Source organism: Neobacillus niacini (assembly GCF_031457145.1).
Taxonomy (GTDB): Bacteria; Bacillota; Bacilli; order Bacillales; family Cytobacillaceae; genus Neobacillus; species Neobacillus niacini_J.
Window position 1 is genome coordinate 865,072 of sequence record NZ_JAVDVZ010000001.1, and the last position, 57,671, is coordinate 922,742.

Genomic DNA, 57,671 nt, shown 5'->3' on the forward strand with positions numbered 1-57,671 from the left:
GCATGAGTGTAAACCAAACTACAGGTCTCCAAGAAAAAGAGAAAGATGATTATTCATTTGAACAGGTTCCAGAAGAAAAACGAAATATGGGTTGGTTCAGTGTCACCAATATTACGTTTGGGATTGCGACAGCCATTTTTTATTTTCAAACGGGTAGTGTAATGGCCCTTAAGTTTGGTGCGACAAACGCTATCATTTCAGCGATTTACGCTATTATTATTGCCGGTGTATTAGGTACTGTCATTGCTTATTTATCAGCAAAATCAGGAATGAATGTCAATCTCATGTCTAGGCAAGGGTTTGGCTATATAGGCGCCTCTTTAACTTCGTTAATTTACGCATCTAACTTTATCATGTATTGTGCTTTTGAAGGGATGATTCTCGTAGCGGCAGTACATGCATATTTCCCCGCAATTCCATTGTGGCTACTAATTATTGTATTCGGATCAATTGTTATTCCATTGAATTGGTTTGGTATTAAACAATTGGATAAGTTGCAGAAATGGTCGTTGCCGATTTTTGGCATTTTTTTAATTCTCACGATTATCGTTGCTTACAATACACCATCAAATTTTGCTGGTAGTTTTTGGACTTACTTACCAGAGGGTGTACAAACAGGTGGAACCGCCTTACTGTTGTGTATTGGTATGCAACACGGGATTATGGGCTTAACCGCTCTTATAGCGTCAGACTATGCGCGCTTCCTAAAGCCAAAGGATATTAAAATTGGCTCTATTATGATTGGGTTTATTCCACAAATTTTCTGCTTTGGTGTCATGGGGTTACTAGGAATATGGTTTGGTGTCCGATTAGCTGAATCTAATCCGGGGGTATATATTGTCACACTTATTGGACTAGGTGGCGTAGTATTTACGATGTTGACACAAATAAGAATCAATGTCACAAATATTTACAGTGCATCCCTTTCATTATCCAATTTCTTTGAGAATGTATTTCATTTCAAACCAAGTCGACGTTTTTGGGTTGTTGTCTCAGGTGTCCTATCAATTGCGTTAATGTTAGGTGGGATTCTTGATTATTTAGGTAGTGCAATGACATTCCAAGGGGTCCTATTGATGGCGTGGGCAGCCATTTTAGTTACAGATGCCTTAGTCGTAAAAAAATTATTGAAAATTGTACCGATAGAATATGAAGCAAGACAGGAAAAATTATACAAATGGAATCCAGTTGGCGTTGTCCCATTAATTGTTTCAAGTGTTCTTGGAACAATAGCAGCTTTAGGGTATATGGGAACGTTCTTACAAAATACAGCCACTTTCTTTGCGGCCATCTTAGCTTCAGTTCTTACGGTAATCATTGCTATTTACACAAAAGGGAAATATTACAGCAAAAGTGAATCTAGAAACATGATTCATAGAAAAACAAAGAAAAATAGTCTTTCATTAAAAGAAACAACAGTGGAGCAAGTTTAATAGAAAAGGTCCAACGTTTAAAAGGGAAGCCCAAGAATCTATCATTAATTAGATGAGATTCTTGGGCTTTTTTTCAATTAATACAATTTCCTGCGCCTACTCTGATTCTTGATGAAGGGATTACACATAAAGATGAAATTAACTAGCTCAATTAAAAAAGTGTATAGTTAAATTGTCAAAATAAATATATAATTAAGGATAAATAAGTAAACAAAATGGCAGGGGTAGAAGATGAAACAAATGAAAAAAGGACCAATCCTATCAGAACGTTTTGAGGTGGCCTTCAATCAAGTCCATGATGCGATGAAGGATATCGTCAAAATTAATGATGAGAGATTTGTAGTGTTGGTAAAGGTTGGAGCTAAGAAATATCAAATCATCGAAACATTTAAAAAAGACCTGGAGCAATATGCCAAGCTGCGTAATGCCATTGTCCATGAAAAAATGGAAATAGGCTATTATATTGCCGAACCGAATGCAAAAGTGGTTGAGCATATTGAAAAAATCGCCAACGTCTTTAACCGTCCGAATTATGCTATGTCGATTGCGACGAAAAATGTGATGTACTTTGATTATAACGATAGTATTTTAAAAGTGACTGAGGCGATTCGTCAGTATAATTATTCGAAATTTCCAATCTATAAGAATAAGGATTTTGTAGGTTTATTAACGGCAAGTTCGATCGTAAAATGGATGGCACAAAACATGGTGAGCACTTCTGTGAATCTAGCGGATACCCATATTTTTGATATTATGAAATACGAAAAATACCATCCGATTGACTTTGTATCGAAAAGTACGAATATCTTCGATGTTGAAACCATTTTTGAAAAGTCCCATAAGATGAAGAAAAAATTAGAAGCTGTGATCATTACCGAAAACGGCAAAAAAGACGAAACCCCACTTGGCATTATCACTCCGTGGGACTTAATTGAAATTGATTATACTGTTGATTAATAATAGAAGGAGCACACCAAAATTGGTATGCTCCTTTTATATTACTGCATATCATCAAAATTAAACTCGCTTAGTTGATCCATATGACTGGCAATCATGGCGATAATGGTACTCGCTTCTTCTTTACTGAAGATGAAATGAGATTCGTCTTTGATTAATTCATCATCGGTTGTCCAAATCCGGTTTATTCTTTTCAGAACACCGTCACCCGTTTCGGGCACCACACCAAATTGATACGTTACTTCGACTTCATCCTCATGCTTGAAGGCAGTAACCTCTGGCGTATTCCAGTCCACATCGATTTCTTCAAAAATATCATCAGTATTTACTTGCTCCGCTTCGTAATACTCCACACCATCATCGACCCTATCATCATAACAATCATCGCCGTCTGCATACACTTCGCTTGAAGTAAGGTAGACCCCATCATCCGTATAATGATCATCATCGTTCATATAATCATGAAGACTCGCATGTACTTCATCAACGATTTCTTCTATGTCCGAAAGGATGACTTTAGCAGTATGCCCACTGTCTACATCAAAGGTATCGATGTAGAATTCTTCGTTCCCGGGATCAAAGAACAATGTACAAAAATAGTCTCTATCGATATCTTCTGTTCGAACATCTTCTGTTTCTACAAAAAATTCGATCCTCGGATGTTTGGCAGCTCTCTCAATCGACATTTGACCAACCTGATCATACTCTTCACAAATAGATTCCAGGTGATCCTGAAGTTCGCCACAAACTCTGTCAAACCATTCTAACGACATTAACATCCATCCTTTCAAGTTTATCGAGGTTAGTATCTCCAAGAAATCATTTAATATGTTTAATCTATGCATTTTTGTAAAAACATGGATTTCGCTTTCTAGCTTAAATCGAAGAATGATATAATGTGTCCAAGGAATACTGCCAACGGAGGGGGTACCATGCAATCGTTAGTAAAAGAACTTAACCAAATTTGCACACAAAACCTCATAAATGAAAAAATCGTTATTGTTGATTCTTTTGCAATCGGGGAACAAATCAATGAAGCTTTCATTAAAGAGGGGCACAAGGCAATCAATCTAAAGTATAAAAGTGTAGATCATCTTGCTAGGAGCCTTGTGGAACTGAATTCAGACCAACCACTAACTATTTTAGATGGGACAGTTGGCGTTCATTTTACGTATGCCATATTGATGAAATTAAAAGAACAGGGGAATTTTCTTTATTTCTTAGGTATGGAGATTACTCCTTCTTTCAGTCATGCAATTTATTCTACCCTTCAAAGTTTACGACTTTCCGGCTACCATGCAGAAACCATTAAGAAAAATGCCTTCCTTTCGCAGGAAAAAGCGGAGGACATAGCAACTATTCTTTCTGAATATGAAAAAATGCTAGAACAAAATCATTTTTCCGATAAAGCTTCTATCCTTACAAAAGCCATCCAAATTGCCAAATGGGATGATAAGCGAATTTTTGTTTTACAATCCAATTTGCAACTAACCTATCTTGAGGAACAGCTTTTGAGTAAAATCTTACCGGAAGGTTCATTTAAGCTGCCACTTGCACCCGTATTCGGTGTGAACATTCCAGAGAGGTCCAGTTTATCTTCGATTTATTGGGGGGAACCAGCTCCATTAAGTTATTTGTACCAGCAAGAGGAAGCGGGTGCTGGATATACAAATGTAGAAGTTTTCACCTCAAAAACAGAGGAAATGGAAGCGAAACATGTCTTGGAAAAGATAAAATCCTCCAAGGCACCACTCGATGAGTGTGTTGTTTTTTATACAAATGCCGATTCTTACATAACACCATTTTTTCACCTTGCCCAAAAACTTGATCTTCCGATAACCTTTGGCGAAGGACTACCAGTTTCCTTCAGTCGACCAGGGCGGTTCATTTCCGGATTGATGTCTTGGATTCATTCGAATTATAGTGTCCAAACTTTTATTGATTTGCTGAATGAAGGCTTAATCGACTTAGGTAACGATTCACCATCGAAGTCTAGAATCGTTAAAGTATTGCGGGATTTACAAATTGGCTGGTCTCAGGAGCGTTACCTTACACAGCTTGAAAAGGTAAAAGAACGATTAATTGATAGTGGGGAAGAAATACGAGCAAACGAAATCACTTGGTTACAACAATGGTTTGCTAAAGTCTTTAGAAAACTTCCAAACTTTCATCACACCATAAATTATAAAAAGTGTTTAACCGGAATCTCCTATATGTTAAAGAATCATAGTAAAAGCAGTTCTGCACTTGATGAGATTTCAATGACAACGCTTTTTGAAGAAATCGAAAAAGTCATTCCATATGCTAATGAAGAACTTTCAAGACACGATGTGTTTGAAAAGATAAATGATTTGCTACTTTCGATAAAAGTAAACCAGTCGCGTCCAAAACCAGGCCATCTTCATGTCACTTCTTATAAAAGAGGAGTTTTCAACCACGCTGCCCACGTATTTTTTGTGGGCATCGATAATCGGAAGTTTCCAGGGAATTCAGGAGAAGATCCATTATTACTAGATACGGAGCGTTTGGCTCTCGGAAACAAGCTGCCATTACTCCGTGAAAAAGGTCAGGAAAATCTTTATACTCTCCTGCAAGTTTTAGCTCATTCAGCAGGTATGGTTACGGTTAGCTATTGTGATTTTTCGATTAATGATAATCGTGTTGTAAACCCTGCACATGTTCTTTTACAATGCTATCGAATGATGACTGGCAATAAGGATGCAGAATTTAAGAACTTAAAATCACAACCCTCAAGGCTTATTACTAGTGAGATTTTTGAAGATAAAGACTATTGGACTGAGAAATTAATTCACGATATTCCTTCAAAAATAAATGATGGGATACTGAATCATTTTCAAAACCTCAAACAGGGTCTTTCGGCGGAACGTGCTCGCTATTCAGAAAGTTACTCCGAATATGACGGGTTGATACAAATTGAAGCAGAGCACTATGACCCACGCCTCAATCAGGAAAAAACGATGAGTGCGGGGAAACTCGAGACACTTGCAAGATGTCCTTATTCTTATTTCCTCAAAGAGGTTTTAAGGATAAAACCAATTGAAGAGCTTTCTTATGACGCGAATAAATGGCTCAATCCGGCCACACGGGGCAGCTTGCTTCATAGTATTTTTGAAACTTTTTATAAGGAAATGAAACAACTAAATGCAAAGCCTTCCTATGCAATTCATTACGAAAAAATTATGGGTATAGCCGTCAATCTTATTGAAAAAGAAAAAGAAATTTTGCCTCCGCCGAATGAACGGGTGTATCAACGTGAACTGAATGATCTATTAGCCTGCTGCGATATCTTTTTAAAAGAAGAAGAAGTTCACAGTGAGCAATACAATCCGCAGCATTTTGAATATTCATTTGGGATTGGTGAAAGTGACCCAGCGATTATTACACTACCATCTGGTCAAGTTAAGATTTCTGGAATCATAGACCGTGTCGATCAATCCCTTGATGGAAGATTCCACATTATCGATTATAAAACAGGAAGTACGTATGGTTATGGGAAAAATCAAGCATTTAAAGGTGGACGCCAGCTTCAGCATATGATATACGCTTTAGCCATCGAACAGCACCTGAATCTTGGCGAGGGTGCGGTAGAGGAAAGTTCTTATTACTTCCCGACCATGAAAGGAATGGCTCAACGGTTTACAAGAAAACAGGACGCTACACTTAGAACCAATGGTTTAGATATCCTGCAAAAGCTAATTGATGTCATAAATCAAGGTCAATTTGAAATGACAGATGATGAAAATGATTGTAAGTTTTGCGAATACAAGCTTGTTTGCCGCCGACACTTCTATGACAAAGACACCCTTGAAAGGAAGCAGTCCAATCAGAAGCTAAAGGGGGTTCGCGCATATGACTAAATCGATTATCGATCAAGAAGCAAGAGATAAAATCAAATTCGAGCTGCAGACAAATTTCTTAGTTGAAGCCGGAGCAGGGTCTGGAAAGACTACGAGTTTAGTTGAACGGATGGTAAACCTGATTACCTCTGGAAGTGCAGAAATTCAAGAAATTGTCGCAATTACTTTTACCAGAAAAGCGGCAGATGAGTTAAAGGTGCGATTTCAAACCCAATTAGAGGAAGCATGGAAAATAGAAAACGACCTTGATAGCAAATTTCGGTTATCAGAGGCTCTCCAAAACATTGAGCGCTGTTTCTTAGGTACGGTTCATTCCTTTTGTGCCAAGCTGCTTCGTGAACGGCCGATTGAAGCGAATTTGGACTTAACATTTAAGGAACTGGAAGAGTCTGATGATTTGGAACTTTTGGAGGAAGCGTGGCAGCTCTATTTACAAAATGTAATGGATGAAAAGCCGTTTCTCTTTGACCAAATCAGTGAATTAGGAATAGGGGTAGATCAAATCTTTCCGTGGGTAAAGAATCTCAAGGAATATTCGGATGTACAGTGGATCACTGAAAATGTTACCAAACCTACTTTTGCAGCAGACTTTCAATCCTTCATGAAACTGATAAAAGAAGCCAAGAAATCTATACCGGATGAAGAACCGGCAAAAGGCTATGATTCTTTACAAAAGGCGATTAACATGGCCATTCAAAAAGAACGATTTATTGATACAACCAAGGAAAAGAATATCATTAGTATTTTCGAGTTGTTTAATAAAAGTTTAAAGCCGACATTAAACCGCTGGCATTCTAAAGAGGATGCCAAGTTTTACGAGGAAAAAATCACCTCCTTTTTCGAAGTGACCATCAAGCCGCTTATTCAAACATGGAGAGAATATTGCCATCCTTTTATCGTGGAATTCGTACAAGAAGCACTAGCAGCCTATGACACGTTAAAAAAGGAACGCTCACTATTAAGTTTCCAGGATTTAATGATGCACACCTCGCAACTATTGAAGAAAAATCCTGAAGTAAGAAGCTATTTCCAGGATAAATATCGCTTTTTACTGGTCGATGAATTTCAAGATACCGACCCAATTCAGGCTGAGATTATGTTTTATTTAACCAGTGAAGATGCTACTGAACAAATCTGGACAAGGTGCAGACCAAAAGCAGGCTCACTGTTTGTAGTCGGGGACCCAAAACAGGCGATTTATCGATTCCGCCGTGCAGATATTGATACATACAACCGGGTGAAACAGTTAATGGAAGAACATGACGGAGAGGTTCTCCAGTTAATCACAAACTTTAGATCCGTCAATACAGTAACGCAAGAATTAAATACAGTTTTTGAGCATCACTTACCTGAAGTAGAAACGGTTCACCAAGCGGCTTATCGACCATTAATCGCACATCACACCGATGAGGGAGGAGAATTTACCGGTATTAAACGGTTATCTGTCCCTGCAGACTTTAGTAAAAAAGAAGAGGTTATCTTAAAGGACGCAGATAACATCTCGTTGACTATTCAATCTTTGCTGAAGGAAGGTTATCACGCAAAGGACTTTATGGTACTGACAAGATACAATGATGGCGTTGCGGTCTATGCGAAAATGATCGAGGACTTAGGTATTCCTGTTAGTATTTCGGGTGAGGTTATCTTGGGGGAAACAAGGGAGTTCCAGGATTTATGGATTTTATTAAAATCCTTCTTAGACCCAACAGATGAAGTGGGTTTTGTTGCAGTATTGAGGGGGATATTCTTTGGAATTAGCGACCAAGAGCTATATGAATGGAAGCAGGCAAATGGTAGATTCTCGATTTATAGTGATATTCCGGTGGAGCTTTCTCCAACCATTCAGGAAAAGTTTAAAATCACGTTAACCATATTAAGATTATGTCAACAAAAGCTACGTCAGTTATCGCCAACTACCGCCATCGAGAAAATAATCGAAGAAGTTGGCTTTTATCCATTGCTTTTAAAGAATGGCCGAAACAAGCATACCTATAAAAGAATGCTGCAAATGATGGAAGCACTTCGCAAACAAGAGTCTATGGGGAATACCAACTATAAGCAAATCCTTGATTCCTTAACAACCTTGCTTTTTGAAAAGACAACGGTTGCGAATATGGAAGAAGAAGCAGATGCGGTCCGGGTGATGAATGTTCACAAAGCAAAGGGACTCGAGGCACCGATTGTTTTCTTGGCTCACCCTGCTAAGCAGGTAAATCCAGAGTCTTTTTTATCGCAGCATATTAAACGTGAAGACTATTCTTCCAAAGGATACTTTAGTTTTACAGTAAAGAATGGCTTTCAAGATAAGGAAATCGCAGTCCCTCTCGATTGGGAAACCTATAAAGCCGAGGAACTAGATTACCTTACTGAAGAAGAAATGCGAATCATTTACGTTGCTGCTACTCGCGCAGAGAAAGCTCTCGTCATTAGTTCGAACGGTAGTAATAAGAAAAATCCTTGGAGTGTCCTCTTTGAAATTGAAAATATCGAGGAAGTGGAAGTTCCAGAACTTGAGAAGGTCGAAAAAATTGCTGCTACTGATATCACTTTTGCTGAATACCAAGTGAAGACGATAAGTAAACTTGCATGGTTAGAGCATAGCAAAGGTAAAACCTTTGAACACTGGACGCCAACAAAGGATAAGGATTATTCCGACGTATTTGATATTGAACGGGAAACTGGCGGTGGAAAAGAGTGGGGTACCCTGATTCATGATGTTTTTGAAAAAGCGGTTCAAGGTTACGACGTTGAAAAGTACATTAAAGTTGCTTTAAACAGCAACAATATCCCAGCTTCAAGAGAAGATGAGGTCAACCACTATCTTACTAATTTCCGTAAATCGAAGCTATGGGATGAATTGCAAACAGCCGATGAAGTCTTAACAGAAGTTCCGTTTACCTTAAAGGTAGAAAAGCAAGATTCTCTTTATAGGCAAATAACAAAAAAGCCAGAAGAGCATCAGCCTTTCTATGTAAAAGGGATTATCGATCTAATTTACAAAAAGAATGGTGAATGGAATATCGTTGATTACAAGACAGACCGGCCAAAAAGGAAAGAAGATTACGAAAAGCTTCAAGCTTTTTATCGGAGCCAGCTAGAATTCTATAGGCAGGCATGGGAAGAAATCACGAAGGAAGAAGTAAGAAGTGCAAGTCTTTATTTTCTTGAGCCTAATGTGTTGGTTCCCGCATAAAAAGAAAAATTCCTCATTAGTTAAAATGAGGAGTTTTTTTGATAGTCAATTTCAAATTGTTCGATTCGTTCGCGGACAAAGTCAGGAACCGGGCAGGGTGACAGAGTATCGAGGTTTACACTCACATAGATAATCTCGGCCAACAGAACGGGCTCGATTTCATCTTCTCTTGTAATCATAAAATTCATGGTCATGCTTTTGGTGCCGACTTTTTCCATTCGGCACCAAATGGTCAACCAATCATGTAAGTAAGCCGATCGTTTATACTCGATGGTCGATTTAGCTAGCACAAAATCAAACTTTTCATCGTGTTGTAGAAGCTGCTGGAAATATTCTGTGACGGCCACATCAATATATGTTAAATAATGCGAATTAAAAACAATCTTTTGCCCATCAATTTCCGAATAACGCACCTTTAATCGATGTGAGAAACGATAATCTACCATTCTAGACTCCCTTCTTTATTTAACCAATGCAGTATCTTCTTCGGCTATTTGCTTTACCCTCTCAACAAATTCAACCACTGTCTTATCACTAGCAAACCAAAGGAATAATTTCAAAAATGCCTTTAAAGGCTTATTCGTTGTTGTGTATTTGAAACGTGTTTTATGTTCATTTATTTTCGTTAACTCATAGCCAGCCGTAATTTCAAACATGTTGGCTAAGTTAAATCCAACCTTCATTTGCTTATGATCAGGAGTATTCAAAAATTCTAATGTTTCAACATCATATTCTTCAATCCGTTTTCCTTCCTTATACTGCTGACGATAGATCGTCCCGACGCCCTCTTCTGTTATTTTCACGGGAGTATTACCAACGACTTGTGGCATAATTTTTTGCATTTTTTCCAATGAACCATCGAATAAATCCCAAATTTTTTCGATGGGAGCCTCAATTTCTATTTCTTTTGTCCATTCTTTCAATCTGGAACACCTCTTTGTATATAATTATTGTAATTTTTTGAAAAAATAACTAGTAGCATTAATATTCTATAGATACGTTAAAAATCCTTTTCATGTTACCAAACTCAAAGGTAATTGCTGAATTTGCCTATACTTTTTAAAATTTTGTTATTTCTAAGTTGTATCATTTGATATAAAGTAGAAATAATTGCAAAATTAAAAACAGGAATCATTGAAAGGATTGATGCAAATTTGAGTTCTTCATATAATAGTTCAATAGACAATCCAGGTACGATTACTCGTTCCAAACGGGTTTGGATAGCTTTTATTTTAGGTTCTTTAGGGGCTTTCGCTCCTTTATCCATTGATATGTATCTGCCAGCGCTGCCAATCTTAGCGGATTACTTTCATACAACCGCTTCTACTATTCAGCTAAGTTTAACATTTTTCCTGCTAGGGATATCTTTAGGACAGCTGTTTGCAGGACCCATTAGTGATATTCGCGGGAGACGAAAGCCACTTCTAATTGGATTAATTATTTATGGGATCGTTTCAATACTGTGCGTTTTTAGTCCATCCATTTGGACCTTTATTTTGTTACGTTTTATACAAGGACTTGCCGGATCAGTAGGGATGGTTATCTCAAGGGCGGTTGTCCGTGATTTATATTCCGGCAAGGAACTAACCAAATTCTTCGCACTCCTTTCATTAGTAAACGGGGCGGCGCCCATTCTAGCTCCAGTATTCGGTGCTCTTTTGCTAAGATTTGTACCGTGGCAAGGGATATTTATTGTATTAGGAATAATCGGTTTTAGTATGTTTATTATCGTCCTTTTCGGCTTAATGGAGACATTGCCTGCTGAGAAAAGGATAAAAGGCGGAATCAAAAATACACTGATTAACTTTCAAAAGTTGATTGTTGATCGAAGTTTCATCGGATATGCCCTTACACAAGGATTGGTCAGTGCATCGATGTTTGCCTACATATCAGGTTCTCCTTTTGTGGTGCAAAGCATATATGGAGCTTCACCGGAAATCTTCAGTCTTATTTTTGCCATTAATGGGATTGGCATTATGATGGCCAGTCAATTAACAGGCAGGCTATCTGTAAGATTCCAGGAGTCAAAGCTATTGGCCTTCGGCTTATCTATGTCTGTTTTCGGTTCGGTGGTCTTACTTATCTTATTGTTGCTTCAGGCAAAGTTATGGATCATTATCATCCCATTATTTTTCGTCATATCTAGTGTTGGTGTGGTCAATACGGCAGGATTTTCGCTTGCCATGCAAGAACAAGGTAAAAATGCAGGAAGTGCCGCTGCACTGCTTGGGGTACTTTCCCTCTTGTTTGGCGGTATCACTTCTCCATTAGTTGGATTGGGAGGGGATCAATCTGCAATCCCAATGGGGCTGGTCATCGCCTCTGCTTCTATTGGTGCTGTGATTATATATGTTTTTTTAGTGCTCAGAAAATCAAGGCACAAAGCTGCCTCATAATAGTAAATCCATCTAGGAATGGAAGTAAAGCATTCGCTGCATGATATCGGATGCTTTTTTCTTACAATGATATTTTTTTGGGGAATTTTGAAACTCTTTCTGTGAAAATACGTCTAGAAGGAAAATGAAAATACATATTAGGAGGCTGCTATGAAAGAAGGGGAATTGATAATATGAAATAGCGTCTAGAAGTGACTTCATTGCAGTCATTGCCGAAGAACTAGGCCCAGAAGCAACGGCTTATTTTGAGGGTTGGTTGACTGGTAAAGAACCAGAATTTAAGAAATAAATCAATGAAGACATTGCTTAGTGAAAAATCATAAGGAATGGTCATCATGGCGTTGATGAAGACCAAAACTTAGTAAAAAATCATAAGGAATGGTCATCATGGCTCCGATGATGACCAAAACTTAGTAAGAAATCATAAGAAATGGTCATCATGGCCCCGATGAAGACCAAAACTTAGGGGGAAATCGTAAGAAATGGTCTTCAATTGCCTAATTTCCTAAATTTCATTCTAGCATTTTCAGGAAAATTCAACCAAATTTAATGTAATCATAATTTTTAAGTTTTTATTAAGCCTCGCTGACATTATGAATAAGTTGGTCACACAATGAAATAATAGTCGTAAACAAGGTAAGGAGCTAACATTAATGAATGTATTAGTGGTTGGAGCGAATGGACAGGTTGGAAAGCTTCTAGTTAATCTACTTAGGGACAGTAAGGAACATACGGTCAAAGCCATGGTAAGGGAAGAAGAGCAAGCGGAGGCTTTGAAAAAACTTGATATAGAAGTAGCTGTTGCCTGTTTGGAACAAAGTGTCGAAGATATTGCTCAGGCTGCAAGAGGCTGTAATGCCATCGTCTTCACCGCAGGTTCTGGCCGGCATACGGGCTATGATAAAACTTTGCTCATTGATCTTGACGGTGCGGTGAAAACCATTGAAGCGGCTGAAAAAGTTGGGATTAAACGCTTCATCATGGTCAGTGCCATACAGGCGCATAGGAGAGAAAACTGGCATGAGAAAATGCTTCCTTATTATGCGGCAAAATACTATGCAGACAAAATGCTCGCACAAAGCGAACTAACTTATACGATTATCCGTCCTGGAGGGCTATTGAGTGAGCTGGGAACCGGGAAGATTACAGCTGCTACAGACATTCGGAATGGGAAAATCCCCCGTGAGGATGTGGCAAGAACAATCATACATTCCCTCACAGAGGAAAATACATATTACCAATCATTTGATCTTATTAGCGGTGAAGTTCCAATCGAAAAAGCATTAACATTGCTCTAAACAACCAACTTGAATAAAATAATGGTGAAAAAAGCATTTGATCCTTCAAATGCTTTTTTCAATGGAAAATGGTTTTAATTTTACAAGCTAAAAATATAGTAATTAGAAGAAGATGTCCTTGTTTGAAACTTTTCAGGCAATCAAACGTAAATCAATAAAGTTACTTTTACTTTAAATGGAGGGTATTATGGATTTATGGATTAAAGAATTTATTGAACAGTTTGGGTATTGGGGAGTGTTTCTTCTGATTGCACTTGAAAATATATTCCCTCCAATACCATCAGAAGTGATTCTTACTTTTGGCGGCTATATGACAACACAGACCAATCTGAATATTGTTGGAGTTATCGCTGCTTCCACATTAGGCTCAGTGTTTGGAGCAGTTATCCTATATCAAATCGGTGCCATCTTAAATGTAAATAAATTGGAAGTAGTGATTGAACGGTATGGACGATTCCTTCGTTTAACGAAAGAGGATCTCTATAGAACGGATGCCTGGTTTGATAAATATGGAATCTGGACGGTTTTTTTCTGTCGTTTTATTCCGCTTATTCGCAGTCTAATTTCAATCCCTGCTGGTATGGCGAAAATGAATTTCTGGCTTTTCATCAGTTTTACAACCATGGGCACGATTATCTGGAATACAGTGTTGATCAATCTTGGGGCAGGGGTTGGAGAAAATTGGGGAGTTATCGTGGAAAGAATGGACCAGTATTCGAACCTTATGTATCTACTATTAGTCATTCTCCTTATCGTCATTATCGGATGGCGGAGAAAAAGAAGAAGATACTAGGATAAATTAAAGTATTTTTTATGTCGTGTGAGAGGGTTTTTGCCATGAATATTACGTCTATATTATTAGGCTTTTTATTTGTTTTGAATTTCATGTTGGCCCTCATTGTCATTTTTCAGGAAAGAAGGGACGTTGGTTCCACGTGGGCCTGGCTATTAGTTCTATTTTTCATTCCAATCTTGGGATTTGTAATGTATCTATTATTGGGACAAAATTTAAGTCGAAAACGGCTTTTCCAATGGGATGATCTCAAAAAAACAGGATTTGAAAAAGCATTAGAAACTCAATTGACCAAACTCCGTTTGAATCAATTCTATTATCGCAATGATGTCACAAGGGATAACCATGATTTGATTTACATGCATATGATTAACAATCAAGCCATCTTAACAGAGGATAATAGTGTTGAGATTTTTACAGACGGTAAAGAAAAATTTGATCAGTTATTTAAGGATATAAAAGCAGCCAGAAATTATATTCATATCCAATATTACATTATTAAAAATGATAATTTGGGCAAAAAATTAATTGAGGCTTTGACAGTAAAAGCCAAGCAAGGGGTAAAGGTTCGTATCCTTTATGATGAATTAGGTTCGCGCAGCTTGCCGAAAAGATCCTTTAAAGAATTTAAGAAAGCTGGAGGACAGGTGGAGGTCTTTTTCCCATCTAAATTTAGATTTATTAATCTTCGCATGAACTATCGGAACCACCGGAAATTAGTCATTATTGATGGAAAAATTGGCTATGTTGGCGGGTTTAATGTGGGGGATGAATATTTAGGTCTTAATAAGAAATTTGGCTATTGGCGCGATACCCATTTACGCATTCAAGGAACTGCTGTTTATGCTCTTCAGACTCGTTTCATCCTGGATTGGAATCAAGCCTCAGATGACCAAGATGTTGACTATGTTCCAAATCTTTACCCAGAAGATATTTCTCATGGTAAAATTGGAATTCAAATTGTAACAAGTGGTCCTGATTCTGAATTTCAACAAATTAAGAATGGCTATATAAAGATGATCATGTCTGCGAAAAAATCAATTTATATCCAAACTCCATACTTTATTCCAGATTCAAGTTTGTTAGATGTCCTTCGCATTGCCTGCCTATCTGGAGTGGAAGTCAACATTATGATTCCAGATAAACCAGATCATTTATTCGTTTATTGGGCGACTCTCTCACATGTTAGTGAATTACTAAAAGTTGGCGCAAAGGTTTATATTTATAAAAATGGTTTTATTCACGCAAAAACGCTTGTGGTTGACGAAGAAGTATCTTCCGTTGGTACGGCGAACATTGATTATCGAAGCTTTAAGCTTAATTTTGAAGTAAATGCCTTTTTATATGATGAAGGAATTTCTAGAAAACTAACAGAAATCTTTAAAGAAGATATAAATGTCTCTATGTTACTTACATTTGAAAATTACCAGAGACGTTCCTTGGAAGTCCGTCTTAAAGAATCTATTTCTAGACTTCTTTCTCCTATATTGTAAAAAGAATTTGTTTTTTATTAAACGTTTACTATCCCTAAGAGGGTAGGCTTTTCGAACAGGGGTGTAGGGAGGCTCATTAGTATACCATTTCCGGTACCTAATTTTTAAAAAAACATATGGAAAAACGCTTGGAAACATAGTTCCAAGCGTTTATTAGGTTTATAAATAGTATAATGTATTAACGCTTCAATCGTTTAAGCACGCTTTCTTCAAAACCAGATTGATCTATATCTAATCCGATGATTTCATTTCTAAAGGACTTGAAACGTCCATTCTCAACCTCAAGTGTGAAATATCCCCTAGGGCTTGAAAGATTTATATCCCCAATGATGTTTTTTCGTCGCGCGGGGTCAAATAGGTTCACTAAATTAGGATTGCTTGGATGTGGCTTGAACCGACAGCCCTGTTCCACACAAACTCTAACAATATTTCGTACCTTTGGATGAGTAATACTTTCGATTTTTTTAATTACATCCTCTTTGGCCATAGGTGTGATTCTCCTTTCCATTCTTAAAACAGTATGCTGGTGCTAAGGGAAATATGCATAACTACTATAGCAACATATTAGTCTATGTACTTAATATTAAAAAAGAATAGGGTTCCCTTATTTTTAAAATAAACTCTTACAAATCTGTAAGGAAAATGTATGTTAAGGGAATTTTTAATCTAAAGCAATTCCTTCTATAAATATGCCGGAAATAGGGGCCTGTCGGTCATTGCCTATACCCTTGAATTTGAAAAGATACCAATCAAAAAGGCGGAGAAAACCCAACAATTGAAATTCTTTGAAGAAGATGCATTAAAGGCAATCCTAGCACATGCACAGTTGGAAACAACTAAGATTTATGAAAATGCGGATACACAAATGAAACGGGAAGCGATAGAAAAGCAACAAGCAGTTTAAATCCATTGACACAGGAACAGAAAAATTACTTCATGGCAGAATGATGATGAATTAATTAAACGTCTTTATGGTTTAATATAGACATATTATTCCGATTTTTTTAAGCTACAAGCCATCAAAACATATAAAAGTCCTGTGTTTTTGATGGCTAACTTATAAAAGTAAAAGTCGGAATAATCCGGAAGACGGGATAAGTGGTGTGAGAGGTCGGCTAATCAATTAAGAGAAACACTTCATGCATCGAGTGAAGATGCTTTAGGAATACAAGATCATTGCACAGAATGCAATAATGATCAAAATGTGATTAAGTCGTTTTTTAGTTTATTAAGCGAAAATACGTTTCAATTGCTCCTAATTAATGAATGATACTCGTAATATACACCTCCACAAACGAAAAATGGAGGTGGTGAGATCTTATAATGTTTACTAATTGTCAGGATTTTTACTATTATTTGCAACCTGAATCAAATAACCTCCAATGAAAAAGATAGCAAAAAATATCAAAAGGACAATAAATCGCATTCTTATTCCCCCCCATTTATAGTAATGAATCAATCGTTCTTATTAATATAATGAAGGTCCTAAAACCTTTCATTTTATGATTTTCGATTGCTCTATTTGTTCTGCCCAAATTTCAACTGTATAACTCTGTTTTTATCATCTTTTGAATCATAAAGAGCTTTCAAGTTCCAAGTAAGGATATTCTCCGGTTCTTAAAATTGGTACGGCATTATAAATATCTCGTTGAACAGAATGATAGATTGAAGGCTTGTATCCTAAAGATGTTAACAATTTACCAGTATGTGACGTGACAAAATGCTTTAACAGTGACTCTTCGTGACATTGTTCGTAAAATTGAACAGCCGCTTTTGCAGAATCTGACAATTGGAATACAGTTCCCGAAAATTTGTGCAAATGGTGGATAAAATGACCCGCACCGATAAAATCTTCCATCGAAAAACATCCATGGTTTCCTGAACAGACAAGGAGAATGGATTGCTCGTTATAGTTTTGTAAAAGCTTCTGCGAAACAAATTGCCCGTTTAACAAACACGAGGCGTAAACGAATGGAGCCCCGAGTGATTTCTTTAAAGCTACAGTTCCGTTTGTTGTGGAAAGAATAACGGTTTTTCCGTCAACATTTGATTCAAGTAGTTCCAATGGGCAAGGGTATATAAATTCATTAAGGGAGTACCCGTTTTTTTCACCAGATAAAATACAGGAATCTTGGGGTAAATTAAGATTTTTGCTAACTTCAAGCGCTTCATGACTGTTAAATACGGGAATGACTTTTTTAGCGCCGTATTGTAATAGAGTGGTAATTGTCGTTGTTGCTAACAGGACATCAAAAATAACCACAACACAATTTTTTAGTCTACTTGGATCAATTAATTCTTTTTGTAGTAAAACATTGATTTTTGTCATTCTGGGTCCTTTCTTATCTTTTATTAAAAAAAATCACATCATGAGATAATGTCATTAAATTTTGAATGCCCTCATTTAAATTACTAAATCGATCATCTGCAAGATATCCTTCCTTCCATCTATAATAAATCTGCTGTAGGATGACGGCGGTTTTAAAATAGGCAAAAGCCAAGTAAAAAGGAAAATTAGACAAATCTCTGTTACTTTTCTTCGCATATCGCTCGATAAATTCTTCTCTTGAAATAAACCCTCCTAAGGCTGTCACTGAATTAATGGCGGTAAAAGGATCATTTTCGTCTTTCCAATAGGCAATGGCAGCAGCTAGGTCGGTAAGGGGATCGCCGATTGTAGACAATTCCCAGTCAAAAACACCGACTACTTTACCAGGTTCGGTGATTGAAAGCATCATATTATTAAGCTTGTAATCATTGTGAACAATGGTTGGATGTTGTGAATTTGGGATGTTTGACAGAATCCACTTTTCTATATCTATATAGACTTTTATTTCATCGGTTTTACTATTGTGATATCTTTTAATCCATCCATGTACTTGTCTTTCTAAATATCCATCTGGTTTCCCCATATCATGCAATCCTGCTTGTTGATAATCAATGTCATGAAGTTGGACCAATGTATCGACAGTAGATTCAGAGATGATTTTTTTAATATTCGGAACCGCATTAAATTCTGGAGCCATTGTTTCATCAAGAACTACTCCATTTTTTTTCTCCATTAAATAAAAGGGCTTATCCATAATGTACGGGTTGTGTTCACATAAGTATGGTTTTGGAGCAAGCGGGAATACCGGGTTGATTTTTTCAAGTAATCGATACTCTCTTTCTACGTCATGGGCTTTAGGCGGTATTTTACCGAAAGGAGGTCGCCTCATGACCGATTCCCATTCGCCAACTTTAATAAGGAAGGTTAAGTTTGAATATCCTTCTGAAAATTGTTTTACTTCCATATTAGCGCTTTTATCAAGTTCGATTTGATTTCTGAGAAAGGCTTCAAACTTAGCCCAGTTAATTTCTTTTTCGGATTGAGTAGAAACATTGATTTTTTGTTTTAACATCGTTAAACCTCCTAAAAACTTTTATTTGTGTAAAATACATGCAAAAAGCATGCCAATATTAAAAAATTGTCTACTTGTCTTGAGAAGTGTATAAACAGGATTTATATGATGTGAGGATTGTAGCATCCTATCTTTTAAGATGATAAGTTTTCGTACAATACGCTATTTATAGTGTAGTTATATCATACAGTTCCATAGGTTCGAGTGATTATCAGTTTGACTATTCTTAATTTTCAAACGATAATTTATGAAAAAGACTATATCTGCTTAGATAAGGGGATGAATGATGTGGAAACTATTAAGGACTTTATGACCCCGATTCAAGAATATTTACAACCTGATCAAACGTTCCATGAAGCCATCTTTCTTATGAATAAATATAGATTGAATACTTTACCGGTTGTCGATGCGGGAGAAAAATTGATAGGCGTATTTACTCGAAGTGTTCTTTATCAAATGCTTTTAACAAATAAAAAAATGGATACCCAAATCGCTCCTTTTATTAAGGAAGATATTGGGACCATATCTGAGAATATTTCTGTGGAAAAATTAGAAGAACAAATTGCTGTTAGTGAGGTTGGTACTGGTTTTGTAGTGAATAGAGTAGGTAAACCTATAGGAGTGATTGACAAAGCGGATGCTGTCAAAAGTTTTCTTCAAAAGAACCAGTTACTTAAAGAGCAATTAAAATGGAAAAGCCTTTTGCAGACAGTGATTGATAACTCTTATGATGGTTTAGTTATGATAAATGAAAGCGGGAACACTATCTTCTTAAGCCCTTCCTTAGTAGAACTGTTTGATTTAAACGAAAAGGAGGTAGAAAATGTTCCGATTGAATCTCTTTTTCCTCATTTTGAGTTAACAAAGTCTTTAAAACTGGGGTCGCTGAAATAAGTGATTTTATGGAAGTGAAAGGCATTAACTATATTGTTCACCGGATCCCCGTATATCAAGAGGAACAAATCATTGGGGCCATAGGAAAAATCGTCTATCGTCAGCTTCATGAGGTTCGTGAGCGTTTTAGAAATTACGAAAAATTAGAAAAGCAAAATGATGTTTTAACCAAAAAAGCTGAATCTTCACGATTTACCTTTGATGAAATCCTTTCAAAAATTCCTCAAATGGAAAAATTGTTCCGAAGCGGGATGAAAGCGGTTAAGGGGAAGACCACCATTATGATTCGTGGTGAAAGCGGTACAGGAAAAGAACTTTTTGCCCACGCTATCCACAGTGCAAGCAACCGAAAAAACGGCCCATTTATTACAGTGAACTGTGCGGTCATACCAGAGCATTTATTGGAGTCTGAATTTTTCGGGTATGACGAAGGAGCATTTACAGGTGCGAAGCAAAAAGGAAAGATGGGAAAATTTGAAATGGCGAATGGGGGAACGCTGTTTTTAGATGAAGTAGGGGATATGTCCCTTCAGCTTCAGGCTAAGCTACTCCGAGTGTTACAAGAGAGAGAGTTTTATCGGGTTAGTGGGACGAACAGAATTTCGGTTGATGTTCGAATTATAACAGCGACTCATCAGAAATTAGAAGAAATGGTCGAGGAAAGAAAGTTTAGAGAGGATTTGTTTTATCGATTAAATGTCATCTCGATTGAAATTCCTCCACTCAGGAAAAGAAAAGAAGATACTTTAATGTTAAGTCATGCATTTATGCGAGATTTAAACAAACAAAATGGAACTAGTATTATTGGTTGGGATCCCTTAGTAGAAAATGCTTTAATTAGAGTATGATTGGCCAGGAAATGTTCGTGAACTTCGCAATGTATTTGAACGAGCGAAGGTTTTTGCGGAAAATGGAATGATCTCTTTGGAAGATTTACCAGAATATTTACTCAAGAAATTAGGGATGAATCTATTTATAGAAGAAGAGAATGAAGACTGTGAGAAAACATTGTTAGAGAAGGCCGAAGAAATGGCGATAAAAGAAGCTTTAAAGAAAGCGGATGGAAACAAGAGTCAAGCGTGCAAGCTATTAGGCATTAGTCGTTCCGTTCTATACGATAAATTAAAAAAATATGAAGATATAAAAATCTGAACATTTATCAAAAAGCACCCTAGTGTGCTTTTTTTGTTGGTCAAAAAGACATTACAATCTACCACCTGTTTGATTTTCAAACACAATGATAAATCTTTTTGTATTTTTCCTACACTTGGTTATCGTTTGTTTAAGATCAGTTTTACATAATTAATAGTCTTAAAGTTCGTCATTTCAAGAGTTAAGGAAATAAAATTTCAAAGAATTGCGATTTAATTTAAAAGTTGGCACTAATATTGCATTATGTATAGATGACTGGCTAAGAAACTCCAAATAAGGTAATAGGAATCTTATATTAATAAATTGTTACAGGGAGGAAAAGTATGCGTGAGGTAGTAATTGTTGAAGCTGTTCGAACCCCGGTTGGAAGAAGAAAAGGTGTGTTAAGTAATATCCGTCCTGATGACTTGGCGGCTGAAGTGCTAAAAGAATTGGTGAACCGGGCGGGAGTTTCGCCCGATTTAATAGAAGACGTGATTTTAGGGTGTGTTACCCAAATTGGCGAGCAGGGAGTGAATATTGCCCGAACAGCTGCACTAACTGCTGGTTTCCCAATTCATGTACCTGGGACGACTATTGACCGCCAGTGCGGCTCAAGTCAGCAGGCAGTTCATTTTGCGGCCCAAGCGATTTTGAGTGGAGATATGGATATTGTGATTGCAGGTGGCATTGAAAGCATGACGCGTGTTCCAATGTTATCCAATTTCCAAGGAACTTCCTGGAGCGAAAAGCTTACCTCTCGACACCAAATTATTCATCAAGGATTATCTGCAGAGCGTATTGCCGAAAAATGGGGAATTACCCGTAGCAAGGCAGATGAATTTTCATTAGAAAGTCACAATAAAGCAATAAAAGCTCAAGAAGAAGGTCGGTTCGATCGAGAAATCATGCCGATTGAGGTGACACTAGAAGATGGGACAAAGCAAGTGATTACCCAGGATGAAGGTCCACGCCGAGGCACGACCATTGAAAAACTTGCAAGCCTAAAACCAGCATTCACTCAAGACGGTATCATTCATGCAGGGAATGCTAGTCAGATGAGTGATGGAGCAGCAGCATTACTGCTTATGTCAAAAGAGAAGGCATTAGAATTAGGTCTTAACCCACGATTTAAAGTACTTGCTCGTACTGTAGTAGGATCCGACCCAACCTTAATGTTAACGGGACCGATTGAGGCGACGAAACAGGTACTTAAAAAGGCAAATATGGAAGTTTTAGATATTGATATTTTTGAAGTAAATGAAGCTTTTGCTCCTGTCCCAATGGTCTGGTTGGAAGAGCTCGGAGCGGATCCATCTAAGCTGAATCCAAATGGAGGTGCCATCGCCCTCGGTCATCCATTAGGTGCAAGTGGAGCTCGAGTGATGATCACCCTTATTCATGAATTGGAAAGAACAGGCGCCCGGTTTGGACTTCAGGCTATCTGCGAAGGAAACGGCATGGCTAATGCGACCATCATTGAGAGGATAGAGGAATAAAGAGAATAAATTTTATACTAATGAAGGAGGAATATTGAATGAAAATGAAAGATGTAATTGCAGTAGTAACAGGTGGAGGTTCTGGATTAGGAGAAGCGACTGTCACGCGAATTGTCGAAAACGGAGGCAAGGCAGTTATTATTGATTTATCTGAAGAAAGAGGAGCAGTTGTGGTTGAAAAATTAGGCTCAGATAATGTCCTCTTTACAAAAGCAGATGTTTCAAATGAGGAAGAAGTTTCGCAAGCTTTATCCCAGGCAATTGAAAAATTTGGTCAAATCAATACCGTGGTGAATTGTGCGGGAATCGGCCCTGCTAAAAAAGTGTTGGGACGTGATGGCGTTCATGATTTAGCAGGATTTAACAAAATTATTCAAGTGAATTTGGTGGGAACATTCAATGTCACACGATTAGCAGCTGAAAAAATGGTAAACAACGAACCGAATGCAGAAGGGGAGCGGGGAGTCATCATCAACACAGCTTCTGTTGCTGCTTTTGATGGACAAATCGGTCAGGCTGCTTATAGTGCATCAAAAGGCGGAGTCGTTGGGATGACGTTACCGGTCGCAAGAGAATTTGCACGCTACGGAATTCGAGTGATGACAATCGCACCAGGGTTAATCCAGACGCCATTATTCGATACTCTTTCGGAAAAAGCAAGAGAGTCCCTTGGTGCGATGGTTCCATTCCCATCTCGACTTGGATACCCATCTGAATATGCTCAACTCGCAGAAAGCATTATTCAAAACCCATTGCTCAATGGAGAAACGATTCGTTTAGATGGAGCGATTCGAATGCAGCCGAAATAAGAACCTAGTAGAAATAGATATTGATAAATGGTAATCTGTTACATCCAAACATGGCTAGATTGTTGTTTTTAATACTTGTGGTAAATGAATGTTTATAGGAACACGCATATAGGAGGTTTAAGTATGAGTCAACTGGTTCAATTAACTAAACAAGATGGTGTTGCTACAGTAATTATTGATAATCCACCAATGAATGTTTTAAGTAGTCAAGTCTCACAAGAGTTGAAGGAAGTTTTTACACACCTAAACGAAAATTCAGAGGTTATTGCAGTCATTGTAACAGGAAACGGTGAGCAGGCATTTATGGCTGGCGCGGACATTAAGGAATTTCCTAGTTGGGTGGGATTAGGAAAAGAAGAGATCAGAAAGATTGCAAGAGGGAATCAAGAGGTATTCAATTTGATTGAAAATCTACCAAAGCCCACAATAGCTATGTTAAATGGTTTTACACTTGGTGGAGGCTGTGAGTTAGCATTGGCTTGTGATATTCGTATTGCTGAAGAGCATGCAAAGCTTGGTTTACCTGAGATTAAATTAGGTCTATTTCCTGGGGCTGGGGGAACCCAAAGGCTTCCGAGGCTGGTTGGACCGGCTAAAGCGAAAGAGTTAATGTATTTAGGAAATTCAATTTCCGCAGATGAATGCTTGAAAATAGGGCTTGTTAACCATGTTGTTCCGAAGGGAGAAGGCATGGAAGCTGCAAATACAATGGCCAAAAAGCTTGCTAGTCATTCTTTGCAATCTTTAAGCAGAATCAAACAAGCTGTGAACGAGGGGATAGATCAATCTTTTGATTCCGGTCTTGATCTAGAATTAGCTCTTTTTGTAGATGTGTTTGGTTCAGAGGATGTTAGTGAGGGAGTTCAAGCCTTTATTGAAAAACGCCCAGCAAAATTTACACATAAATAAGCTAATTTTAAGATGATGGTAGAGTATATGAAATTACTTAAATGATTTTAAAAATTGTAACTGGAGGGATATTTTATGATATTTGAAAAGAGTGCAAAAGTACAAGAGTTAGAGGAAAGAGTATCCGCTTTTATGAATGATATTGTATTACCGAACGAAAGTGTGTATGAAGAACAATTGAACGCAGGGAAAAGCCGCTGGGAAATCCCACCAATTATTGAAGAAATGAAAGCGCAAGCAAAAAAAGCTGGACTTTGGAATCTATTTATACAAAGCAAGGAGCATGGGCCTGGTTTAACAAACCTAGAATACGCGCCATTAAAGGAAATCATGGGTCGCTCGCTAATTGGACCAGAAGTTTTCAACTGCTCTGCTCCAGATACAGGAAACATGGAACTTTTAGAACATTATGGTTCCCCTGAACAAAAGGAACAATGGCTGGTTCCACTTTTAAATGGAGAAATTCGTTCTGCCTATGTCATGACAGAACCTGACGTCGCTTCTTCTGATGCAACAAATATTTCAACGCGCATTGAGCGTGATGGCGATGAGTATGTTATAAATGGTAAAAAGTGGTGGATTTCTGGCGTAAAGGACCCACGTTGTAAAGTCATGATTTTAATGGGAAAAACAGATCCGAATGCTGAAAGACATAAGCAGCAATCAACGATTATTATCCCAATAGGGACACCCGGTGTAGAAATTAAAGAACATCTTCCTGTCTATGGTTATGATGATGCACCACACGGACATGCATTTGTTGACTTCAACGATGTTCGTGTTCCGGTTGAAAACATGATTCTCGGCGAAGGTCGAGGCTTTGAAATTGCCCAAGGCCGTCTTGGACCAGGTCGGATTCACCATTGTATGCGCCTGGTCGGTATGGCGGAACGTGCTTTAGAACTAATGATCCACCGTGCGCAAAACAGGGTTACCTTTGGAAAATCTGTCATTGAACAAGGTGTCATCCGCAGGTGGATTGCAGACTCACGTATTGAAATTGATCAAGCAAGATTGTTAACTTTGAATGCTGCTCATATGATGGATAAGGTTGGAAACAAAGTAGCTCGAAAAGAAATCGCGATGATTAAGGTGCTTGTACCAAATATGGCTGTAAATGTCATTGACCGTGCGATCCAAGTTCATGGAGCAGGCGGCGTAAGTGATGTTTTCCCATTGGCACAACTTTGGGCGCATGCTCGTTCGTTAAAATTTGCTGACGGACCAGATGAAGTACATGCTGAAGCTGTTGCGAAATTAGAAATCAGGAGTCAGAGTAAAAAAGTCGAGGTTTTAAATTAATAATAGGAGGATGCATTATGACAGAAACAGTCAGCAAATTGATGCAGGGGATCACATCATCCTTTTAAGTGAAGTAATTGATTTAAATAAGGCAGAAAAGAATCCACTACTTTATTACAACCGAAATATAGGTCCAATTCCAGGTAATTGGCCGAATAAATAGAAAGATATCGGAACTGAAAAATTGTTTTGATGAAAAAAATGTTAGGAGTGGTGCTTACTATGAAAATATTAGGAATCTCTGGCACAATCACAGGCTCTAAAACGTCAATCGTGGTAAATGAAGTAATCAATATGATTAAAAAAATGAATCCTGAAGTTGAGACGGAAATTTTAGACCTTAAGCATTATGATGTGCAATTTTGTGATGGCCGTCCACCCTCAGAATATACAGGTGACACAAAAAAGGTAATCGACATGATTTCATCTGCAGATTCTTATATTATCGGGACTCCTATTTTTCAAGGGTCCTTCAGTGGGGCGTTAAAAAATTTGATCGACTTGGTGCCTCCATCTGAATTTAAAAATAAAGTGATGGGATTTGCTGCTACGGGAGGAAACTACCAGCATTATCTTGTGGTTGAAAATCAATTAAAACCAATTGCAGGTTATTTAAATGCCTATGTTCCTCCAAGCTTCATATTCGCCCATAATGAGCACTTTAATTCGCAAAATGAAATTATTAATCCTGATTTATTAAGAAGCATTGAGGTTCTTTCAGAACAGGTGATTCATATGCAAGATAAATTAATCTACTTTAAATAGAAAGTAGTTGATCGAGATGAGTGTGTTATCATCAGTTAAACTTCCGATAGACCAATTAAAAGATGGTGGATTAATTATTATTTATGATGATATTAAAACACACATGGGTATAATCATTGGCTTAGGGGAGTACGTAAATGCTGAAAAAGTGAACTTAATGACCAAAATTGGAAGAGGTTTGGTTTATGCTTGTATTACCGAGGAAAGAGCAAAACAATTACAAATTCCTAAAATGGAAGAAAACAATATAGAAGAGACAAAACCATTCGCGGTTTCCATTGATTACAAAGACACGACTACTGGAATCTCGAGCTTCGAAAGGTCGGATACCATTAAAGCATTAACAAATGAAGAAGTGAAACCCGATGATTTTAAAAGGCCTGGACATGTCTTTCCTTTAATCAGCAAGGAAAAGGGCTTAATGGAGCGTGTTGATTTAACGGAAGCGGTTGTTGACCTATCAAAATTAGTATCCAATATTCATGTTGGATATATGGTGGAAATATTAAATGAAATTGGGGATGTAGCAAGCAAGGCAGAGGTTGAAGAGGTCTCTGTGGCAGGTGGTCTACCGATAATTCAAATGAGCGATTTACTTAAGATGACAAAAGACCATGAATATTGTTCCTTTAGAGGAATGGTGATAAATGGAAGGAAACTTGGCAGAAGTATCGGATTCCCAACTGCAAATATTCATCCTCAAGAACAAATTGGGTGCTTGCTTAAAGGGGTCTATGGGGTTAAGGTAATTGTTAATGATCAAGAATATGTAGGAGTAATGAATGTTGGATCTCGACTAACATTTAATGAAGATGAAGAATCAATCCACTATGAGGTTCATATTTTGGACTTTGATCAGGACTTATATTGGAAAAATATCGAGGTAAAAGTTTGTTTCTACTTAAGAGAGGAAATCTCTTTTTCAAGTATTTCAGATTTAGTTACCCAGATCAAAAAGGATATTGAATTAGTAAAAAAACGTTTTAATTTACTTGTTTTAAAATAAGTAAACATAAGGATTTTAGAAAACGCCATCATTTTTTGTTGGCGTTTTCTAGTATGTTATTAGGTGAATAGATATATAGTTATTTAATATTTCAGAAAATTATTAAAATAGTTATTGAAACCGCCTTTAAAGCTTGTTATAATAAAATCAAACAAACGGTTGATTTTATTATTCGCTCTTTAAACAACTAAACCTATTGATCGTTTGACTATATAAAATATCAAATAAAGGAGTGTAGAAAGTAGATGAAAACAGGTCTATTTTATGTAAACGAATGTCATGATGGGAACTATGAAAGGGCATATGCGGAAATGTTGGAACAAATCCAGTATGCAGAAGAGATTGGCTTTGAAAGTGTATGGCTGGGTGAGCATCATTTTAATGAATATGGAAGTATGCCTTCTCCACAGGTTGCAGCGGCTGCAATCTCACAGATTACGAAAAAAATGGATATTGGCATTGGGATCAGCATTCTAAACTTTGATAATCCAGTGCGAATTGCTGAAGATTATGCAATGGTTGATATTTTAAGTAAGGGTCGATTAAAGTTTGGCGGAGGACGTGGATATCAGCCGCATGAGGCAAAAGGGCTTGGAGTGAGCATGGAAAAAACAAGGGAAAAGTATTGGGAGTATGTTGAGATCATTCAAGGTTTATGGGCGAATGATACCTTTAGTTATAACGGAGAATTCTATCAAATTGAAAACTTGAGGCTTACTCCCAAACCACTTCAAAAAAGAATTCCATTCTATCATGCATGTATTAGCCCTGCGTCTTTTGACTTAATGGTAGAAAAAGAGGTTCAAGAGTTTATGGTAACACCAACACTAATGGTGATGGATGATGTTCTAGCTTCTACGAAACGGACGAGGGAACGTTTGATCCAAAAGGGAATTAACCCATCCATCCATCTAAACCTGCAAATGAACATTGCAGATAATACTGATCAAGCCATTAAAAATGTAGAAAAAGAAATGGATGTATATTTTAACCGAGTATTGGATATTATCCCAGGTGCAAAAGGTCAACAAGCTCCTGAAACATATGAACGATTTGCAGAAGTAGCTAAAGAAATGGAAGGTCCGATAAATATTGCTGGCTTAAATCAATCAGGTATTGCTTTATTAGCGGACGCAAAAGAAGCAGTGAATCGTTTAGAGGTAGCGGAAGAAGCTGGGATTAGCAGCCTATCTTGTTGGTTCCGTATGGGTGGGATGGAGCACCGTAAAGTAATGAAAGCTATGAAACGTTATGCTGATGAGGTTTTACCTTATTTCAAGGCCGTTCAACGGAGACAAAAGGTAAGTATATAAAAATCTAAATCAATCACTTGGGGGGGCGTTTACGATGCCATATATTGAAGTGGAAAAAGGGGTACAGTATTACTATGAAGACGTGGGACAAGGGAAACCAATTGTTTTTGTTCACGGTTGGGGCATGAATCGCCAAGTTTGGGAAAGACAGGTTGTTGATTTTAGTGACACATTCAGGGTCATCACGATTGATTGCCGCGGCTGCGGGAAATCAGATAAACCTGCTCATGGCTATGAAATCTCTAAACTAGCAGATGATTTGAACAAAGTGGTTCAAAATTTGGGTTTAGAGGATGCAACCCTAGTTGGCTGGTCTGCTGGCGGATCGATTGTGATGGATTATGTGACTCGTTTTGGCGGGGGAGCGGTTACAAAAGCGGTTTCCGTTGGAGGAGCAGTACCGAGATATACCTCTACAGAAGGTTTTGATGTTGGTGTTCCACAAGAGAATGTGACACAAACTCTAGCAGCAATGCGAGTGAACCGGCCAGCTCTAGTACGTGCCATTGCTGATGGTTGTTTTCATCAGGATGTTGGGCAACCAATGAAAGATTGGTTTTTTAATAACTTCATGGAGCAATCTTGGTTTACGGAAAAGACAATGGAAGACTTAGGTAAAATTGATTTAAGGGATAAGTTAAGTGACATCTCGATTCCAGTTGCTTTCTTCCATGGTCTTCATGATGGAGTTGTACCGCTTTCATTGTCTGAGTATTGCGTGAAAGAGGTTCAGGGAGCGAAACTGGTTGTATTTGAAAATAGTTCTCATGCTCCATTCATTGAAGAAATTGACCGTTTCAATGAGGAACTAAAGTCATTTATCCAATCTTAAAATCAATTCAGTTCCAAGAGTATAAAAAATGCAGGTATGGAGCAGATGGAATTGTTATTAAAAAAGATCCTTCTTTGATATAAATGGTAAACCTTTGCTGATCCTATGGCATATTTCTTAAAATGTAATGTTGTTGAAAAGAAAAGGAGTGAACCAAATTATGTACGATTTCAGTCCAACAGAAGAGCAAAAAGAGTTGTTAGCTAGAGCAAAGAGAATAATGGAAGAAGATGTTTATCCTGCTGAAAAGTATATTGTTCCAGGGGTAGGACTTCCAGATGAAATATTGAAGCCGATTCAACAAAAAGTTAAGGATCAAAATTTATGGGCTGCTCATTTACCGATAAAAGTGGGCGGGTTAGGATTAGGAAATGTATTTTTAGGTTTATTAAATGAACTATTGGGCTCTAGTCCAATTGGTCCTAGAGTGTTTGGCACAGCTGCCCCTGATACTGGGAATACTGAAATTCTGATGAAGGCAGGAACACCAGAGCAAATCGCGCGTTTTCTGCAACCTGTTATAAACGATGATATTCGGTCTTGCTTTGCGATGACTGAGCCCGATGTTTCAGGTGCAGATCCTACCGGTTTACAAACAAGAGCAGTAAGAGACGGAGATGAGTGGGTAATCAATGGAAAGAAGTGGTTTATCAGTAATGCTGCTCTTTCATCCTTTGCGATTGTTATGGCTGTTACCGATCCAGATGCCCCTCCGCATGAACGGGCAACGATGTTTCTTGTTGAAAAAGGAACACCAGGGTTTAATCTGATTCGCGATATCGGCGTAATGGGGGACTATAGTGAAGGTGGTCATTGGGAAATTCACTTTGACAATTGCAGAATTCCAGCTGAAAACATATTAGGCAAGGTAGGGGAAGGTTTTAAACTTGCCCAGATGAGATTAGGACCTGGACGTATCACTCATGCTATGCGCTGGTTAGGAGTCATGAATCGAAGTTTTGATTTAATGTTGGATTATTCCATAAAAAGAAAAACGCGAGGACAGGCATTAGCTGAATTCCAGACGATTCAAAATTTCATTGCTGATTCAGCAGCTGAAATCTCTGCATCACGTCTTATGACGCTTCATGCTGCTTGGAAAATGGATCAAGGGGAAGATGCGAGAAAAGAAATTGCACTTATTAAGTTCTATGGAGCCAAAATCCTAAATGATGTGATTAGTAGAGCCATTCAAGTCCATGGTTCATTAGGTTACTCAAAGGATACACCATTAGAAGCGTTTTACCGTGAGGCAAGAGCCGCACATATTTATGATGGTCCAGATGAGGTTCATCGAATGGTGGTAGCCAAACGCTTTTTAAAAGAACACAAGAATAAATTGAACAAAGAATTGACAGAAGCGCTTTAAAAATAGATTCCTTTCTGCTATGTATAAAAATTTAGGGGGTGAAACAATGGGGAAAGTATTAGATGTTACGGACAAGGTAGTATTAATCACTGGAGGAAGCCGCGGGATTGGAGCAGAAATGGCGCGGGAGTTTGCTGCAGCAGGCGCTGACCTAGTGCTCGCAAGCAGGAATAGGGAAAGCTGTGAGATTATTGCCAATGAAATTCGTGAATTGGGAAGAAGAGTCTTAACGGTTTCATGTGATGTATCGAAACTAGCAGATATTCAAAACCTATTTAAAGTGACAATGGAAGAGTTCGGCAGGCTTGATGCCCTTGTCAATAATGCGGGTGCAAATGTTACGAAATACGCAGTAGAGGTTACTGAGGAAGATTGGGATTTTATTTATGACGTAAACATTAGAGGATTATTTTTCTGTTGTCAGGAAGCAGCAAAAATCATGATTCAACAGAATTCGGGGAAGATCATTAATATATCTTCCGTTGGTGGTGCGAAACCTTACAAGCGGATTGCTCCCTATACAGCCTCAAAAGCAGCTGTTATTCATTTAACGAAATCATTGGCTGCAGAATGGGCGCGTTACAATATCCGTGTTAATTCCATAGCTCCTGGCCTGATTGGCACGGAGATTAATGCAAAGGAAAGGGAAAATGAGGAATGGATTAAAGGAGCAGTAAAGGCAATCCCATTAAGGCGTTTAGGGGAACCAAAAGACATCTCGCAAATTGCCTTGTTTCTCCTAACAGATGCAGCTGATTATATTACAGGTCAAACATTTTATATCGATGGCGGTACACTTGCAGAGTAACAGTAATAGGCAATAATAGATTATGCAGAGAATTTATAAAACAGAAAGGAGGTAATGTAGAATGATTTCACCACTTCAATCGATTAGAGTTCTTGATCTTTCTCGCCTGCTGCCAGGTCCATATTGTACAATGTTTTTGGCGGATTTTGGAGCTGAGGTGATTAAAATTGAGGAACTGCATTTAGGGGATTATGCTAGATTGGGAGAGCCAAAACTCGGCACAGACAGTGCAATCTTCTCTTCGCTAAATCGAAATAAAAAGAGTATAACCATTGACTTGAAATCAGAAAAAGGAAAAGAAATTTTTTTAGAATTAGTAAAAACGGCTGATGTATTAGTTGAATCCTTTCGACCAGGAGTGATGGAACGACTTGGTTTAGGGTATGAGACGTTAAAGGCTCTTAACCCAAAATTAATTTATTGTGCCATTACTGGCTATGGCCAAACAGGGCCATATGCAAAATTACCAGGTCATGATCTAAATTATATAAGCTACGCTGGTTTACTAGACTTGCAGGGGGAGCGTAATCGAAAACCTGTTGCACCATCCGTTCAGATAGCAGATATTGGCGGAGGATCTTTAATGGCGGTAACAGGGATCCTTTTAGCCATTCAAGCTAGAAATATAAATGGGAAGGGACAGTTTGTCGATATTTCCATGTTAGATGGTGCTGTGTCTTGGTTACAAACCACATTACCAAATTATCTAACTAATCATCAACTGCCGACCAGGGGAGAGCTGCCTTTATCAGGTGAAAAAGCATGCTATGAAGTTTATGAAACACTAGATCACCGGTATTTAGCCGTTGGTGCTTTAGAATACAAGTTTTGGGCGGAGTTTTGTAAAGCAATTAAGAGGGAAGATCTAATTGATTCTTTAGACGCACCTAAAAACATACAGGATGAACTTAAAATTGAAATCGGGAACATTATTAAGAAGAAGCCTTTAGATGAGTGGACCGAAATATTTAACCATTATGAGGCATGTGTGTCTCCAGTTTTAACTTTTGAAGAGATGGTCAATCACCCTCAATTAAAAAACCGGAAAATGATACAAGAAATTCCAGGTATGATCGGGAAACAGATCGGAATTCCTATTAAACTTTCGGATACCCCTGGTTCAATCTATAAAAATGCTCCTAAATTAGGTGAAAATAATCAAGAAATTCTTGAAGAACTTGGGATTAGGAAGAAGAAAGAAAAGGGTAAAAGTGAAGAAGTGATCTAAAAGACTTTCACTTTCATCGATTGTGTTTTTAAAAAAACTCTTGAAAACAATAAAAAATATTCAGAATATTCTTGCCTAATTAATATAAACCAGCTATAATATGAATCAAATGGTTGTTTGTTTTATATTATAGCTTGCATTTAATATTAATAGCTCACAGTATTTCGTTAACGAAAAACACCTACATGATACTAGATTTCATCCTCACAATATTCATTTTATGTATTAAGTTGTAAGCGCTTAATAACAAAATTTATAAGACCTCATAAAACCGTTTCACCTCAGCTGCTAAACTTCTAAGAGTAATAATTTGATTTAAATCAATTATCTTAAGTTGAGCAAAAACAACCTTACCAAGCAAAATGCGAAAATCCTTCTATATTGTTTTACAAAGTTAAGTTGCGTTCTTTTTAAGGACTAAATTTATAAGATTGTTGGTTACTTGAAGGGAGTGATGGATCAAGACTAGCAGAAAAAAGAAATTTTAAGAGTGTGGTTTTAAAACAAACGCTTGATTTTATGAGTAAATTTTCAAACAAACGTTTGTATGTTATATGGTAGTTCAAATAATTTATATAAAAACAAAATGAAGGAGTGTTTACAGTATGGGTATTAAAATGGGTCTTTTCTATGTTAACGAGTGTCATGATGGAAACTATGAGCGTGCATATGGGGAAATGCTAGAGCAAATTCAATACGGAGAAGAACTTGGTTTTGAAAGTGTTTGGTTAGCAGAACACCATTTTAGTGCCTATGGCAGTATGCCTTCTCCTCAGGTTGCAGCCGCAGCTATTTCACAAATTACAGAAAAAATGGATATTGGAATTGGTATTAGTATACTTAACTTTGATAATCCTGTTCGTATCGCTGAAGACTATGCAATGGTTGATGTCTTAAGTAAAGGCCGTTTAAAGTTTGGAGCTGGACGCGGCTATCAGCCGATGGAAGCAAAAGGTCTCGGAATTAGTTTAGAAAAAACAAGGGAACGCTATTGGGAGTATGTAGACATTATCCAAGGTTTATGGAACAATTACACGTTCAGCTATAATGGTGAATTCTATTCCTTTGAAAACCTTATGTTAACTCCAAAACCGGTTCAAAAACGAATTCCATTCTATCATGCATGTATCAGTCCAGAATCTTTTGATTTAATGGTTGAAAAGAATGCGCAAGAGTTTATGGTAACTCCAACTCTTATGGTTTTAGATGATGTATTAGAATATACAAGACGTACAAGGGATCGTTTGCTTGCAAAAGGAATTGATCCAAAGATTCATATGAACTTGCAAATGAATATTGCTGATGACACAGCTCAAGCAATTAAGAATGTTGAACAATCCATGATCACTTATTTTGATAAAGTACTTGAATTAATTCCAGGAGCAAAAGGTACACAAGCTCCTGCAACGTATGAGCGCTTCGCAGAAGTGGCAAAAGAGTTTGATGGCCCGCTAAATATTGGTGCTCTAAACACAGGTGGCGTTGTGATATTAGATAGTCCTCAAGGAGCTGTGAACCGTCTTGAACCTGTAGAAGATGCAGGAATTGACAGCATGTCTTGTTGGTTCCGCATGGGTGACTTAGAACACCGCCAGGTTATGAAAGCAATGAAGCGTTTTGCAGATGAAGTAATGCCTTACTTTAAGTCTCCTGCAAGAAGAGTAAACGTTTAATCAACCATGCCTTGTAAAGAAGCAATTTTTCGTTTAAAAAGGAGAGGGTCCAATTGGGGAAAATTGAAGAACAAAACAAAGAAGTAGTCACTAATTTTATGAAAACATTCTCGACTGGGAATATTGATGCCTTTATGGAATATATGTCCGATAAAGCCACTTGGTGGGTTGCCGGTACAATTGAAGGTATTTCTGGAGAAAAGGATATGAAGGAATTCAGAGCAATGAATTCTGGAATTGCAGAAGGAACAAAAACTGGTGCGATTACTTTAACTCCTCTTGCAATCACAGCGGAGGGAAATCGAGTAGCGGTAGAAACAGAATCATATGCTGAGCTAAACAACGGACGTGTCTATAACAATATCTATCACTTCCTATTTGTAGTGGAAAACGGGAAGATTGAGAAAGTAAAAGAATACTTAGATACTGAACATACACGAAAAGTATTCCTAGATTAAAGAAAACGCCTCAAAGAAATGAAACAGATTAATAGAACAATTAAGACAGGGTGAATGGAAAGACATTTACCCTGTCTTCATGACTATTAATCATTTTGATATAATGCTAGATTTATTAATTTCAAATAAAGGAGGTATAAAAATGAGTTCCTTACGAGGAAAAGTAGCCATTGTCGGTGCGGCAGATACTGAGGTCGGAATTGTCCCTCATATGAGTGCTACACAGCTTTGTGTCGACGCAGGTCTGCGTGCAATAAAAGACGCAGGGATTAGCAAGAATCAGATTGATGGGTTAATCACCTGTAATTCTTTTGCTGAACCATACATGTATCATGCGGAAGCCATCGCAGAATACATGCAAATTTTCCCACGTGTTTGTTTAAGTGTAAACACAGGGGGAGGAACAACTTTTTCTGTTCTTCATCACGCCGCTTCTGCGATTTTATCAGGAATGTGTGATACGGTGTTGATCACGATGGCAGACAGTTTGAAAAGCGGATTAACCCGTGAACAAGCAATGTCCATGCAAGTCTCTGCAGGTCATGGTCAATTTGAATTACCATATGGACCATCAGTTCCATCATTATATGCCCTTATTGCCAAAGCGCATATGAATCAATACGGAACAACAGAAGAACAGTTTGCAGAGATCGCCGTTGCCTGCCGTAAACACGCTAGTCTGAATCCCACTGCCCAGATGAGAGAATTAATTACCGTCGAGAATGTGGTGAATTCAAGAATGATTGCTGACCCGCTGCATCTTTTAGATTGTTCATTAATATCTGACGGAGGTTCGGCGGTTATTCTCACTTCTGCGGAACGAGTAAAGGAATTCCCTAATCAGCCTGTTTATCTATTAGGGATTGGAGAAGGTCATAGTCATGAACATATTAGTCAGGCACGCAGCCTTACCACTTCCGCAGCGGTTGAATCCGGACAACGTGCCTATGAAATGGCAGGCTTAGGTCCAAACGATATTGATTTTGCCCAGTTATATGATTGTTTTACCCCAACTGTCCTGATTGAAATCGAAGACCTCGGATTTTGTGAAAAAGGAGAAGGCGGAGCCTTTGTTGAAAATGGAGAGATTCAACTAGGCGGAAAATTACCTATAAACACTCATGGCGGATTGTTGTCTCATTGTCATCCTGGTAATCCTGGTTCCATGTTTGCCCTCACGGAAGCCGTTCTTCAACTTCGTCATCAGGCTGGTGATCGTCAAGTTCCGGGGGCACAGTTGGGTCTTGTCCATGGCCAGGGCGGCATAATGTCAAGCCATACTACAATGATTCTAGGAAGAGAGCAAATTTAAGGTTCAATTGTTATTGCTAGAAAAGAGATTGTAATTAATGTGAGGTCGATACTTATGAAAGATCATTCTGGAAAATTATTTCCCCGTCCAACCGTTGAAACCACTCCTTATTGGGAAGGCTGCCGGAACCATGAATTGCTAATCCAGCAATGTCAGGATTGTGGGCACCACCAATTTTATCCGCGAATAATGTGTACGGATTGCTCGAGTGCTCATGTTGAATGGGTGCCTGCAACTGGAAGGGGAAAGGTAAAAAGCTTTACGATTATGCACCGAGCGATAACAAAAGCCTATTTAGTGGAAGCACCGTATGTGATCGCCTTAATTGAACTTGAAGAAGGACCAACGATGATGAGCAATGTGGTGGAATGTGATGTGAATTCTGTTGAAATTGGGTTGGAGGTTGAAGTCGTTTTTGATGACTGGTCTGAAGAAATCTCCATTCCAAAATTTAAACCTTTAGCACTCCAAGAATCTTGATCAGTGGTTCATAGATTTTATTCTTTATCACTTGCATGATAATTGATCGATATCCTTATTAGGAGGAAAGGGACAAATGTATACTGGAACTCAAACATTTGGAAAAATTGTTGAATACCGTGCTGAAAAGGCCCCAAACTCACGATTCGTCCGCTTTTCATCGATTGATCTCACCTATGGTCAATTTCATCGCGAGGGAAATAAAATAGCTCATGTGATGAACTCGTTAGGATTATCAAAGGGACAAACCTGCGCGGTAATGTTGCCAAATAGCCCCGAGTTTCTTGCCACTTGGCTTGGTCTTGCCCGTCTTGGTGTCATCGAAGTACCAATCAATGTGGCGTATCGTGGCGATTTATTGGCGTATATTTTGAATAAAGCAGAATGTAAAGCGATCGTTATCTCTTCTCAATGGGTGGAACGATTAGAAGATATCTCGAAAGAACTGGAACATCTTCAGCATGTGATTGTCGTTGGAGAGGATATTGAGCCATTGCCGGACCCCATGATAGGTCATTCATATAAAAACTTAATGGAGAATGCAAGCAGTGTTTCCTTAAATATTGAGATTTCACCAAATAATCCTTCATTAATTTTATTTACTTCTGGAACGACGGGACCAACAAAGGGCGCGATCTTAAGCCATCGAGCAAACTTTGCCCTCGCATCTACGTGTTGTGACCTAATGAATTATGGTCCAGACGATCGTCTATTTACCGTGTTCCCACTTTTTCACGTGAACGCTCGTTATGCGACGATTTTGCCTGCGTTAATCGCTGGTAGTGATGTTGTTATGCATGAAAGATTCTCTGCTTCAAGATTTTGGGATATTTGTCGAGCAGAGCAAATTACAACCTTTACGTATATGGGTTCGCTTCTGACGATGCTGATGAAGCAGCCTGAACGGCCGAATGATGCTGACAATCCAGTACGAATGATTCAAGGAGCACCGGCACCATTGGAAATATTTGAGGATTTTGAAAAACGGTTTAATCTGAGAATTACTGAAGCTTATGGGTCGACAGAAGTAGGGTTAGCAATGGTCAACCGTGCGGAATCCTTCCGTAAAGGCTCCTGTGGAAAAGCTGTTCCTGTCTATGAAGTGGCCATTCACGATGAAAACGATCAACCCTGCCCTGTCGGGGAAGTCGGGGAAATTGTAGTGCGTCCTAAGGAACCCGGAGTATTATTTTCAGGGTATTATGGAATGCCTGAAGCAACGGTTGAAACGTGGCGTAACCTATGGTTCCATACTGGAGACCGTGGACGTATCGATGAGGATGGATACTTCTATTTTGTCGATCGAAAAAAAGATGTTATTCGAAGAAGAGGAGAGAATATTTCTTCGTACGAAATTGAACATGTTATCAATACGCATCCAAAGGTTGCGGAAGCTGCACTCGTAGGTGTTCCTTCAGAGCTGTCGGAAGAAGAAGTAATGGCTGTTGTGATTTTACGTGAGGGTGAGCTAGATCCAGAAGAGCTATTAGATTTTTGTCAGCCGCGAATGGCTCATTTTGCTTTACCTCGGTATATAAGGTTTGTGAAAGAGTTTCCAAGAACACCTTCGCAACGAATTGAAAAATATAAGCTTCGTTCAGAAGGAATTACTCCAGATTCATGGGATCGTGAAAAGATAGGCTATAAAATTCATCGTTAAGATTTTGAATGCTAGGAAGGGGATGGAAAAATGTATAAAGGAGTCGAAACATTCGGGAAGATTGTTGAGCATCGTGCGGAAATAAAACCTTATGCTCGGTTTGTTCGTTTTGAAAATCAGGATCTTACGTATGACCAACTTCATCGAAGTGGAAACAAAGTGGCAAATTTTATCACGTCACTAGGATTATCAAAGGGCCAAACCTGTGCGGTCATGCTACCGAATAGTCCTGAGTTTTTAGCAACATGGTTAGGTCTGTCGCGTCTTGGGGTCATCGAAGTTCCGATTAACACGGCATTTCGAGGAGACCTGCTGACGTATATTCTAAATAAAGCAGAGTGTCAAGCGGTGGTTGTTTCCTCTCAATGGGTGGAACGTGTGAATCAAATTTCTAGTGAACTTACCCATCTTCGACATGTCATTGTTGTTGGCGAAGATTATGAGGCAATCGATCCTCAACTAGTTTATCATTCTTATGCGGACCTTTTTGCTATGACGAGCGATGCAGCCGTTGATGTAAAAGTGGAGCCAAAGGACACCGCCCTTATACTGTTTACGTCTGGAACGACGGGTCCGTCAAAAGGGGTCATTCTCAGCCATACAGCGACTTTTAGTGTGGCGAAAACGGCATGTGAGTTGATGAAGTATGGACCAGAAGATCGGTTATTTACCGCATTTCCTTTGTTTCATGTTAACGCTAGATACACATCGATTCTAGTCGCGTTACTAGTGGGTGGGGATGTTGTGATGCATAGTCGATTTTCGGCATCAAGGTTCTGGGATACCATGAGAAGGGAACAAGTAACCGCCTTCAATTTTATGGGCTCTCTCTTAACAATGCTGATGAAGCAGCCCGAACGTTCGAACGATGCTGATAACCCGGTGAAAAAAGCATTTGGTGCCCCAACACCAGTGGAAATTTATGAGGATTTTCAAAATCGATTTCAGTTGAAAATATCTGAAGTGTATGGTTCAACGGAATTAGGAACAGCTCTATACAACCCAGCGGATTCCTTTAAAAAAAGTTCCTGCGGCTTTCCTGTTCCAGTTTATGAGGTTGAAATTCATGATGAAAATGACAATCCATGTCCTCCTGGAGTGGCTGGTGAAATTGTCGTTCGTCCAAAGAAACCTGGTATTCTTTTTTCAGGATATTACGGCATGCCTGAGGCAACCGTGGAAGCTTGGAGAAATCTTTGGTTTCATACGGGCGATACTGGAAAAATGGATGAAGACGGATATTTCTATTTTCTCGATCGCAAGAAAGATGTTGTTCGCAGAAGAGGGGAGAATATATCGTCTTATGAAGTGGAACGTGTCATCAATGATCATCCAAAGGTTTTCGAATCTGCGGTCATCGGCGTGCCGTCTGAACTTTCTGAAGAAGAAGTGATGGTAGTAGTGATTGTGCAAGACGGTGTAGAGCTAAAACCCGAGGAGTTACTGGATTTCTGTCAAGATCGCATGGCACACTTTGCGGTTCCACGCTTTATTCGCTTTGTTAAGGAACTACCGAAAAACACCTCTCAAAGAGTGGAAAAATACAAGCTTCGCCAAGAGGGAATGAAAGAAGATACTTGGGATCGCGAACGTGTTGGGTATGAAGTGAGGAGATAAATAGGTAAAATGACCCTTTTTATAATATTTAGAATATTTGGAATTGACTTAGGGTAATTTCATACTTATAATGGGTCAAGTAGGTAGAATGTAATATATTTTATAAGGGAGGGTTCATCTTTGAAATCAAATGTGAAGGAATTAGAAAGAACTGTAGTTTGTAAAAAGAGTGAGATGCAACCAGGAGATCGTAAGGTTGTTCAGGTTAGGAGAATATCCATTCTAGTTGTTCGAAAAGAAGATGAGTTTTATGCAGTTCGAAATGCGTGCCCTCACCAAGGTGCAGAATTTGAAAAAGGTGTTTTGAGAGGGGCGGCAAGGGCAACATCAGAGATTAAAGAAGTCTATTACGAAAAACCAGGTGGATTTATTTACTGTCCATGGCACCATTGGAGTTTTGATGTCGAAACTGGATGCTCGATGCATGATCCTGAGAACACAAAAATTAAAACATTTGAAGTAAAAGTAGAAGCAGACGAGGTTGTTGTTTACGCGTAAACTATTAAAAAAAATCAAACAATCATTTATTTTATTTTCCAAATCAAACAACTATTTGTTTTAAAAAGATATTCACTCTTAGTTTGAATGCAAATACGTAAGACCTAATATTGAAAGGGGATAAGAAAAATGAGTAAAACTCTTGAAAAAAGTAAAATACAATCAGCCGTTAATAGTAAAGTCATTCCTGTAATTGATTGTGATGTTCATCCAAATCCTAAAAGCTATGAAGACCTTAATCCTTATTTAAGTGATTATTGGAGAGATTTCTTAACTGATTGTAAATGGAAAGGTGTATTCCCAGGGATTCCAATTATGGCGATTGTTGCAAATGCTGGTCATCGCATGGATAGTATTCCTCCTGAAGGGGGCCTAGGGTGTTCTTCACTTGATTTCTTTAGAGAACAAGTCGCTGATAAATACAATTATGCAAACGCTATTCTCTTCCCAGACTCAAGCTTTATGTTAGCCGCTTCAGCACAGCATGAAATGGCAACAGCTGTTGCGAGCGCTTACAACGACTGGCAAATTGATACTTGGTTAGCAAAGGATCCTAGTCTTCGCGGTTCTGTTATTATTGCCCCTCAAGATCCGGAAGCTGCTGCGCGTGAAATCGATCGTGTTGGAAGTCATCCGCAAATGGCTCAAGTTGGATTTTCGATTCATTCACCATATGGGGGATGGGGAGATAAACGTTATCATCCTATTTGGGAGGCCGCAATACGAAATGGACTTGTTTGTACATTTCATGTATCGGTTCCAGGAGGACTATTTAGGCAGGGGCCAGTTATAGGAAACTATTATCCTGAGGCGCAAACAAATAATGGATTAACCTACCAAGCACAGATTAATAGCATCGTTTTTGGCGGTGTATTAGAAAAATATCAAGATCTTAAAATGGTCTTCGTTGAAGGTGGATTTGCTTATTTGCCAAACTTAATGTACACAATGGACACTCACTGGAGAAACTTAAAACGCGAGGTTCCTTGGATAAAACGTTCGCCAAGTCAGCAAATTCGGGAACAAATGTGGTTTGGAACTCAGCCATTTATTGAACCTGAGCGTCATGAGGATGAAGAGCATGTCATTCAAATTATTAAAATGATTGGTGAAGACCGAATTCTATTTGCAAGTGACTACCCTCATTGGGAGTTTGATGCACCACATGCTGCTTTTGCGAGGATGCCAAAAGATTTAAAAGAGAAAATACTTTATAAAAATGCAATGAAGGTGTATGGACTTCCAGATCCAACAAAGTAATTTAGACAGCACATTATCCTATCCACTTATTATCTTCATAAGTGGATAGGAAAGTGCTAGGTGGCGATAGTATTTACTCTACAGAATTTGCTTAGTGACAGCGGTAATATGAAAAACTATAAAACGAGTTTTGGTACGGGAGGAGGAACGACTTTTTCTATCCTTCACCATGCGGCGTCAGCAAGTTTGACCGGAGTCTGCGATACTGTATTGATTACAATGGCAGACAGTCTGCGAAGCGGATTGAATTAGGAGCAGGCAATGGCTATGCTAGCATCCACCGGACATTCTCAATTTGAAATTCCCTATGGTCCATCAGTACCTTCTTTATATGCACTGATAGCTCAGGCACATATGGGAAAATACGGAACAACCTCTGAGCAATTTGCCGCCATTGCCGTTGCTTGTCGCAAACATGCAAGTCTTAATCCGAACGCTCAAATGCGAGATTTAATCACGGTGGAAGACGTATTAAATTCACGTAGGCTTGCTGATCCCTTGCATCTTTTGGATTGCTCTTTAATTTCATATGGTGGCTCAGCTGTTATTCTTACATCTGCCGTGCGAGCTTCCGATTTTCCAAATCATCCAGTCTACATACTCGGTGTTGGTAAGGACACAGCCATGAGCATATTAGCCAAGCACGCAGTCTCACCACCTCTGCTACCGTCGAATCTGGGCAGCGCGCCTATGAAATGGCTGTGTTGGGTCCACAGGATATCGATTTTGCCCAACTTTACGATTGCTTTACCCCGACCGTTCTGATCGAGTTGGAAGATATTGGTTTTTGTGGAAAAGGAGAAGGGGGATCTTTCGTTGAAAGTGGTGCAATTGAACTGAGGGGAAGATTCCGGTGAACACCCACGTAGGCTTGCTGTCTCATTGTCACCCAGGGAATCCTGGATCAATCTTTGCATTAACGGAAGCTGTCATGCAACTTCGCCATCAGGCTGGAGAACGTCAGGTTCCTGGTGCAGGACGATGATGAGTAATGTGGTTCAATGTGATCCTAAAAGCGTTGTAATAGGTATGGAGGTTGAAGTCGTTTTTGAGGATTGGTCCAAAGAGATTTCGATTCCAAAATTTCGTCCCAAACATAACAAAAAAAATAACGAAGTAAATAAAACGGTTGTTTGTTTGATTTGCGAAATAGAACGGGTGATCAACACTCATCACAAAGCCCTGGACTCAGCGGCGATTGGCGTTCCCTCAGAAATCTCAGAGAATGAAGTACTGGCAGTTGTGATCTTGCGCGAAGGTGAAAAGCTTAACCCAGAAGAACTACTCGACTTTTGACAGTCCAGAATGGCCTATTTTGCTGTTCCTCGTTATGTAAAGGAATTTCCAAGAACCCCATCCCAAAGGATCGAAAAATACAAGCTAAGGGTGGAAGGTGTAACTGGCGATACGTGGGTCCCTGAACTCGTCGGGTATAAGGTACTCCGTTAAGGGTTGTCAATGATAATGAATAATCGTTAAGATTATCTTTTTATTAACTTAACTTGTCTAACAACCTCTCAAGTTCATTTGAAAATTTGGAATGAATGTGAACGCGATTCTACTATTCTAGGAGGAATACTATGCGAAAGATTAACGTAGCACAAGTAGTTGATGAGAGTAAATTTAACTCTCTACATTTGGGAGTTGTTGCATGGTGCGCCTTTATTATGTTATGTGATGGTTATGACATGATCGTATTCGGTTCTGTCATTCCTAGTATTAGCGTAGAATGGGGAATCACGACAAGTACAGCTGGTGCTATAGGAAGTTTAGCCATGTTTGGAAGTTTAATAGGATCACTGGTTTGTGGAATTCTAGCTGATTTTTTGGGACGAAAGAGGGTAATTATCTTTTGTTTCATTATTTTTAGTTTTTTTACCTTCTTAACCGGATTTGCTCAAGGACCCGTTGATTTTACCATTTACCGCTTTATTGGTGGCTTGGGATTAGGTGGGATGCCACCACTTCTAATCGCAATTACTTCTGAATATGCACCAAAGCCTAGTAGAAGTATGCTTGTTGGTTTAATATCGTCGGGTTTTGCTATTGGAGGGATTGGGGTAGCGTTATTAGGAATATTCATTATTCCAAGATTTGGTTGGGAATGGATGTTTTTTATCGGTGGACTACCTTTAATAGCCGTTCCATTCATGATTAAGTATATGCCTGAATCGTTAGCATTTCTTGTTGTAAGAAAAGATAATGAAAAAGTCAGTTCCATATTAAAACGATTAAATCCATTATATATACCTAAAAAAGATGATAGCTTTGAAGTTTATTTACCTAAAGCAGGTATGCCCGTAGCAAAGCTTTTTGACGAAAGGCGAGGGTTTTCAACAATCATGTTCTGGATTACATCATTTATGGCTTTATTAGTGATATATGGATTGGGTACGTGGCTTCCTCAACTAATGGTTCAAGCTGGCTATCCTTTAACATCTAGTTTACTGTTCTTGTTTGCTTTAAATATTGGAGTGATGGTAGGTAATATTACTGGAGGATTGTTAGCAGATCGCAAAGCACCAAAAAAGGTAATTGCCGGTATGTTAATACTGGGTGCTATTAGTTTAAGTTTACTTGGACTCAAGCCAGGGACAATCATATTGTACCTATTGGTAGCCATTGCAGGAGCATGCTCCAATGGTCCTGGAACTACGAACTACGGTTACGCCTCCAAGTTCTACCCAACTCACATAAGATCTACTGGGGTCGGCTGGACTAGCGGAATTGGCCGTATTGGTGCAATGCTAGGACCGGCTTTTGGCGGATTGTTACTTGAATTAAGCTTACCAACACATATGAATTTTATCAGCTTTGCGATTCCGGCTCTTTTAGGAGCCCTAGCCATATCGTTTGTTCAAGATAAGTACAGCGACTTTAATATGATTGCGAATAAGCCTGTACAACAATTTGGGAAACAGCAAGTAAACCTTAAATAAATTATATAGAATCATAACCAATATGATTGATACGGATCAAAAGGGGATAAAAATGTGTACTGTGGAATAGAAACGTTTGGGAAAATAGTTGAACACCGTGGCAGAGTTGAAAGTCCTGAGGAATGAAGGCTTCCTGAATTAGTGCCTGCGTTTGGCTACGATTTTACGAATGTTAGAGGCAGAGCCTTTAAAATCATATTCATCTTGTAATCTACTAAAGATTTTAAGGGCGGTATGCTTTTGTTTTCTCCAGTTCTTTTGATCGTCTTCTAACCATTGGACAATGATTGGAATGACACGCTTTGTTTCTGAAGAATATTCTTTTGTTCCATAAACGTTTTTTCTTAAGACTGTTGTCGGGCTGTATTGTTTTTAAGGTATTTGCTTACCGTGTTACGGGATATTCCTAGTTTTGTCGCTATTTGTCTTTGTGACAAACCTTCAACCTCTTTTAAGAATTTGATATTATGAAATTGAGCCATTTCGATCATCCTTTTAGTCCTCTCATATTGAAGGAAGTTTGGTCACTTCCTATCATAAGAGAGGTTAATAGAATTGGAAATCATGTGGCTCATTTTTTATGTGATCAAACCATAGAAAAACGGCTCAAATCTAGATTATCAAAAACAATCCCCATCGATGCTATAAAATTAGCAACTTTATTTCTACTCCGATGAAATTGTTCATACGTCAAATCCGTTTTTTCGAAGCGAATAAATCTTGCATATGGTTTAGCTTCCGTACCAATTCCAATTCGATTGGGGAGAGGCGGATATTATTCTACAGGGTCGAAAACAACGCATTTTCCTCTTCTGCGTTTAGCTCTCCGCAAGTCGTATGAGGTTTGTCAGAGCGTATCTTCATGAAAAACACTACTAATTCTGCAGCTGAAATAAACTCAACCTTATAGCCATTTTTAATCATTGCGTTCATAGGACCGAATGTGTTTAGCGATCACAATGCCGAGCCCCGTTGCTAGATGCGACTTGCCAGTCCCACTGAAGGGAGATTTTGTGGAGAAGAAGGAAAACATAATATTTTTAGGAATTGAGTTGGATGTTCACTGGATTTGGCGAGCAGGATCGAATCCAATAGACATTATTCCTCGTTATGCCAATCGAATCCGAGCCATTCATTTAGAGGATTATCGTGTTGGAGAAATAAATATCCTTGGCTAAGTATCTTTTTATTCCAATAAAGCATCCGTAATGGGCACTTGTCGATTGATGAAAGAAGCAACGAGGTAGGCATGGGAACTTTTTGAAAAGGAAGTAAAAGGCGGCAAGGAATTAATTCAGGCCCTCGGAGAGATTGAGTCAAATAAGGAGTGATGAAAGTGAATCAAGGAGAAAGGCTTGCCATTCATGAAGTATTATATAGAGCTGCACATGGATATGACTCGCATAATGTTGACATGTTAACAGAATGTTTTACGAAAGATGCAGTAATGACGATACGTGTTAGCGGCGGTGATTTGATTGGTCCTTATGATGGTCAAGAGGCGGTACTGAATTTTATGAAACGAGCAATGAAACGGCAAACAGATAAACGCTTGCACCAGATCTCGAATATTTTCTTTGAGAGTGAAGGAGAAGAGGAAGCAGTTGCTCTTTCCAGTCTAACTCTTATGGCAGCGGAGAATGGAGTTTGTCAGCTTTTGTCAACCGGTATTTACCGCGATGAAGTAGTAAAGGTTAATGGGCGTTGGAAAGTTAGCAAGCGGCATCTTGATATTGAGCTGCCTGTTTAACAAAAGAGTTTAAATAAAAGGAGCGGATAAGGATGAATTCGAACGAAAAATTAGCCATTCATGAATTATTATATAAATCGGCATACGGGTATGATTCACGTACGATTGAAATGTTAGCAAATTGTTACGCAGAGGAAGCTGTAATGACCATGTGCATTGCAGATGGAGAGTTAATCGGACCTTTTGAAGGCCATAAAGAAATCATGAAAATGATGACGGGTGCAATGGAAAGTCAGACAGACAAGCGATTGCATAATATTTCAAATGTATTTTTTGAAAAAGAAGGGGATGAAGCGGCTACAGTCCTTTCAAGTTTAACATTGACGGCGGTGGAGAATGGAAGCATTCAGCTGTTAACGACAGGAATTTATCGTGATGAGGTTGTAAAAGTGGGAGGAAGCTGGAAGATCTTGAAACGCCATTTAGATTTGGATTTACCATTCTAATTCTTTAGGAACAGGAATTCTCTTTTTCCAGAGGCAGAAGGTGCCCTTAGATGATCTATAACAGGGCGCTTTTTATTTATGAACAGCATATATAAACCAAATAAAGTTGTGGAGGCATGGGGCTATGGTAAATATCGGACAAATTCCAGCGAAATACGCAAAGCTGGATCCTACAAGACCAGCATTAATCGATATTCCAAATGGTTGCCGAATGAATTATGGCACATTAGACGAACGCGTTCGCAGAGTAGCAAATGGATATATAAATGATTTAGGTCTTAAAAAAGGAGATCGCGTTGCGGTTATTTCGAAGAACAGCATCGAGTACATTGAAAATTACTTTGCTTGTGCCCGTGTTGGATTAATTATTCAGCCGCTTAATTGGCGTTTGGGTACTGGTGAATTAAGTCGTATTTTATTAGATGGAAAACCTTCTGTCCTAGTCAGTTCTGATGAGTTCCATGAAGTCCAACAAGAACTTCAAAAGCTCGTAGATATTGACCATTGGTTAGAGTATGGAGAAGATGGGGATGGATCATATGAACGGCTTGTTGAGGCTGCCTCCTCCGAAGAACCAAAACAGTCCGCAACCGTCGGCGATAACGACCCAATGTTAATTCTTTATACAGGCGGGACCACGGGAGAATCTAAAGGAGCTCTGCATACGCATAAAGGTTTTTATGCTGGGATGTTAAATCAGACAGTTGGGGAGCGTATTGTTCCTACAGATGTCTACATGCTGACAGGACAGATGTTCCACATCCCAATTGTTCTTGCGGTTAATTACATGGCTCATGGCTGCCCTTTAGTTCTAATCAACTTTGATGCCAAATTAGCACTTGAAGTCATCGAGCAAGAACATGTATCCGCTTTCTTGGGGATCACAACTATGCTCAATTGGATGATGTCGGTTGATCATTTTGATCAGTACAATCTTAGCAGTCTTCGTAACATTCAATATGGTGGCGGACCAATGGGAATGAAAGTAGTAAAAGCAGCACTTGAATCTTTTCCTTGTACGTTAATCCAAGGTTACGGACAAACGGAAGGAATGGGAATGACGTTTCTTTCTCAGGAAGATCATTTAAATGCAATCAATGGTATTCATCCTGAACGATTGTCTTCCTGTGGTCGAGAGGCTTTTACAACTACACTTCAAATTGTAGATCCACAAGGGAATATTGTTCCTAGAGATGGGAAGACGGCTGGTGAAATTATTGTGAAATCGGATGCGAATATGATTGGGTACTGGCAAAGACCAGAACTCACTGCTAAAACCATAAGAGATGGTTGGCTATATACAGGCGATGTCGCTACATGGGACGAAGATGGATATGTATTTATTGTGGACCGCGCAAAAGACATGATCATTTCTGGGGGTGAAAATATTTACAGTACCCAGGTGGAGGACGCGATCTACCAACATGATGCCGTTCTTGAAGTAGCTGTCTTTGGTGTACCTGATGATGAGTGGGGAGAGTTAGTAAAAGCGGCAGTCGTTCTGAAACCAGGACGGACAGCTACCGAGCAAGAAATTATTGAGACAGCTAAAAAACATCTAGCTTCCTATCAGAAACCGCGTTCAGTTGAATTCGTGGATAGTCTCCCTAAATCACCAACGAGTAAGATTCTTAAGCGTGAGTTAAGGGAGAGATATCAGAATAAACGGGGGAATATGGTGTGAGTCAGTTATTGTCGAATGAACTACTAGCAAATATCGGGCGTTTAGCATCGCCAAGAAATGAAATCGTTACCCGTCGCGATATAAGGAAATATTCCATTGCGACCGGACAAAGACTTAAGAAGTATCTTGAGGGAGATGAGGCGCCACCAATGTTTCATGTCTCCCTATTTTGGGACGTAGTAGAAATGGATCAACTCAGTCCTGATGGAGTTTCGATTGATCCGCTGTTACCGGAATTTCCGTTAAAAAAAGCAATGGCTGGTGGGTTAAAAATTGAATACTTCAAGCCGATTGTGCCCGGTGACTGGTTAACGGCAATCCGGACATTAACGGATATTTACGAGAAACAGGGATCTAAGGGTCCGCTTATTTTCTATGAAATTACGATGAACGTTGTGAATGAATCAGGAGAAAAGGTACTTAAGGAAACGACCACGAGAATTTTACGTTAAAAAGGGTCTCAGAAAAATTTTCGGCCACCTATCTTGTTGCAATTGTATTTAGGGAGGAAATAGTAATGACGAAAGTAAACCAGATTCAGGTTGGCGATACGTTACCTCAACGCGAATTCAAGCCTGATAGTGTACAATTATTTCTTTATAATGCGGTCTTATTTAATGCCCATCGGATCCATTTTGACTATCCTTATACGACAGAAGCGGAAAATTATCCGGATCTAGTTGTACCTGGTCCTTTACTGGGAGATTGGCTAAATCAATGTGTAAATGAGTGGCTGGGTGAAAAGGGACATTTAGCCTCCATTGATTATTCTAATCGAAAGGCTGCCTATGTTGGCGAAACGCTTTATTCTGGAGGGAGAGTTATCTCTTATAATGAAGAAGAGAGGGAAGTCCAAATAGAGGTCTTTATAAAGAATGAAGCGGATGAAATTTTAGCTCCTGGATTGGCTGTTGTGCGAATGTAGGAATTGAATTCATACAAGTTAACAATCACCTCTAATTCAAAAGGTAACCATGGAGAGTTTTAATTAGGAAAAACCAGATGGGAAAGTTCCTATAACAGGGAATGTGTTTAAGGTTTAGAATGCAATGAGTAAGTGTTTTCTGAAGCTAACGCTAGAATCTTTGCTATCTAATATTCTATAAAATAGCGGGGAATGGGGAATCCATTCACCGCTGTTTTTCTGCAAATGAATATATGTAGAGGGAATTTTTCTATACGGATTCTACAGCTGTTTACGTACCTCGTAAGTAAAGAAAGTATCTACCTTGTCCACTAAGTTTTTCTCATCGGCAATGACTGCTTCATCATCTAGATGTCCAGCTTGCCACTGGTTAAATTCTTCAAGACTATCAAACCATATTTCTGCAAATCCGTTGTAACCAAGTGGTGATTCACCAGGTGGATAAGCGTCGTACTGAATATGGTTTTGTACATAACGGTTACAGTGCTTCCACCATGGTCTATTTATGACTAATTGGCTGTGATAGTTTGACCAATGATCGTGAAATTCTTTAACGGATATATTTTTTGATTTTTTTATAAAAGAGATTCTTTTGATCTTGCTTTTTTGCTCCCAGTTAGGGGTTGAATACTTCTCAACCTCGTTTGTAAATAAGCGGATAAGTTTGTCCTGTTCGACAAGTTTCTTTGTATCAGCAGCTACTACATTGAGTTCTGGCAGTCGTGACCATTCCTGGAAACTATCTACACTATCAACCCAAAAATGTGCGACACCGTCATAAGCTGGCTTTTGATCAGGATGCAACGCATGTAAAGTATGGGATTGAACGTATTTTCTCATATATTTAAACCAAGAGGGGGTACCCATTGCAATATCAGCATGTTCATTGAGCCAATAATCATGAAACTCGGGGATTGATAAATCGTTATTCTTTTTTATAACAGTGGATACCTTTATCAACTGATTTCCTCCTTTTTCATATTAAAGAGGCTGCAAAAGATATGAGTTATCTTAAACAGCCTCTACAAAACGATATTAAAACTAGTATGTTATTTTACAGATGCGGAGAATTGCTTTTTGAGTGCGTTTGTAATTCTCTTCATTGCATCCTGTGCATCAGACATAAGTACAGGCATCCAGAAGAACCCATGGATTTGACCATCATAACGAACGACTTCAACTGGAACTCCTGCTTCTTTTAATCTAGCAGCATAGGCCTCGCCTTCATCACGCAACACATCGTACTCACAAGTAAATACAAGTGCCGGTGGTAGACCAGTAAGGTCTTCTGCAAGAATAGGAGAAGCATACGGGTGTGATTTTTCTTCATCATTATTTAAATATTGATCCGCAAACCAACGCATAGCCGTTGTTTCTAAGTAGCAACCTTTTCCATTTTCTAAATAGGAGTTTGTGCTAAAGGAGAAGTCAGTTACTCCATATAAAATAATTTGATAGGAGATATTTGGACCCCCACGGTCTTTTGCCATTAAAGGAATCACGGCCGCTAAGTTACCTCCTGCACTATCGCCACATGTGGCAATACGGTTAGGTTCCCCATTATAATTGGCGATATTTTCAGCCGCCCATTTTGTAGCAGCATAACAGTCTTCAATTCCAACTGGGAATTTATATTCAGGCGCGAGGCGGTAATCGACAGAAACAACCAAACATTCGGTAGAATTTGCAAGCGAACGACAAATTGGGTCAACGATTTCTAAATCACCTAGTACCCAACCGCCTCCATGGAAGAACATAATAACCGGGAATGGACCTTCTCCTTCTGGAGTGTATATACGAAGTGTAATTTCCGATCCATCCACAGGAATCTGAACATCTTCAACTTTAGCAACTTCTTGTACTTCTCCACGTAAATCTTTGTAAAAAGCCATAAGCCCGTCCCGGTTTTCTTGCACGGACATTTCCTCAATTTTAGGAACACCTGAGGCAAAGGCCTCATTAATTTGATCTACTAGTTTTTTTACTGCGGGTTGTAATGTCATTCTAAATTCCTCCTATCTTTTTTGAAATCGTTTTCATGTTTATTATAGAGGCTAGTATAATAGAACGCAATACAGTAATTAGAAAATTCTAAAAGTAATTTCACCATAACGAACGATCGATCGACTAGTTGGCAGAAGAGTCAGAAAAATTAAAAGTAAATATAGACTTTACCCATAAAGGTTGATAAAATTAAATCAAACAACCGTTAGTTTTATGTAAGAGTGTTTTTTCATGTTCATGCTTGGTATTCTTCATCCAAGTACCTATGATTGTACGTAAACAATATTCTGAGTAATCGGAATAGTGTTTATAATAAAACGGCATCTTAGATTTTCCTATTTTGATAGCAAATAAAAGGAGGAGAGGATTGGGATGACTACATTAATTGCATTGCACCCAAAAGCAGTAGAGTTTACTTCCAAACCATTAAAAATGTTTATTGGTGGCCAGTGGGTAGACGCGATTTCCGGAAAAAGGACGGAAATAAGAAATCCGGCAACTGGAGAGTTGATCACAACTGCAGCCGAAGGTGATAAGGAAGATGTGGACAGAGCAGTAAGAGCTGCTAGAAAAGCATTTGAAGAAGGCCCTTGGCCAAAAATGAAACCCAATGAGCGTGCTAGATTGATTTTAAAACTAGCGGATCTAATTGAAGAAAATGCAGAAGAATTAGCTCACTTAGACACACTTGATTATGGACAGCCGGTTTCATTAACCACCGGTTTTGCAGCTGCAGCAGCAGACAATTTCCGTTACTACGCAGGATGGGCCACAAAAATTACGGGAGAAACCATACCTTCTTCGACACCAGGGAATATCTTTAATTACACAATCCGTGAACCTATTGGCGTGTGTGCAGGGATTGTTCCTTGGAATGCTCCATTAATGAATGCCATCATGAAAGTATCCGCCCCTCTTGCCGTTGGAAATACAGTGATTGTTAAACCATCTGAAGAAACTCCTATCAGTCTATTAAGATTTGCTGAACTGGTACAAGAGGCTGGTTTCCCAGATGGTGTTGTAAATATTGTCACTGGTTATGGTCCAACTGTTGGTTCAGCATTAGCATCTCACACTGATGTTGATAAAATTGCCTTTACCGGATCTACGGAAACTGGAAGACAAATTATCCAAAATAGTGCATCAAATATTAAAAAAGTAACTTTAGAACTAGGCGGAAAATCTGCCCATATTATTTTTGCAGATGCTGACTATGAAACGGCTCTTGCTAATGCTGCTAATTCGATCTTCTTTAATTCCGGTCAAGTGTGCTTTGCTGGTTCAAGATTGTTTATTGAGAGTAAAATTTATGACCGATTCCTAGCAGACCTAGCGGAATATTCCAAGAACTATAAAGTTGGAAACGGTTTCGATAAGGAGACTGTCATCGGACCTCTTATTTCAGCAAAACAGAAAAGTCGGGTCTTAAATTATTTGGATATTGGACAAAGAGAAGGGGCCGAAGTCGTGATTGGTGGAGATGCAACTGAAGCTGATTTGGCAAAAGGCCATTTCGTCAAGCCAACGGTTCTTTCTAATGTCCATAATGAAATGACCATTGCAAAAGAAGAAATTTTTGGTCCAGTCGTTGGAGCAATGCCGTTTACTGACATTGATGAGGTTGTTAAGCAGGCAAATAATACGATTTATGGTTTAGGTGGCGGAATTTGTACAACCGATCTTCGGAAAGCACATAAGGTCGCACAGGCATTGAGAACGGGGAATGTTTGGGTGAATACGTACAATATTACGGAACCTGGCTCACCATTTGGAGGATATAAACAAAGTGGACTTGGAAGGGAAAATGGCGCCGCCTCCATTGATATGTATACAGAAATTAAAAATGTTTGGATTAACTTAGATTAAGGATATGGTCCGCTAGTTTAATTGTTTTCTTTTCTTTTTACACAGGTATTTTCAAACCTTATCCATTTAAGTTTTATTAAAAAATACAGGTAAATGAGGGGGAAATTCAATGAAAGCACTTGTTTTAGAAGATATTAGAAAAATGGTTTTGAAAGATGTTCCAGATCCAACTATTGATAAAAATGGAGTCATTGTGAAAGTAAAAGCAAATGGTGTTTGCCGAAGTGATTGGCATGTATGGGCTGGGGAACTTGCTTCAGGTTCCAATGTGTTAGGCCATGAGTTATGTGGTGTCATCGAAGAGATAGGAAGCGAAGTAAAGAACTTTAAAAAAGGTGATCGCGTCATTATACCGATTACTGGAAGCGAGGGCTCATGTCCGCACTGTTTAAAAGGGAACGTTCATTTATGTGACTCTCCTGATATTCCAGGATTTACTTATTCCGGAGGTTTTGGAGAATATGTACCGGTTCCGCATGCGGATCGCAATCTCGTTCATCTTCCAGAGGAAATCGGTTTCCGTGATGGCGCCGCTCTCGGTTGCCGGGTAATGACCTCTTACCATGGAGTTGTTGATATCGCGAAGGTTCGCCCTGGAGAAACAGTTGTAGTATACGGCTGCGGCGGAATTGGCTTGTCTGCAATTCATATTGCAAAATCATTAGGGGCGCATGTAATTGGCGTGGATATTAATGAATCGAATCTGAGTTTAGCAAAAGAAATGGGTGCGATTCATACGGTAAACAGCAAAAATAATAACCCGATTGAAGCAGTCCAGGAATTAACAAGAGGTGGAGCAGATGTATCTGTGGATGCTCTAGGGATTGCCCAAACATGTGTAAATGCGATCCATAGCTTAAGAAAAGGCGGAAGACACTTACAAATTGGTGTCACCTCGAAGGCAGAATCTGGTTATATTTCGATTCCAATCGATGAGATGCTGATGAAAGGAATTCACCTGTATACAACTTTAGGTCTCCCTGTTCATCGCTTTGATAAGCTTTTGGCTTCTGTTGCTCAAGGTGATTTACAGCCAGGAAGAATGGTTTCGGGTGAGATTGCACTATCAGATGTAAATAAAATATTTGAAGATATGGCAAATTTCTCCAATACTGGAACGTATGTTATCACCGACTTTAATTAAAGTTAGTGATCTTATATAAAATACGTTTTTTGAAAAAATGTTGTTAGATAACTAGAATTCTATTGTAGCGAGGAAGAAGCAAGAAAGGAGTCCTCCCTATAATGAATTCTTTTTTGATTATTCCTGTTAAAGCGTACTCTACAGTAAACCCTATTAATGATTGTTAAAGAACCAAGCTCCATTTAGTCTATTTTTTTCAGAAAATTTAAAATATATACTTGAAAAGGATTCCATTTACGATTATAATAAAAATCAAACAACCGTTAGTTTTTTTAAATTTTGGAGGTGAATAGATTGGAACAAATAGAAAAGAAAGATACCGTTCCAGTTCGGGATGGTGAGGACTTTGATCGAAATGCATTAAAAACTTATTTAGCCGAACATATAAATGATTTCGAGAATAAAGAGCTTGAAGTAGAACAATTTACAACAGGTTTCTCGAATTTAACCTACTTTATTCGCTGCGGTGATTGGGAAGCCGTTATGCGTCGTCCACCATCAGGTCCACTTCCGCCAAAAGCACATGATATGAAACGAGAATCAGATTTATTAACTAGACTACATCCTGTTTTCCCATTCGTTCCTAAACCATATGTCTTTTGTGAAGATACAGAAGTGTTAGGCGTACCTTTTTATGTGATGGAACGAAAACAAGGGGTAGTATTAAACGATCAGTTTCCGGCTGGATTTAATGCGACGGATGAATTACGTGTAAACATTTCAATCGAGGTGGTCGATGCACTCGCTCAACTGCATACAATCGACTATAAACACGCTGATTTATCCAAATTTGGTAGGCCAAGCGGATTTTTAGAGAGACAAGTAAATGGGTGGATTCAACGCTATCTCAAGTACAAAACAGATGATATCCCGTATTTTGAAAAGCTATCTCAATGGTTGGTCGATCACATCCCTAATTCCCACTATTCGAGCTTAATTCATAATGACTATAAATTAAATAATATGTTATTCTTAAAAAATTTTACAAAAATAGAAGCGATATTAGATTGGGAAATGGCAACTGTCGCAGACCCATTTTTTGACTTAGGCGGAGCATTAGGTTATTGGTTAGAACCAGATGATCCTGACTACCTCAAAGAGAGTCTCCCAACCGTAACCACCGAGCCAGGGTTTATTACGAGGAATGAGTTTATTCATAGGTATGCAATCCAAACAGGCTATGATATTCCTCCGTTGGATTTCTATGTGACTTTTACTTATTTCAAATTGGCTGTAGCCTTACAACAAATTTATTATCGGTGGAAGGTCGGGCAGACGAACGACAGTCGATTCGCAGAGTTTAAAGATAGAGTGAGTAATCTTATGTTGTCTGCCTATGAAATCACTGAAACGGGAAAATTTTGATGGATAGAAAAAGGTTATAAGTCTTAAGGCTAGTGGTCGTGACGATACTTTTTCAACTTTACCCATTCAAGTGCAATGAGTGACCTTATTATATCTCTGAAGAATAATGGAAATGGGGCTCTAAAACCCTTCAAACAATCGTCTGTTTTATAAAAAAGATTTATGAGATATAATATTCATTATGTTAAATGAAACCTAATGAATGGGTAAAGGGGGAAAAGATGGTGGCAAAACCAAATATTAAAAAAACGAATAAATCAATTGATAAATTTAATAAAATTGTAGATGCTTCTGCCAAGGTTTTTCGGGAAAAAGGGTATAAAGCGGCCACTTTAGAGGATATTGCGAATGAGGTGGGAATGCTTAAGGGAAGCCTCTATTACTATATCGAGAAAAAAGATGATTTATTATATGCTGTTGTTGAAAGACCATTGAATGAAATGACGGAGAATTTAAAAGCGATTGTCAATTCAAGCGATTCTCCTTCTATTAAATTAGAAAAAGCTTTGAACAATCATATTTCAAGTTTTGAAAAATACCAAAGTGAGTTATTCGTTTGGATTTCAATCGAGTGGTTCAAAACGGAATTCGGCGGGGAAATTGCAACAGTTGGGGACGAATATGACCATCTTTTTCGTAAAATTGTGATAGATGGGATTGAAAAGGGAGAATTCCGCAGTGATTTAGATCCGAAACTGATGACTTTTGCCATTTTTGGTGTCTATAATTACATGCAGCGATGGTATTCACCTGAGAACAAGTATTCATTTGATGAAATTTCAAAACAATTTAATGCATTTGTACTTCAAGGAGTTTGGAGTAAACCTTAATAGCTTCCTTATTATGTGATTTCATTTTATTTGATCGTGTTAGAAACTTTAATACTTAGGAGGTGAACCCCTTGGATGAGGTAATAAAAGGTTTATTACAAAATTCACCGGGATTATCTGCCGAAAATATTCTTAACAATTGCCAAAAAATGATGAATGAAAATGTTAGAACCGATATGGTAAATAGGTATTTAAGAAGGTTAAAAAGCAGGGGAATATTAATAAATAAAAATGGTCGATGGTACTTAAGATAAAGCCATTTGCTACTTTTCGGGAAAAATCGGAATAATAGCTAAATCTTATCAGAAGGGGGAGATTCTTTTTAAGCAGTGAGGTTTCACATTGAAATTTCACTGTTTTTAAATGTCCTTTTTAGCTATTAGTAGACACTATTGGAGGCATTGTATTTTACTTTATTTCTAGTATATAATTATTTTGAACTAAAAATTTTTAATATTCATAAAATTATATACAAAACTAACTTTCTTGTTTATAATTAAAAAACAAACAGTTGTTTGATTTATGACTTTACATATTAATGAAAGGGGAGAGGTCCAAGAATGATTTACCAGTATCTGCCTGTAGAACGGATTCATTACGGGATTAATATCGTAGCCGAACAGCTTGTAAGCGAAATACAGAAGCTTAATGCTAAGAGATTATTGATCGTCACCACTAATAGTATGTTAAAAACAAAGGCGTATCAAAGGATGATTGATACTCTCCACGCAAATCAATTAGGCACATATGTAACCTACTCAAAACAACATGTCCCCGGCAACATTTTGATGCAAAATATAAAAGAAATTCGTGATTTTAACCCTGACCTTATCCTTAGCTGTGGTGGTGGCAGTCCCATCGATGCAGCAAAGATCCTTTCATTAGTTTTAGCTGAAGGCATTCAGTCTGAAGACGAATTGTATCCTTATTCGGAGAATTTAAGAGAAAAAGCACCACTGATGCTGGATTATTTACCTCATATTGCGATTCCTACAACACTATCTGCATCAGAATTTACAAGCATAGCAGGTACGACGAAGGCAGAGGATCATG

Annotated in this window: 57 protein-coding genes and 1 pseudogene (1 of these 58 running past the window's edge); 48 read left to right on the top strand and 10 right to left on the bottom strand. The window is 38.5% G+C overall.

Going from position 1 to position 57,671, the window contains the following annotated elements; genetic code table 11:
* Positions 1-2 precede the first annotated feature (2 nt).
* Both J2Y03_RS04520 and J2Y03_RS04525 read left to right on the top strand, forming a co-directional pair.
* Positions 3-1,433 (top strand): purine-cytosine permease family protein, encoded by a 1,431-nt coding sequence (locus J2Y03_RS04520; RefSeq protein ID WP_310191094.1) that lies wholly within the window; start codon positions 3-5, stop codon positions 1,431-1,433.
* A 231-nt stretch (positions 1,434-1,664) separates the two neighbouring features.
* Positions 1,665-2,390, top strand: a complete 726-nt coding sequence (locus J2Y03_RS04525; RefSeq protein WP_310191097.1) for a CBS domain-containing protein — start codon at positions 1,665-1,667, stop codon at positions 2,388-2,390.
* Positions 2,391-2,431: 41 nt separating this feature from the next.
* Here J2Y03_RS04525 and J2Y03_RS04530 read toward each other — a convergent pair whose 3' ends face one another.
* Positions 2,432-3,163 carry a hypothetical protein gene (locus J2Y03_RS04530; protein WP_310191100.1) on the bottom strand — a complete coding sequence of 244 codons (732 nt, stop codon included), beginning with the start codon at positions 3,161-3,163 and terminating at the stop codon, positions 2,432-2,434.
* Positions 3,164-3,322: 159 nt separating this feature from the next.
* Between J2Y03_RS04530 and J2Y03_RS04535 the strand changes: the two genes are divergently transcribed.
* Positions 3,323-6,268, top strand: coding sequence for a PD-(D/E)XK nuclease family protein (locus J2Y03_RS04535; RefSeq protein ID WP_310191102.1), 2,946 nt, complete (start codon positions 3,323-3,325; stop codon positions 6,266-6,268).
* A complete protein-coding gene (locus J2Y03_RS04540; RefSeq protein ID WP_310191104.1) occupies positions 6,261-9,461 on the top strand; it encodes a UvrD-helicase domain-containing protein in 3,201 nt (1,066 codons plus the stop codon). Before J2Y03_RS04535 ends, J2Y03_RS04540 begins: the two co-directional genes overlap by 8 nt.
* A 20-nt stretch (positions 9,462-9,481) precedes the next feature.
* On the opposite strand, the gene J2Y03_RS04545 is transcribed toward J2Y03_RS04540, so the two are convergent.
* Together J2Y03_RS04545 and J2Y03_RS04550 are read right to left on the bottom strand one after the other, a co-directional pair.
* Positions 9,482-9,907, bottom strand: a complete 426-nt coding sequence (locus tag J2Y03_RS04545; protein WP_310191107.1) for an acyl-CoA thioesterase — start codon at positions 9,905-9,907, stop codon at positions 9,482-9,484.
* Between the two features lie 15 nt (positions 9,908-9,922).
* Complete coding sequence (locus tag J2Y03_RS04550; protein WP_310191110.1) at positions 9,923-10,384, bottom strand: SRPBCC family protein; 462 nt, start codon at positions 10,382-10,384, stop codon at positions 9,923-9,925.
* Positions 10,385-10,615: 231 nt separating this feature from the next.
* On the opposite strand from J2Y03_RS04550, the gene J2Y03_RS04555 reads away from it, so the two are divergent.
* The 4 genes from J2Y03_RS04555 (at position 10,616) to cls (ending at position 15,441) form a co-directional block, all read left to right on the top strand.
* Complete coding sequence (locus J2Y03_RS04555) at positions 10,616-11,857, top strand: multidrug effflux MFS transporter (protein ID WP_310191113.1); 1,242 nt, start codon at positions 10,616-10,618, stop codon at positions 11,855-11,857.
* Positions 11,858-12,510: 653 nt separating this feature from the next.
* Positions 12,511-13,155: an SDR family oxidoreductase gene (locus J2Y03_RS04560; protein ID WP_310191117.1), complete on the top strand. Its 645-nt coding sequence runs from the start codon at positions 12,511-12,513 to the stop codon at positions 13,153-13,155.
* 187 nt (positions 13,156-13,342) lie between these two features.
* On the top strand, positions 13,343-13,948 hold the full coding sequence (locus tag J2Y03_RS04565) for a DedA family protein (protein WP_310191120.1): 606 nt from the start codon (positions 13,343-13,345) through the stop codon (positions 13,946-13,948).
* Between the two features lie 44 nt (positions 13,949-13,992).
* Positions 13,993-15,441, top strand: coding sequence for a cardiolipin synthase (gene cls / locus J2Y03_RS04570; RefSeq protein ID WP_310191123.1), 1,449 nt, complete (start codon positions 13,993-13,995; stop codon positions 15,439-15,441).
* Between the two features lie 178 nt (positions 15,442-15,619).
* Here the strand turns inward: cls and J2Y03_RS04575 are convergent, their stop codons facing one another.
* On the bottom strand, positions 15,620-15,928 hold the full coding sequence (locus J2Y03_RS04575) for a hypothetical protein (protein WP_132094809.1): 309 nt from the start codon (positions 15,926-15,928) through the stop codon (positions 15,620-15,622).
* Positions 15,929-16,216: 288 nt separating this feature from the next.
* On the opposite strand from J2Y03_RS04575, the gene J2Y03_RS04580 reads away from it, so the two are divergent.
* On the top strand, positions 16,217-16,345 hold the full coding sequence (locus J2Y03_RS04580) for a hypothetical protein (RefSeq protein WP_310191127.1): 129 nt from the start codon (positions 16,217-16,219) through the stop codon (positions 16,343-16,345).
* Between the two features lie 669 nt (positions 16,346-17,014).
* Here J2Y03_RS04580 and J2Y03_RS04585 read toward each other — a convergent pair.
* Positions 17,015-17,770 carry a 2-phosphosulfolactate phosphatase gene (locus tag J2Y03_RS04585; protein WP_310191129.1) on the bottom strand — a complete coding sequence of 252 codons (756 nt, stop codon included), beginning with the start codon at positions 17,768-17,770 and terminating at the stop codon, positions 17,015-17,017.
* A gap of 13 nt (positions 17,771-17,783) precedes the next feature.
* Positions 17,784-18,842, bottom strand: coding sequence for a phosphotransferase family protein (locus tag J2Y03_RS04590; RefSeq protein WP_310191132.1), 1,059 nt, complete (start codon positions 18,840-18,842; stop codon positions 17,784-17,786).
* A gap of 288 nt (positions 18,843-19,130) precedes the next feature.
* On the opposite strand from J2Y03_RS04590, the gene J2Y03_RS04595 reads away from it, so the two are divergent.
* From J2Y03_RS04595 to J2Y03_RS04730, 27 genes and pseudogenes are all read left to right on the top strand, one after another.
* Positions 19,131-19,736, top strand: coding sequence for a CBS domain-containing protein (locus tag J2Y03_RS04595; protein WP_310191135.1), 606 nt, complete (start codon positions 19,131-19,133; stop codon positions 19,734-19,736).
* Positions 19,737-19,744: 8 nt separating this feature from the next.
* Positions 19,745-20,584 (top strand): sigma-54 interaction domain-containing protein, encoded by an 840-nt coding sequence (locus tag J2Y03_RS04600; RefSeq protein WP_310191138.1) that lies wholly within the window; start codon positions 19,745-19,747, stop codon positions 20,582-20,584.
* 67 nt (positions 20,585-20,651) lie between these two features.
* Positions 20,652-20,888 carry a helix-turn-helix domain-containing protein gene (locus J2Y03_RS04605; RefSeq protein WP_310191140.1) on the top strand — a complete coding sequence of 79 codons (237 nt, stop codon included), beginning with the start codon at positions 20,652-20,654 and terminating at the stop codon, positions 20,886-20,888.
* Positions 20,889-21,211: 323 nt separating this feature from the next.
* Positions 21,212-22,366 carry a thiolase family protein gene (locus J2Y03_RS04610; protein ID WP_310191143.1) on the top strand — a complete coding sequence of 385 codons (1,155 nt, stop codon included), beginning with the start codon at positions 21,212-21,214 and terminating at the stop codon, positions 22,364-22,366.
* A gap of 38 nt (positions 22,367-22,404) precedes the next feature.
* On the top strand, positions 22,405-23,175 hold the full coding sequence (locus J2Y03_RS04615) for a 3-hydroxyacyl-CoA dehydrogenase (protein WP_132094819.1): 771 nt from the start codon (positions 22,405-22,407) through the stop codon (positions 23,173-23,175).
* 123 nt (positions 23,176-23,298) lie between these two features.
* A complete protein-coding gene (locus J2Y03_RS04620; protein WP_310191146.1) occupies positions 23,299-24,084 on the top strand; it encodes an enoyl-CoA hydratase/isomerase family protein in 786 nt (261 codons plus the stop codon).
* 75 nt (positions 24,085-24,159) lie between these two features.
* Positions 24,160-25,386, top strand: a complete 1,227-nt coding sequence (locus J2Y03_RS04625) for an acyl-CoA dehydrogenase family protein (RefSeq protein ID WP_310191149.1) — start codon at positions 24,160-24,162, stop codon at positions 25,384-25,386.
* Between the two features lie 10 nt (positions 25,387-25,396).
* On the top strand, positions 25,397-25,549 hold the full coding sequence (locus tag J2Y03_RS04630) for a hypothetical protein (RefSeq protein WP_310191152.1): 153 nt from the start codon (positions 25,397-25,399) through the stop codon (positions 25,547-25,549).
* 59 nt (positions 25,550-25,608) lie between these two features.
* On the top strand, positions 25,609-26,151 hold the full coding sequence (locus J2Y03_RS04635; RefSeq protein WP_310191155.1) for an NADPH-dependent FMN reductase: 543 nt from the start codon (positions 25,609-25,611) through the stop codon (positions 26,149-26,151).
* Between the two features lie 16 nt (positions 26,152-26,167).
* The gene (locus tag J2Y03_RS04640) at positions 26,168-27,157 is read left to right on the top strand and encodes a 3,4-dihydroxy-2-butanone-4-phosphate synthase (RefSeq protein WP_310191158.1); all 990 of its coding nucleotides are present in this window, start codon (positions 26,168-26,170) and stop codon (positions 27,155-27,157) included.
* A 245-nt stretch (positions 27,158-27,402) separates the two neighbouring features.
* Complete coding sequence (locus J2Y03_RS04645; protein ID WP_310191161.1) at positions 27,403-28,470, top strand: LLM class flavin-dependent oxidoreductase; 1,068 nt, start codon at positions 27,403-27,405, stop codon at positions 28,468-28,470.
* Between the two features lie 34 nt (positions 28,471-28,504).
* Positions 28,505-29,302, top strand: coding sequence for an alpha/beta fold hydrolase (locus tag J2Y03_RS04650; RefSeq protein WP_310191164.1), 798 nt, complete (start codon positions 28,505-28,507; stop codon positions 29,300-29,302).
* A gap of 160 nt (positions 29,303-29,462) precedes the next feature.
* Positions 29,463-30,671 carry an acyl-CoA dehydrogenase family protein gene (locus tag J2Y03_RS04655; RefSeq protein WP_310191167.1) on the top strand — a complete coding sequence of 403 codons (1,209 nt, stop codon included), beginning with the start codon at positions 29,463-29,465 and terminating at the stop codon, positions 30,669-30,671.
* A gap of 46 nt (positions 30,672-30,717) precedes the next feature.
* Positions 30,718-31,479, top strand: a complete 762-nt coding sequence (locus J2Y03_RS04660) for an SDR family NAD(P)-dependent oxidoreductase (RefSeq protein WP_310191169.1) — start codon at positions 30,718-30,720, stop codon at positions 31,477-31,479.
* Between the two features lie 61 nt (positions 31,480-31,540).
* Positions 31,541-32,707, top strand: a complete 1,167-nt coding sequence (locus J2Y03_RS04665; RefSeq protein WP_310191171.1) for a CaiB/BaiF CoA transferase family protein — start codon at positions 31,541-31,543, stop codon at positions 32,705-32,707.
* A 605-nt stretch (positions 32,708-33,312) separates the two neighbouring features.
* Positions 33,313-34,380 carry an LLM class flavin-dependent oxidoreductase gene (locus tag J2Y03_RS04670; protein WP_310191173.1) on the top strand — a complete coding sequence of 356 codons (1,068 nt, stop codon included), beginning with the start codon at positions 33,313-33,315 and terminating at the stop codon, positions 34,378-34,380.
* 53 nt (positions 34,381-34,433) lie between these two features.
* Positions 34,434-34,838, top strand: a complete 405-nt coding sequence (locus J2Y03_RS04675; RefSeq protein ID WP_132094843.1) for a nuclear transport factor 2 family protein — start codon at positions 34,434-34,436, stop codon at positions 34,836-34,838.
* Between the two features lie 142 nt (positions 34,839-34,980).
* Positions 34,981-36,150: a thiolase C-terminal domain-containing protein gene (locus J2Y03_RS04680; protein WP_310191178.1), complete on the top strand. Its 1,170-nt coding sequence runs from the start codon at positions 34,981-34,983 to the stop codon at positions 36,148-36,150.
* Between the two features lie 54 nt (positions 36,151-36,204).
* Positions 36,205-36,630 (top strand): Zn-ribbon domain-containing OB-fold protein, encoded by a 426-nt coding sequence (locus J2Y03_RS04685; RefSeq protein WP_310191181.1) that lies wholly within the window; start codon positions 36,205-36,207, stop codon positions 36,628-36,630.
* 76 nt (positions 36,631-36,706) lie between these two features.
* The gene (locus J2Y03_RS04690) at positions 36,707-38,290 is read left to right on the top strand and encodes an AMP-binding protein (protein WP_310191184.1); all 1,584 of its coding nucleotides are present in this window, start codon (positions 36,707-36,709) and stop codon (positions 38,288-38,290) included.
* A gap of 30 nt (positions 38,291-38,320) precedes the next feature.
* Positions 38,321-39,907 (top strand): AMP-binding protein, encoded by a 1,587-nt coding sequence (locus tag J2Y03_RS04695; protein ID WP_310191187.1) that lies wholly within the window; start codon positions 38,321-38,323, stop codon positions 39,905-39,907.
* Positions 39,908-40,027: 120 nt separating this feature from the next.
* Positions 40,028-40,405 (top strand): Rieske (2Fe-2S) protein, encoded by a 378-nt coding sequence (locus tag J2Y03_RS04700; protein WP_132094851.1) that lies wholly within the window; start codon positions 40,028-40,030, stop codon positions 40,403-40,405.
* A 129-nt stretch (positions 40,406-40,534) separates the two neighbouring features.
* Positions 40,535-41,665: an amidohydrolase family protein gene (locus J2Y03_RS04705; RefSeq protein ID WP_132094853.1), complete on the top strand. Its 1,131-nt coding sequence runs from the start codon at positions 40,535-40,537 to the stop codon at positions 41,663-41,665.
* An 87-nt stretch (positions 41,666-41,752) separates the two neighbouring features.
* Positions 41,753-41,917 (top strand): hypothetical protein, encoded by a 165-nt coding sequence (locus J2Y03_RS04710; protein WP_310191190.1) that lies wholly within the window; start codon positions 41,753-41,755, stop codon positions 41,915-41,917.
* Between the two features lie 380 nt (positions 41,918-42,297).
* Positions 42,298-42,650: pseudogene (locus tag J2Y03_RS28860) on the top strand (thiolase family protein).
* Positions 42,650-42,961, top strand: a complete 312-nt coding sequence (locus J2Y03_RS04725; RefSeq protein WP_310191198.1) for a PhlB family protein — start codon at positions 42,650-42,652, stop codon at positions 42,959-42,961. The pseudogene J2Y03_RS28860 and the gene J2Y03_RS04725 overlap by 1 nt, the downstream one beginning before the upstream one ends.
* A 284-nt stretch (positions 42,962-43,245) precedes the next feature.
* Positions 43,246-44,604 carry an MFS transporter gene (locus J2Y03_RS04730; RefSeq protein WP_132094857.1) on the top strand — a complete coding sequence of 453 codons (1,359 nt, stop codon included), beginning with the start codon at positions 43,246-43,248 and terminating at the stop codon, positions 44,602-44,604.
* A gap of 344 nt (positions 44,605-44,948) precedes the next feature.
* On the opposite strand, the gene J2Y03_RS04735 is transcribed toward J2Y03_RS04730, so the two are convergent.
* Positions 44,949-45,095, bottom strand: coding sequence for a helix-turn-helix domain-containing protein (locus tag J2Y03_RS04735; protein WP_310191203.1), 147 nt, complete (start codon positions 45,093-45,095; stop codon positions 44,949-44,951).
* Between the two features lie 289 nt (positions 45,096-45,384).
* Positions 45,385-45,537, bottom strand: a complete 153-nt coding sequence (locus tag J2Y03_RS04740) for a hypothetical protein (protein WP_310191206.1) — start codon at positions 45,535-45,537, stop codon at positions 45,385-45,387.
* A gap of 80 nt (positions 45,538-45,617) precedes the next feature.
* Here J2Y03_RS04740 and J2Y03_RS04745 point away from each other — a divergent pair, with 80 nt between their 5' ends.
* The 6 genes from J2Y03_RS04745 (at position 45,618) to J2Y03_RS04770 (ending at position 49,409) form a co-directional block, all read left to right on the top strand.
* Positions 45,618-45,782: a hypothetical protein gene (locus tag J2Y03_RS04745; RefSeq protein WP_310191209.1), complete on the top strand. Its 165-nt coding sequence runs from the start codon at positions 45,618-45,620 to the stop codon at positions 45,780-45,782.
* 158 nt (positions 45,783-45,940) lie between these two features.
* Positions 45,941-46,354, top strand: a complete 414-nt coding sequence (locus J2Y03_RS04750) for a nuclear transport factor 2 family protein (protein ID WP_310191212.1) — start codon at positions 45,941-45,943, stop codon at positions 46,352-46,354.
* A 32-nt stretch (positions 46,355-46,386) separates the two neighbouring features.
* Positions 46,387-46,800: a nuclear transport factor 2 family protein gene (locus J2Y03_RS04755; protein WP_310191214.1), complete on the top strand. Its 414-nt coding sequence runs from the start codon at positions 46,387-46,389 to the stop codon at positions 46,798-46,800.
* A gap of 124 nt (positions 46,801-46,924) precedes the next feature.
* Positions 46,925-48,484, top strand: a complete 1,560-nt coding sequence (locus tag J2Y03_RS04760) for an AMP-binding protein (protein ID WP_310191217.1) — start codon at positions 46,925-46,927, stop codon at positions 48,482-48,484.
* Positions 48,481-48,936: an FAS1-like dehydratase domain-containing protein gene (locus J2Y03_RS04765; protein WP_310191221.1), complete on the top strand. Its 456-nt coding sequence runs from the start codon at positions 48,481-48,483 to the stop codon at positions 48,934-48,936. The genes J2Y03_RS04760 and J2Y03_RS04765 overlap by 4 nt, the downstream gene beginning before the upstream one ends.
* 65 nt (positions 48,937-49,001) lie before the next feature.
* Positions 49,002-49,409 carry a hotdog family protein gene (locus tag J2Y03_RS04770; protein WP_310191224.1) on the top strand — a complete coding sequence of 136 codons (408 nt, stop codon included), beginning with the start codon at positions 49,002-49,004 and terminating at the stop codon, positions 49,407-49,409.
* A 261-nt stretch (positions 49,410-49,670) separates the two neighbouring features.
* Here J2Y03_RS04770 and J2Y03_RS04775 read toward each other — a convergent pair whose 3' ends face one another.
* Entirely contained in the window at positions 49,671-50,369 is a 699-nt protein-coding gene (locus tag J2Y03_RS04775; RefSeq protein ID WP_310191227.1) for an EthD domain-containing protein, read from the bottom strand.
* 89 nt (positions 50,370-50,458) lie between these two features.
* On the bottom strand, positions 50,459-51,412 hold the full coding sequence (locus J2Y03_RS04780; protein ID WP_310191230.1) for an alpha/beta hydrolase: 954 nt from the start codon (positions 51,410-51,412) through the stop codon (positions 50,459-50,461).
* Positions 51,413-51,785: 373 nt separating this feature from the next.
* Between J2Y03_RS04780 and J2Y03_RS04785 the strand changes: the two genes are divergently transcribed.
* The 6 genes from J2Y03_RS04785 to J2Y03_RS04810 form a co-directional block, all read left to right on the top strand.
* Complete coding sequence (locus tag J2Y03_RS04785; RefSeq protein ID WP_310191234.1) at positions 51,786-53,279, top strand: aldehyde dehydrogenase family protein; 1,494 nt, start codon at positions 51,786-51,788, stop codon at positions 53,277-53,279.
* A 109-nt stretch (positions 53,280-53,388) separates the two neighbouring features.
* Positions 53,389-54,423: a zinc-binding dehydrogenase gene (locus tag J2Y03_RS04790; protein WP_310191237.1), complete on the top strand. Its 1,035-nt coding sequence runs from the start codon at positions 53,389-53,391 to the stop codon at positions 54,421-54,423.
* 285 nt (positions 54,424-54,708) lie between these two features.
* Positions 54,709-55,788, top strand: coding sequence for a phosphotransferase family protein (locus J2Y03_RS04795; protein ID WP_396954160.1), 1,080 nt, complete (start codon positions 54,709-54,711; stop codon positions 55,786-55,788).
* 224 nt (positions 55,789-56,012) lie between these two features.
* The gene (locus tag J2Y03_RS04800; RefSeq protein ID WP_310191242.1) at positions 56,013-56,618 is read left to right on the top strand and encodes a TetR/AcrR family transcriptional regulator; all 606 of its coding nucleotides are present in this window, start codon (positions 56,013-56,015) and stop codon (positions 56,616-56,618) included.
* A 71-nt stretch (positions 56,619-56,689) separates the two neighbouring features.
* A complete protein-coding gene (locus J2Y03_RS04805) occupies positions 56,690-56,872 on the top strand; it encodes a hypothetical protein (protein WP_310191246.1) in 183 nt (60 codons plus the stop codon).
* A gap of 306 nt (positions 56,873-57,178) precedes the next feature.
* Positions 57,179-57,671 carry the 5' end (the start) of an iron-containing alcohol dehydrogenase gene (locus J2Y03_RS04810; protein ID WP_310191249.1) on the top strand. 683 nt of this gene lie beyond the right edge of the window, so 493 of the gene's 1,176 nt are visible here — the first part of the coding sequence; the start codon lies at positions 57,179-57,181; its stop codon lies off the right edge, out of view.

Bases quoted from the DNA above. Each gene is read 5' to 3' on its own strand.
- J2Y03_RS04520 (WP_310191094.1), top strand. From the start codon at position 3: ATGAGTGTAAACCAAACTACAGGTCTCCAAGAAAAAGAGAAAGATGAT.
- J2Y03_RS04770 (WP_310191224.1), top strand. From the start codon at position 49,002: ATGACGAAAGTAAACCAGATTCAGGTTGGCGATACGTTACCTCAACGC.
- J2Y03_RS04650 (WP_310191164.1), top strand. From the start codon at position 28,505: ATGCCATATATTGAAGTGGAAAAAGGGGTACAGTATTACTATGAAGAC.
- J2Y03_RS04680 (WP_310191178.1), top strand. From the start codon at position 34,981: ATGAGTTCCTTACGAGGAAAAGTAGCCATTGTCGGTGCGGCAGATACT.
- J2Y03_RS04740 (WP_310191206.1), bottom strand. From the start codon at position 45,537: ATGAACGCAATGATTAAAAATGGCTATAAGGTTGAGTTTATTTCAGCT.
- J2Y03_RS04705 (WP_132094853.1), top strand. From the start codon at position 40,535: ATGAGTAAAACTCTTGAAAAAAGTAAAATACAATCAGCCGTTAATAGT.
- J2Y03_RS04615 (WP_132094819.1), top strand. From the start codon at position 22,405: ATGAAAATGAAAGATGTAATTGCAGTAGTAACAGGTGGAGGTTCTGGA.
- J2Y03_RS04630 (WP_310191152.1), top strand. From the start codon at position 25,397: ATGCATTATGACAGAAACAGTCAGCAAATTGATGCAGGGGATCACATC.
- J2Y03_RS04785 (WP_310191234.1), top strand. From the start codon at position 51,786: ATGACTACATTAATTGCATTGCACCCAAAAGCAGTAGAGTTTACTTCC.
- J2Y03_RS04585 (WP_310191129.1), bottom strand. From the start codon at position 17,770: ATGACAAAAATCAATGTTTTACTACAAAAAGAATTAATTGATCCAAGT.
- J2Y03_RS04665 (WP_310191171.1), top strand. From the start codon at position 31,541: ATGATTTCACCACTTCAATCGATTAGAGTTCTTGATCTTTCTCGCCTG.
- J2Y03_RS04625 (WP_310191149.1), top strand. From the start codon at position 24,160: ATGATATTTGAAAAGAGTGCAAAAGTACAAGAGTTAGAGGAAAGAGTA.
- J2Y03_RS04540 (WP_310191104.1), top strand. From the start codon at position 6,261: ATGACTAAATCGATTATCGATCAAGAAGCAAGAGATAAAATCAAATTC.
- J2Y03_RS04635 (WP_310191155.1), top strand. From the start codon at position 25,609: ATGAAAATATTAGGAATCTCTGGCACAATCACAGGCTCTAAAACGTCA.
- J2Y03_RS04760 (WP_310191217.1), top strand. From the start codon at position 46,925: ATGGTAAATATCGGACAAATTCCAGCGAAATACGCAAAGCTGGATCCT.
- J2Y03_RS04685 (WP_310191181.1), top strand. From the start codon at position 36,205: ATGAAAGATCATTCTGGAAAATTATTTCCCCGTCCAACCGTTGAAACC.
- J2Y03_RS04620 (WP_310191146.1), top strand. From the start codon at position 23,299: ATGAGTCAACTGGTTCAATTAACTAAACAAGATGGTGTTGCTACAGTA.
- J2Y03_RS04780 (WP_310191230.1), bottom strand. From the start codon at position 51,412: ATGACATTACAACCCGCAGTAAAAAAACTAGTAGATCAAATTAATGAG.
- J2Y03_RS04565 (WP_310191120.1), top strand. From the start codon at position 13,343: ATGGATTTATGGATTAAAGAATTTATTGAACAGTTTGGGTATTGGGGA.
- J2Y03_RS04660 (WP_310191169.1), top strand. From the start codon at position 30,718: ATGGGGAAAGTATTAGATGTTACGGACAAGGTAGTATTAATCACTGGA.
- J2Y03_RS04575 (WP_132094809.1), bottom strand. From the start codon at position 15,928: ATGGCCAAAGAGGATGTAATTAAAAAAATCGAAAGTATTACTCATCCA.
- J2Y03_RS04790 (WP_310191237.1), top strand. From the start codon at position 53,389: ATGAAAGCACTTGTTTTAGAAGATATTAGAAAAATGGTTTTGAAAGAT.
- J2Y03_RS04755 (WP_310191214.1), top strand. From the start codon at position 46,387: ATGAATTCGAACGAAAAATTAGCCATTCATGAATTATTATATAAATCG.
- J2Y03_RS04605 (WP_310191140.1), top strand. From the start codon at position 20,652: ATGATCTCTTTGGAAGATTTACCAGAATATTTACTCAAGAAATTAGGG.
- J2Y03_RS04645 (WP_310191161.1), top strand. From the start codon at position 27,403: ATGAAAACAGGTCTATTTTATGTAAACGAATGTCATGATGGGAACTAT.
- J2Y03_RS04695 (WP_310191187.1), top strand. From the start codon at position 38,321: ATGTATAAAGGAGTCGAAACATTCGGGAAGATTGTTGAGCATCGTGCG.
- J2Y03_RS04600 (WP_310191138.1), top strand. From the start codon at position 19,745: ATGGAAGTGAAAGGCATTAACTATATTGTTCACCGGATCCCCGTATAT.
- J2Y03_RS04590 (WP_310191132.1), bottom strand. From the start codon at position 18,842: ATGTTAAAACAAAAAATCAATGTTTCTACTCAATCCGAAAAAGAAATT.
- J2Y03_RS04610 (WP_310191143.1), top strand. From the start codon at position 21,212: ATGCGTGAGGTAGTAATTGTTGAAGCTGTTCGAACCCCGGTTGGAAGA.
- J2Y03_RS04545 (WP_310191107.1), bottom strand. From the start codon at position 9,907: ATGGTAGATTATCGTTTCTCACATCGATTAAAGGTGCGTTATTCGGAA.
- J2Y03_RS04640 (WP_310191158.1), top strand. From the start codon at position 26,168: ATGAGTGTGTTATCATCAGTTAAACTTCCGATAGACCAATTAAAAGAT.
- cls (WP_310191123.1), top strand. From the start codon at position 13,993: ATGAATATTACGTCTATATTATTAGGCTTTTTATTTGTTTTGAATTTC.
- J2Y03_RS04525 (WP_310191097.1), top strand. From the start codon at position 1,665: ATGAAACAAATGAAAAAAGGACCAATCCTATCAGAACGTTTTGAGGTG.
- J2Y03_RS04655 (WP_310191167.1), top strand. From the start codon at position 29,463: ATGTACGATTTCAGTCCAACAGAAGAGCAAAAAGAGTTGTTAGCTAGA.
- J2Y03_RS04725 (WP_310191198.1), top strand. From the start codon at position 42,650: ATGAGTAATGTGGTTCAATGTGATCCTAAAAGCGTTGTAATAGGTATG.
- J2Y03_RS04670 (WP_310191173.1), top strand. From the start codon at position 33,313: ATGGGTATTAAAATGGGTCTTTTCTATGTTAACGAGTGTCATGATGGA.
- J2Y03_RS04690 (WP_310191184.1), top strand. From the start codon at position 36,707: ATGTATACTGGAACTCAAACATTTGGAAAAATTGTTGAATACCGTGCT.
- J2Y03_RS04735 (WP_310191203.1), bottom strand. From the start codon at position 45,095: ATGATCGAAATGGCTCAATTTCATAATATCAAATTCTTAAAAGAGGTT.
- J2Y03_RS04730 (WP_132094857.1), top strand. From the start codon at position 43,246: ATGCGAAAGATTAACGTAGCACAAGTAGTTGATGAGAGTAAATTTAAC.
- J2Y03_RS04560 (WP_310191117.1), top strand. From the start codon at position 12,511: ATGAATGTATTAGTGGTTGGAGCGAATGGACAGGTTGGAAAGCTTCTA.
- J2Y03_RS04530 (WP_310191100.1), bottom strand. From the start codon at position 3,163: ATGTCGTTAGAATGGTTTGACAGAGTTTGTGGCGAACTTCAGGATCAC.
- J2Y03_RS04535 (WP_310191102.1), top strand. From the start codon at position 3,323: ATGCAATCGTTAGTAAAAGAACTTAACCAAATTTGCACACAAAACCTC.